The sequence below is a fragment of the Imperialibacter sp. genome, assembly GCF_040222815.1.
Classification (GTDB): domain Bacteria; phylum Bacteroidota; class Bacteroidia; order Cytophagales; family Cyclobacteriaceae; genus Imperialibacter.
Window position 1 is genome coordinate 57,672 of sequence record NZ_JAVKCH010000015.1, and the last position, 57,671, is coordinate 115,342.

Genomic DNA, 57,671 nt, shown 5'->3' on the forward strand with positions numbered 1-57,671 from the left:
CAGCTCACTGCGGGTATCACATAATACCACTCCCCATCAGGGAAAATTTTGGGCGAAAATTCCCCAAGCAGGTAAAAATTAGGGGCATTCTTAAATGGGGCTGTCCGTATGCCCAAAGGTATCGTGACGAACCCAAGACCGCCCTCGCCACCTTCCCATGGGCTGTAGCCTAGTCCGAGACCCAGGGATAATGCTACCTGGTCATTGTGCATGATATTGGCATTTCCTATCAGCTGCGGGATTCCCTTATACTCGGCTACCCGTGCATCCTCAAAAAGTGTGTAGTAGGGCTTGGTGCTTAACCGAAATTCCCCCCAAATCTTTCGCTCGAAATTAGTGCTTACCGCTATCTCTCTTCCGCTCGAAAAAAAGGCTAGTCCGCCCTGAGCGAAAGTTGAAATAGCAAATGAAACAAGGAACAATGTAGCTAGTATAGTTTTCATAATAATTGCATTGAATTAGATCGTCAATTCAATGCAATTATTATGCCTATTGAGCGGTATTTATTGATTAGGTGGTGAAATAACCCTGGAATCACCGTTGAAATCAAATATTTCAACTTGTGTTACCCCCTCAGGCACTCTGATAGTTCGTGAAGACTGCGACAGAAACCCTGACCCATAAGTCAATTCAATCCTTTCAGTTTGCCCACCGCTATGCTTCAGCAAAGCATAAAAGTCAGTTGGGCCCGTTTTTACAACAGTACCTTTGAATGCGTCGTTCGGCAGGCCAAATACCTTCAGGTCGCCCCGGTTTTGGCTGGCAATGAAAATATCGTTGCCGGCAACGGAGCTCAGCCGTGCCAGTGCTTTCGCATCACCTTCCACTAGGAAGCCGCTCTTTGCAGAGAGAACGGGAGAGAAACCACCTTTGCCATCTCCATAAAGCAGCAAGCCTGTTAGGGCATCGTAGCGGCCTGGAAACACCTCATTGCCGTAGTCGTTACCAACCATCAGCACATCCAGATGACCGTCGCTATTCACATCAGTTGCCACCAAACCATTGATGGGCGCTATCTGAGCCCTTATGGGCAAAGCGGTCATTTTGAATGTGCCGTTCCCAAGGTTTTCAATATAACTTGACTTCATGTAGTTAGCTTCCAATATCACAGCCCCTTCCAACTGCTGAGGTGTTAACAACTCAGCCATCGCAATTTTGCCGAATTGCTTATACCGTGAAAACATTTTGCGGAACATGGGGCTCTGCGAGTTCATTTCGTCCCAAAAATGGAGAGGAAACTCTTTCATATCCCCGTTGTCGGTTTTGAAGTAGCAGCTCATGATCAAATCGACGCTGGCATTGCCATCGAAGTCTTTGGCGTAGGCCCGCAATGGCTGATCCACTGTTGCCCGGTAGTAGTTATTCTCCCCCAGGTTACCAGCCACATAGTCGGTGTCCCCGTCTTTATCAAAGTCGCCGGACACAATACTGTTCCACCAGCCCTTTTTCCCGAGAAGCCCGGTACCCTGATCAATTTTGTAAGCGCCTCCTTCGTTTTTCACAAACGTGATGGGCATAAACTCACCTACCAACACCATATCCACCAGGCCGTCTGTATTATAGTCCGTCCAGAGCATGTCTGTTATCATACCAGCGTCTGCCAGAAAAGGTGCTTTCGATGCTGTAATGTCCACAAGCCGCCCCTCCTGATTCTCCAAAAGCACGCTTTGAGAGGGATAGGGATATGATGCTGGCACTACCCGGCCTCCGACAAAAACATCCAAATCTCCATCTTTATCGAAGTCGGCTGCCCGTGCAACCGACCCGCTGAACTGAAGCTCTGGCGAGACTCCGTCTGCCTGTAGTTTAAAGTTGCCTCGTCCATCATTCAGATAAAGGTGATCGGTATACTTGTCGGATGGAAAAACGTACTCACCACCACCAGAAACAGCATACAAGTCGAGATCACCATCTGCATCAACGTCAAATAGCAGGAGCCCCATGTACTCATTTCGCCTCACATCTTTCTTTTCAATACCCACTTTGTCCTGGAAGGTTCCGTCGTTCTGCTGAAGAAAGAATTGTATGCCCTCGTCGGCAGTTCCGCCAGCAATAAAGTCCTCAAGGCCATCCCCATTAATGTCGCCTACAGCTATGGCTGGCCCGTATTGAGTAAACTTGTGAGGCAGGGTTCTTTGAAGGTTAAAATCTATTTTATCTTCTTCCTTGTGCGTAAAGGCAACCTGCAACGATTTAGTCACGTCGGCAAGTACCGTCGGTTTACCGCCTAATGCCGGCATCTCCCTGGCAAGATTGTCTCCCGAAGAGGCTGATGAGTAATCTATCGTCAGCAACTGGTCTACCGCCACGTTAGTGAGCACGCTGGACTTACCATCGTACCAATCGACAACGACCGAGTCGATCGATTCCGTTTTCCCCATCCCAAAATGAGCGATGTCCTCCACAGAAGACAGAAAGCCTCTATAGACGGAATGGTCGTGGTATTGCATTTGTCCATTGCCATACTTTAAAGTAATCTTCGTGCCAAGTCCAGCTTGATTCTCTTTATTGCCCTTAAGTTTGACTCGCAGAAAGTGAGTTGAATCCTGCTTACTATTGCCCTTGCTGTTCAGCGTATTCTCATATACCAGGGCCACATCATCAATGGTGTTTACAACGTAATCAAGGTCTCCATCATTGTCCAGATCGGTAAACGCTGCACCATTTGAGAAAGAAGGCTTATACAGTCCCCATTTTCTGGTAGCATCAGAGAAAGTCAAATCCCCATTGTTCTCAAAAGCGAAGTTTGAAATTTTTACAACCGGAATAGAGTCGACCAGCATGTCCGGCCCTGCGATGTTACCTACATCAGCCCGGTAGCTTGCAAAATCCTTGTCAGTAATGTCCTTAGGAAAGCCGTTGGTAATCAAAAGGTCTCTGTCGCCATCATTGTCCACATCAGCCAGCAGTGGCGACCAGCTCCAGTCCGTTTCAAATATTTCAGACATGAATCCGATCTCACTGAATGGAATGCCAGCACCATTATTGAGCTGCAACATATTGCGCACATGCTGGTACTCATAGTCGAACTTTTCATTGTTCACATATACCTGATACACATTCTTTCCTATCGTTGTCTTCTTGCGGAAGTTGGTCTCTGGCAGCATATCGAGCGTCACTATGTCGACCCAACCATCGTTGTTAATGTCGGCGATGTCATTTCCCATGGAGAACTGACTCGAATGCCTGACATATTCACCGAGCTTATTAGTAAACGTGCCGTCACCATTGTTGATGTAGAGCAAGTCGTTGCTCAAAAAATCGTTTGACACATAAATGTCAGGCCACGAGTCGTTGTTGACATCGGCGATGGCTATTCCGAGGCCGAAACCTTCGTAAAGGATTCCCGCTTCCCGGTTGGCTATGGAAAACGTGCCATCTCCGTTGTTTTTGTAGAATCTGTCGGTATTGGGCGCTGTTCCGTCGACGATTTTCGGCCTGTAGTTCGTAGGAATTCGTCCGCTTTGTACATTGGTAAGCACATACAGGTCAAGGTCTCCATCTTTGTCGTAATCTAAAAAAGCGGCGTTTGTGCTCCAGCCATTGTCGTTGATTCCGTACTGCCTGGCCATCTCTTTAAAAGTTGGAACACCACCAGGCGTGCCTCCCTGGTTCACAAACAACATATTTTCTCTTCTCAGAGAATCGCTGTACATGGTGGCGCACACGTAGATGTCCAGCCAACCGTCGGCATTTATATCCACCAAAGCGATCCCCTGACTCCATTTGTCTGGTGCTTCAATTCCGGCTTCGGTAGAAACATCATCGAATTCAAGCCCTCCCTTGTTGATGAATAGTTTGTTACTGGTTTGATTACCGGTGAAGAAAAGATCTGTCAGGCCGTCGTTATTAAAATCACCAACTCCCACACCACCTCCGTTGTAGATGTATTCATTGGTGAGGATATTGAAGGTATCAGATTCTATGATCGTGTTTGAAAAATCGATACCAGTATCGGATGAAGGTAGCTCCCGGAAGAGTGTATTGGATGGGGTATCGCATGAGGCCAAAAGGAAGGATATCAGGCCAAAGACTGCAAACGCTCTAAACATATCAGTTAACTTTTTACTTAGCGGCAAATTTACTGCTTAATGTTGTTTTGAGTAACTTTTGAAAGATTAGTTAAATGTTTAGCCAGAAGAAACCGTGGTGGCTCGTAAGCGACTAACAAATCAACACAAATGTAGGGGCAAGCCCTGAGCTAAACAGCTTGGATCCTATCAAAAAATAACGCCATTCACCATTTCACAGGAGAGTACCAGATACGAAAAATCGATGCCTACATTTTCAAAGAAGAAAAAAAACGCTCAAACAATGTTCTTTCCTTTGTAATAATCTCTGCCGTAGCAACCAGCCCTGGCCTATACTGTATTGATTGTCCGTAATTAGTGCTAAGCCCATTAATAAAAACGACTTTAGCAAGATAGCCACCGCTTGCAGGCACATCTGAAATAAAGTCAACTCTTCCCTCCACTGCTCCAAATTCCTGGAATGGATAGGAATGAAACTTTAGCAGCACAGCCTGTCCTATTCTCACCTTACCAAAATTGGACTGTGGGATAACTACTTCTGCAAAGTAGTCTGCATTATTTTGATTAATGTAACAGATTGGCTGGGCTATCTCAAGCTGCTGATTCTCCTCGACAAAAGTGACAAAATTTAGACTGCCTGAAATAGGAGCTGTAATTAGAAATTTGTGTTTCCACTCTTCCACCTGGCTGTTGAAAGTATTTACTGCCTGTTGAAATATCTGTCGCTGCTGCTCAATGGTACTTATCAAATCGATGAGTTCCTTCTTCTTTTCGCTTTGTAATGACTTGTTGGTCAGTATTGCCGAATTTATCCTCGGCAAGCCTAATTTTTTACTCAATAGCTTGCTCTCTTCGTTTCGGAAGTCAAAATCAGATATTACCTTATCTTTTTTGAGAGCTTTGTTAACCTCGAAGGTAGTTTCCGTGAGGGCTACATCTCTGACCTGGAGGTCTCGCTCCTCGATAAGGGAAAAATTAAGCATTTCCAACCTTTTGTAGTCTTCCTCCAGCAACGACAGCTTTTGGTGAAAAATGCCGTTTGGCAAGTATTGCTTAAAGGAAAGATAAGCCTCAATAAAGCCCTGATTTGCGCTCTGGAGCTCGCCAAACTGAGTGCCGTTCATGGGCATCAAATAATCAATACTTTTTTCCTGTGAACTAAGCAGGCGAATTCGAATAGAATCCAACCTTGTTGACAGCCCGATAACTTCATCATGGCTGGCTAATGCTTCCATATATCCTAGTATCTGGCCTTTATGAACCTCCTCGCCCTCCTTCACGTTCAGTTTTACCAGTTTCCCACCCACATTGTTCACTACCATCTTGGGAGCGTTGAGCGAGGTCAATTTTGCCTCCGCCTCAACCTTATCCGGATACTTGATTACCCACAATGCGACACCTATAAAGCCCAGGACAACGGCCAAGAACAGATTTCCCCAATTCAGTAGAAATCCGGGATTTTCCGATACTATTTCCTCCATCATCTCCGAACGGCCGACCAAGCGTCCATTCGTTGAATGAATATGATGATCAGTTCCGTTGTCTATTAATTTGCTCAAAGTCCTTTCCTTAATTTCCCAGTTCCAATTGGTTTTTCACCAATTCATAATACTTTCCCTTCTTAAGGCTAAGTTCCAAATGACTGCCTTCTTCCACTATCTCACCTTTTTCAATAACGATTATTTTGTCCGCATTCTTTACCGTGCTTAACCTGTGCGCAACTACTATCACAGTCCTGCCTTTGAAAAAAGTTTGCAGGTTTTCCATGATCGACTTCTCATTATTAGCATCCAGGGCATTGGTAGCCTCGTCAAAAAAAAGGAAACTTGGGTTTTTATACACCGCCCGAGCTATTAATAGCCTTTGCTTTTGCCCAGTACTTATGCCTGTGCCTTCGTTCCCAATTTTGGTATTAAATCCCAAGGGCAGTGACTCCACAAAGCTGAGTATATTTGCCACTCTACAGGCATCGACCAACTTTGAATAATCTGGATTCTCATCCCCGACGGCCACGTTTTGAGCGATGCTGTCGCTGAAAATAAATCCGTCTTGCATAACACTGCCACACAACCTTCGCCAATAGCTAGGGCGTAAGTATTTCAAGTTATTATCTCCGATTTTTATCTCGCCTGAATAGCCGTTGTAAAGCATCTGTACAAGCTTCAGAAGCGTGGTTTTACCGCTACCGCTTGTGCCTACTATCGCCGTTACTTTTCCAGCAGGAAATTCGACGTTGATATCAGAAAGCACCCTGGGATTGCCAGCACCCGGGTAGGTGAAACTCACATTTTCAAATATCACGCTGTGCTCTGCAGTTATCTTATCAGCGAATAGCACTCCTTCAGGCTCCTCGTCCTCCAGCTCATGCACCTGGTTAAGTCTTTCCAGCGAAATCTTAGCGTCCTGGGCTTGCTGGCTGAAAGAAATGAGTTGCTCAACAGGGCCGTTAAGCTGGCCAATAATGAACTGAATGGCAAGCATAGCTCCCAAAGTCAAATCACCATCCAGCACCGCCAGAGCGACTATATAGGTGATGAAGATGTTTTTACCCTGATTAAGAAAGAAGCCTCCCGCCTGTTGATATTGGCTTAAAGAAAGAGATTTGAAGTTGAGCTTAAAAAGTCTTGCCTGAATCCCCTCCCATTGCCAACGTTTCAAATGCTCGGCATTGTTTAGCTTGATTTCATTGATGCCAGCAACCATCTGCATGGTAACGGAGTTTTCCTTTGAAGCTACGTCAAATCTCTTAAAGTCCAGCGTCCGCCTTTGTTTCAAAAAGAAGAGTATCCAAATCAGGTAAAGTGTGCTTCCCAAAAAAAAGATTAGAAATACAGTGGTGCTGTAGGTCAGCAGCACAACAGAAAAGACTAAAAGATTAAGTAATGAAAAAAGTGTTTGAAGGGCTGTTCCAGTGATAAAGTTTTCGATACGCCTATGGTCATTTACTCTTTGAAGAATATCTCCTGTGCTTCTGCTTTCGTAAAAACTCAATGGAAGTCTCAACAACTTCATCCAGAAATCAGAAAGAATAGAGAGATTAACGTGCGTGCTTATGAAAAGTAAAATTCGACTTCTAATGAATTCAATAAAAGTCTGAGCAAAAAATAAAGTGAATTGCGCTACCAGCACAATGTGTATAAACTGTAAATTGTTTGTACCTATTCCCGTGTCTACAATGCTTTGGGTCAGATAGGGGAAAATAAGCTGTAACAGACTCCCAATCAACAAACCAAGAACCAACTGAAAAATCTGTGGCTTGTACCTCAAAGAATAGTTGGCGAGGAGTGACCAATCCAGTCCTTTGCTGCGCTCGGCATCTGTCTGATAGAACCCACTCGCCGGCACCAGAAGTAGTGCAATCCCTTTGTCCTTACCCCCTTCTTTTGTCGAAATCCAGTAATTCAAAAACTCCTCCTTAGAATAAACAACCAAACCTTTTGCGGGGTCTGCTACAACAAGCTTCTTCTTAGAGGACGAAGGGGTGAGCACTACAAAGTGGTAATTATCCCAGTATAAAATGCACGGCAATGGTGCGTCGTCAAGAAGCTGGTCAAAGGTCATCTTTGCACTAGTGGTTCTGAAGCCTAGCCCTTCCGCTGCCTCTGAAAGTCCAAGCAGGGATACACCCACCCTGCCTTGCTCTGAGTCTTTCTTCAGGCTCTCACGCCCAACTTCTTTGCCGTAGTGCTTAGATATCATTTTCAGACAAGTAGGACCGCAATCCATTCCGTCCAATTGTCTGTAGACTTTAAACCCCCTAATTGACATCAGCAGCTCTACTTTGCCTGTGATAAATCCTGGTAGGACTGATAAGAAATTCTGAGGGTATCTCCCGTACTGGCATTCTTGGGGTGTACACCTTTTTGAACAAGATCATATGGTACAAAAGAACTTCATAGGTGTTTTTGTAGTACAGTTTACCGTCCGCCCATCGCAATCGGCCGGGTAGCCCCTCTATCACCATGAAATCAAAAAAAGTCCTGATATAGCCTTTCATCTCCGCCTTTTTCACCACGTGCATCATGCTTTCTATTTCCGAATTGATTTCGGACAAAGGTGTATTTTCTGAAAAAGCATGGAACTGAAAATTAGTCTCATCAAAACAGAAATGACGATCAGAAGAAAAAACTTTCTTATAGTCTTTACTCAAGGTAAAGAGCCGATTCATCTTATCATTGTTGCGAAAAAGCAAAAAATACCCCGTCAAGAAATCATGTCTAACGCAGATCAAATCTTTATTGGATAGAAGATCTTCGGTAATAAAACTTCTGATGTCCCCATAAATAACGTCAATATCTCCGTGAGCCCAAAAATCATACCCTTTTACGATATCGTTAAAGAGCATTCCATACGCAGGCTTGAAATCGCACAATTTATACGGATGGCTAATATCGCAACGAATCCCTGTTTTGTTCAAAATAAGTTCTTGAAGTTCTTCGGAATTTTTTCGAAGAACTTGAACATTTTCTGGAAGATTCGTCGAGTCAATTAATACATCACCGACGACGACAAAATCGACGCTTGGGTTGTATCTACACGAGTGAATGAAGTAGCCGAAATACCACGGAACTTCCCCCAAATAACATATGATTACAACTATTTTATGTCTATGAGTCTTCATCCTAAGGAAAATACTACCCCAACCTGCATGTCTCTGCGCTTGCTGGCTGGGGTAATTACAATCTCTACCGGTTAAGGACAGGGGTAATACATAGGGTTATACTCACACCTACAACTACCACCGTACTCAGCCATAGTAAAACAGCCAGCCCCAGGGGGTGCCGATGGATTGTGACAAAAACCACACCATTGACCACTAGATCCAGCCATAATTGTTCGCATCTCCGCTCGGCTTAGAGCGTTCTTAATGTTGACGAAGCTAATTTTTTTGCTTTTCATTCCCATTAATTTTAACAATTTAAAAAAAGTCTGTTTTACCGATAGGTAGGTACAAACCACCAAACCCTTGTCCGGCCTGACAAATATCATTTGCTAAGTGACTACCTCCTTTGATCCTGGAAATTGTTGTGTATAAAGTGACTCGACCAAGCTTGGAATTAAACCGGTCAAGTCTTTTATCTTATAATTTTGAGGTAGTTCGTAACCATTTACAAAAAAAGTCGGCGTCCGTCTTATTTCCGATGCCAAAATCCAGTCAGCATGACTCTTTTCTACATCATAAGTAGCTTGACCAATTTCTTGGCTAAGAGGGTACTGATCAGAAAACTTATTGATATCCATTAGATCATACCAATCCTTTAGCATGAGTTCCGTAAGGTCTGATTCCCTGGGGCTATTAAAAATATTAGTGAGCCAGTATTGAATTAGATACTCATTGGCCGAGACAATGCCGTCTAGAGTCTTTGAAGACTTGACAAATCTAAACGCAACTGACACCTTGTCTGAATATGTAGATACCACTTCTTGAACAAACTTGTGCTGTTCCTTACATGGGTTGCAAAAAAGATTGCTCGCCATGGTGACCCTTATTTCAGCATCAGGGTTGCCAATTAAAATTTCGTATTCGCCAGAGTTGATAGCGAGATGCTTTTGTTGAAAAAGCAAATGCATAAAAACACCGGCAGAATTCTTCACTCTCCCCGCACTAAGTGCTTTTTCAAAATCCTCGTTGGCATCAATTAATCGTTCACTTAACAAGACAACTCCAAATGCAAATGCGACAAATAGTGTCCCAAGACAAAGCATGGATCCGAATTTCAGTTCAGCGATAATAACTTCGCTGGCAAAGAAAGAACCAGTGAAAAGAATGGATTGAAGGATGAGAACAAGGCCGGTCAAAAGACACAAGCGACACCACGTCTTCATTCGGAAATATTGGTAATAAAGTGAATAGACAGTCGCCGGGATTGCGACCATAGAAGCTATGAAAAGCAGGCTCAGAATCTCGCCACGAACTTCGTCAAATGCACTAAAAAGCGTAAAAAGTAGTGCTTGAAACAGAAAGAAGGAAAATGTCAAGTCCGATAATCTAAGCGTGCCGAGGAATTTAGCTCCTCCTGATTCTAAAACTTTGTCGCAATTGGTGTTTACACCTGCATTACAAAAAGCCTCAATGGCCTGGTACTTGATTCCAAGCTCCTTTGCGAACAATAAATAACCGAGTGCAGCCCCTGCAAAGCACGTAGCCAACCAAGCTGCGCCGAAAAATGAAAAAGAGTTAATTAATAAGACAGTAATGAGGGCGCCGACGCTACTCAAAACCACTATCGATGCCACTTTTGCCAACCGTTCTCTCCCTAACTCCGACTTATTTTGAGGATCCGAAACAACCCCAGCCGGTTCAATTTCAATCACTACCCCATTCCATGACACTAGCTCATCTGCCTTCTCCTCCAAATCCCTCTCATTTTCAATTGCAATTATGTCACCCCCACTTCTCTCCAGTGGAAGAAGATAGGGAAACGAAATGGTGTTCAAACTCTCTCTAGCCACACGTTGAATATGATAGTTCAAGCCAAGACGTTGAAAAGTGTCGGCTATGCTTAAGAGAGAAGGATAAGCTTCATGCGACTGTAGCAGTGTCTTAAGATATCGTTGTGAAACGGGTATGTTTAGCCGTTTCATGAATTGGTACAAAAAATCATCCATAACCTACATAAATTCGGATAAATATCTTCCTAAATAAATATAGATAATAACTATGAATATACCAACTTTAAATATTGCTACTCCATATATCCTAAAAGGCATGGTTGCAGGAGGTCATCTAAACTTTTCGGACAATCGTTGATCTAAAAAAGGAGGTTTTCTTTCTAAAAAGACGGCTCCCATACTGGGAACGAATGCTAAAAATAACGTTTGGGTTTGCCTGACAATTGGCAGTCAATATATGTATGAGGAACAACACTATCGCCAGGGGAACACAAAAATTTGGCCATCCCCCTCCGAGTAGCGTAGCACTTAAGGGCAGGCGGTTCAGCTATGCAAAAAAAGTGTTACACCATTGGGATTCGACAAAAAAAAAGAGGTGACGATAACCGCCACCTCTTTTCATCTATTCAAATTATTTAATGCCTATTAATAACCAGCGTTCTGTATCAAAACATCACCCATCAGGTCAATTTGCCCTTGAGGAATTGGAAGAAGAAGGTCTTTAGGGTCAAATGATGCTCCGCCCATAGCGTTTATCAAAAGCTTGCTTTCGTAAGCGATGTAAGCATTAAGGTCTTCAGCTGCAATTCCCCAGCGAACCAGGTCATAGAACCTTTGTCCTTCGCCGGCCAACTCAAGCTTACGCTCCATTCTCACCGCTTTTAGAGCCACAGTCTTATCAGCCCATGGTGTGTCATAGGTGCCAATTACATAGTTGGCAGCAAAACCTGAACCATCATACTCAGTTACCCAAGAAGCCTCATTAGCAGCTCTTTCTCTCACCATGTTTACATACTCTCTGGCTTTCTCCATGCTACCTACTTCAATTTCGCACTCAGCAGCCATCAGCAGCACGTCAGCAAAACGAATGATGTTCACATTCATAGCAGCATAACCTGGTGTCCATGAGCTGTTGTCCTGGTAGGTACCTACGTCAGTTCTATAGTAAACATACTTTTTAGGTGAATAGGGGCCAGCGTTAGCCTGGTTACGGATCCAGTCAAAACCTGGGTGCTCCTGCCAGTCAAGGTAAGGAATACCACGACGACCGATGGTAAAGTCAATTCTAGGATCAAGGTTACCGGCATCTTCTGTAAACGGCTCAGACGACTGAAGATCCTGATCAGTCACTACTTCGTTGGCAGGAAGATTAAAGGCCCTGTCGAACAAAGGAAGACCACTGGCGTCAGTTCTGTAGTGATTGGCTAGCTCGAAAGTAGGAGCAAAGAATCCACAGCAGTTACCTGGGCCATCAGCACCAGTATTGTAAGGCCAGTTAAGGTCAAACTCAGGGTTAGCGTTGTTGACACTTCCTGTTCCTGCAGCTGACTGATAGGCCCATATTGACTCCTCATGGTTGTCATTTTCAGCCTTGAAGATATCAGGGAATGACGCCACTAAGCCAACTGATTTACCATTGCTGGTTACACCGTTATCGATCACATCGTTGAACTGAGTCAAAGCAGCGGCATACTTACCCTGGTAGATTAACACCTTACCAAGAAGGGCCGCAGCAGCTGTTCTATTCACACGACCAACCTGACCTTGAGTCTCAGGAAGGTTTGCCAATGCGAACTGCAAATCAGCCTCAATAAAGGGATACAAGTCCTTATCATTAGCTACTTCGGCCACAGTCACTTCTGTGCTATAGTCGATTGTCTCATCGATGTAAGGCGTATCGTCAAAATTCTTCTTCAGTTCAAAGTAATAGTGACCTCTAAGGAATTTTGCCTGGGCCTCAATGCCAGTCTTAAGCTCATCGCTTACATCGTCGTCAGCATCAGCGAGAAGTGCCAACACATTGTTACATCTGGCAACACCCTCGTACCAACCAGAGTAGGCACCGTTTATCACCCCCTGTGTAGGCAGGTACTCATAGCGCTGAATAGGATTGATATCAGAAAAGTCGCCCGGGTCAGTGCCCTTATTGTGCTCTCCGCCACGAATACTTCCCCAAACCCAGTTAGAGGGAGAAGACATCCTGCCACCTCTACCGTTTACCTGGGAATAGGCAGCAATTAATGCCGCATCCAAACCCTTTGCAGACGTAAGCTGAGCCCTGGAAAGTGTTCCTGTGGGAGCAATTTCAAGAAACTCGTCCTTACAACCGATCACCAGAACCGTTAGGGCTACAACAAGTCCAGCGGCTCCTTTTATTATGTTTTTTTTCATGGTCATCATTCTTTTATATTTTTCAAAAACATCAATAATTAAATTGATCGTTTAATCAAATTGTTTTTAGAAACCGATCTGTAAACCACCTGTAAATGATCTTGTGATCGGGTAGTTTCCAACATCAACACCAAAATTGATGTCAGCATTACCACCTACCGATGGGTCAAGTCCCTCATAACCTGTAATGGTCAACAAGTTGTTAGCAGAAACGAATACTCTCAAGTTGGTCATTTTCAGCCTTGATAAAAGATCAGCAGGCATTTTGTAACCCAACGTAACATTCTGCATTCTTAGGTAAGACCCGTTCTCTACGTAATAAGAGTTGGCCTGCGTGTTGGTGCTAAAGTTAGACGACTTATCAAATACAGGGTGGTCAGTATTTGTGTTGGATGGTGTCCAGCTATTCTTTACACGTTCGGCGATAGAAGCACCTGCAAAAGAAGGATAGAAGTCGGTGAACCACCTTGACTGATTCCAGATTTCATTTCCAATAGATGTATAGAAATATGTAGCCAAGTCAAAGTTCTTATAGCCAAGTGAGAAAGTTAGACCACCTGTGAACGGAGCTACCGGGCTTCCAAGGAATACCCTGTCATCTTCGGTGATTTCTCCATCACCGTCAACATCTCTGTAACGGAAGTGACCAGGAGCAGCACCTGCTTGGTTAGGAGCAGAAGCAACTTCAGCGTCGTTCTGGAACAAGCCCTGCACATCGTATCCGAAGAAAGAAGACAGTGAATAACCACGCTGGTTACGGATAGGAGCAATACCTCTATACGTTTGAGTTCCAGAAGTAAAGAACTCCAGATCGCCTGCAAGGGTCACGATTTCGTTTTTCAGAAACGAACCCGTCACATTCACCTCATAGGTAAGGTCAGACGTCAAATTGCCTCTATTGATGATTTGAAGGTCAATACCCTTGTTACTCATTTCACCAATATTTACAGCAGGCGCTGAAGCGTTGGGGCCAAGTGGAATAGGTACAGGCACAGAGAACAGAAGATCCTTTGTATCTTTTTGCCAGAAGTCAAGGATTACGTCCAATTTACCATCGAAATAAGTACCGTCGATACCAATGTTTTGAGTAACAGATGTTTCCCATTTAGCACCGGAGTTTCCAATTCTTGTCCGGTAAAAACCGTTAGCCGCACTTCCATTAGAGCCCGAGATGTCATACGAAGAAGCGCCAATGCTACCGCCATATAAACTATACTGGTTGTTGGGGTTTATTCCGTTTGCATTACCCATTTGACCCCAACCACCTCTAATTTTCAAGTCATCAATCCAGGTAAGAGACGACATAAAGCTTTCAGATGAAAGTCTCCATGCAGCGGAGAAGGCAGGGAATACACCGTACTTATTGTCAGCACCAAAGCTAGAAGAACCATCACGACGAAGCACAGCACTCACAATATACTTATCGTTCAGAATGTAGTTGGCTCTACCAAAATAAGAAGCGAAGTTAACCCCCTTGTAGTAGAAACTATTAGGTGGGTTTCTTGACCCTAAAGTAGAAATCGTTACAAAATCAGGATCCTGAGAGAAGGGATCCAAACCATTAGCACTCATGCCACGGCCAGTTCCTGTATTCAAGGCTTCCTGACCAACCAAAAGGTCTATGTTGTGGATACCAAACGTCTTTTTGTAGTTAGCAGTATTGGTAAAGTTCCACTGGAAATTCCAACCAGAGTTTTCACTGTAGCTGAAGGCCGAGTTGTTTTCAGAGTTCTCATACTGACGACGACCATATCCCCAACTATAGTTGTTACCATATGCACCACCTACATTGGTTCTCAAAGTCAACCCAGGAATCGGGTCATACTCCAAATAAATATTACCAAAGCCGCTACCTTCAAAACCTCTGTTATTCTGAAGGCCATCACGTGTAGCCACAGGGTTACGTGGGTTGTTAAAGCCTCTTGAAGCAGTACCAGCATAACCACCAAACTCGTCATACACAGGGATGATCGTTGGCATACGGAAGGCAGAAAGAATATCGTTCTCATCATCCGCTACACCCTGCCCACCTTCGTTGCCTTGCTGACCAAGTACTGAACGATAAGTGAACTGCATGTTCTCACCAAAACGAAGGTTGGGAAGCAGGTCAAACTCAGAGTTCGCTCTGAAAGAGTATCTCTTGAAAGTATTATACAATACAATACCGGCCTGATCCTGGATACTGGTGGAGAAGTAGAAACGACTTCTATCTGTACCACCATGAAGGCCAAGGGTCTGCCTTTGAAGTGTCCCAACATTTGTAATTGCATCATACCAATCGGTTCCAGCTCCCGTAGCTGCTCTCGTGATCTGATAAACAGTACCCGCCGAAGGATCTACATTGTACAACGCAGCTTCCGCAGCTGTGTACGTTCCAACACGACCCGACTCACCGCCTACACTAAGGAAATCGGGCATCCGAGGTGTGGTACCGGTTCCAAATTGCGGATGGCTGAATACAGGCTCACGGTTTTCGATGCGTGCCTGGTTGCGCTCAGCATTCCATGTCCACTCAGCAAAGTCTGCAGGATTCATCATTTCAATTCCCTTTCCAGGTGTTGTAAATCCAAACATACTGTTATAATCGATGCTGATCTTCTTCGCTGTCTTAGAACCTTTCTTAGTAGTGTAAACAATTACACCGTTAGCCGCTCTTGCACCATATATAGAGGCAGCAGCCGCATCTTTCAGTACAGTTGTAGACTCAATGTCGTCCGGGCTAAGGAAGTTAGTGTCCTGAACAGGTACACCATCAACCACATACAAAGGAGCATTTCCACCAAACGCACCAAAACCCCTTACCCTGATCTGGCTGGTTGAACCAGGCTGACCATTGGTAATTACGTTTACACCGGCAATACGACCAGCCAATGACTGCTCTACGTTACCCGTTGGGATAACTGCGATGTCTTTCGGCTTTACAGTTGAGATAGAACCGGAAGTTTCACGGCGGTTATCAACTGTGTAACCAGTGATTACCAGTTCCTGAAGCTGCTTTACGTCGAGCGCAAGAGGAACATCAATCACACTTCTTGACCCTACTTCAACTTCCTGGGTAACGTACCCAATGAAGGAGAAAGAAAGTCTCGCACCAGAGCCAACCGAAAGGGAATAGTTTCCGTTAAGGTCAGTCACTGTACCATTGGAAGTTCCTACTTCCAATACGCTCACACCAGGGAAACCTTCCCCAGTTTCGGAATCTGTTATCTTTCCTGTTACTTGTCTGTTCTGTGCAGAGGCATCAGGAGCCACTGCTAGCAGAGCCAGGCAGATCAAAGGAAAAATGTACTTCAGTAATCCTTTTTTCATAAAAATGTAGTTTAAGTGAAGTTGTATATAATTGTTTGAAAAAGGCATCGTTGAATTCGGGCAAGCCATTTCAGCCCAGATACATTCTACTGCATCTGAACAAACCAATAGTCAGTTACGAACAAAGAGGTACTGAAAGTGAAATGGAAAAGCTTGCGCCTGGAACTGTCGCAGAAGGTGCACTCGGAAATGGCGCACAGCGTTTGGGGCACTTGTAACTAAGAACCATAAAACAAATAATTTAAGTAGGTATTGTTCTGAGCAATTGTCGAATTTAAAGAAATTATTTGTTAACGTGTCAAGTTTTCCCAAGAAAATTTGACTGCAATCGATTGCGGGAAATCCGTTTAAATCGTTTGCGTAACCGTTTTCGAGTAATTATTCCTTAAATCCGCTCCCAGATTTATTTCGGGGATCAATATAAAACAGATTTTATACTTTTCCGATATTCCCAAAAAAATCTCACATAACTATTTGATAACCAAAATGTGAATTATTCAAGGCTTGAGTTTCATTGTTAAAAAGAACGAGCAACTCCCTCGCTATTATTGAAAAAAGCATGTAAAACGATCTCTAAAGCCTATTTTTGAATTTATTTTTACGCTAGCAAATATTTTACAACCTTATCATGGATTTCATAGAGGCTGATCTTTTCCGCTATATTGAGGGGCATACTGAACCCGAGCCTGAGCTGTTAGGCCGATTAAACAGGCACACAAATCTCAATGTGCTCAGGCCACGAATGCTTTCCGGACACTTCCAGGGCCGGGTGCTCTCGATGTTCTCGCACATGATCAAACCAACATCAATTCTTGAAATTGGCACCTACACCGGCTATTCGGCCATTTGCCTGGCCGAAGGGCTACAGCAAAATGGAAAGCTGACCACCATCGATATTAATGGAGAGCTTGAAAGCACCGTAAGGAGATTCATAGGCGATTCTCCCTACGGAGAGCAAATTGAGTATATTATTGGTGACGCCATGGCAGAGGTTCCAAAGCTAGCGGCAACTTTTGACCTTGTATTCATCGATGCCGACAAAGCAAACTATACCAACTACTTTGACCTGGTGATTGACAAAGTGAGGCCAGGCGGATACATCATGGCCGACAACGTGCTCTGGAGTGGTAAGGTGCTGGAGAAGAACAGAAAAAAGGACGACCCTGATACGCTCACTATTCTGGCATTTAACAAAAAAGTAGCTGACGATCCCCGGGTGCAAAACGTATTGCTTCCAATCAGAGATGGCCTTATGATGCTCAGGAAGAAATAAATGCTTTAACTATTACTTTGCTGCAGGCAATGTAATAAGTTGGAGTCCAGCAAGATATACTTCATAGTTTGGTGATAACTGCCTGAATACTAGCAGCTTACTTTGGAATTGGCTATTCATTTGTAACTTTGTTTCGAATATTTCCCAACTGGTGTATGCTGGCAAAGTGCCATTTTCGATTCCTTCTCTTAATTATTATCTTCTTCCCGGCCACTGATGGGCTGGCCGATAGCGCCGCACCAAGAGTTCCATCTCAAATGGACTTTGCGGGCATGAAGCTCAAGATCACCGATGCGGCACGATCCGATATCCAGCAGCAGGTAGATGCACTGAGAGCCTCCGACAGGTACTTCCGCTTGAGGCTCGACCTGGTATTGCTGTACTTCCCCATTATAGAAAGAGTAATGAAGGAAGAAAACCTGCCCGACGACATCAAATACCTGGTAATACAGGAGAGCGGCCTGGTTTCCGATGCTGTTTCTTCATCGAATGCGGTTGGGTTCTGGATGTTCAAAGAGCCAGCCGGCCGGGAAGTGGGCCTCCGCATTGACAAATATGTGGACGAACGGCTCAATATAGTTTCCTCTACCAGAGGAGCATGCAAATACATTAAGCGCCACAACTTCTTTTTTAATAACTGGGTTTACTCAGTGATAGCCCATAACACAGGGAAGACCGGCGCTGAAAAGCACGTGAACAAATCCAACTTCGGCGCCGACAAGATGACCATTGATAAGGACACACACTGGTATTTTAAGACTTTTCTGGCTCACATGATCGCCTTTCAGGACGAATTGGGTGGGCGACCCTCGTCAGGCCTTGAGCTGAGAGAGTATACAAAGGGAGCAGACAAGCCGCTTGACAAAATATCGAAAGAGCTGAAGGCAGACGAGGCTCTGGTATTTCAATACAACAAATGGTTAAAGAGAGGCCCGGTACCCAGTGAAAAGGAATACTCGGTGATCATTCCTGTGCAAAAAGGTGAAAAAGTGGACCTCATTGCCAAAAATGAGCAAAAGCAAACCCCGGCGTCCTCTCCTTCCGGTGATAGCGAAGAGATAGTGGCACCCGAAGAAAGTGGCATATTGATTCAGGAAAAGTACCCTGATTTGAAAAAAACCATCGACAGCCGCATTGCTTCATTCATAGTGGAAATAAATGGTATTCCAGCCATTATCGCTACAAAAAGTGATGACCTGAAAACGCTGGCGGCCAAGTCAGGGGTGGAAGTGGCAAAGCTTGAGAAGTTCAATGACTTGCGTCCAAACCAGGCGCTTGAAGAAGGGCAGGTCTATTACCTTAAAAACAAACATTGGAGGTCGAACATTTATTATCATACCGTCAGGCAAGGAGAAACGCTTTGGGAGGTGTCGCAGGAGTACGGCATTAAGCTCAATCAGCTAGCGAGAAAAAACAGAATGTTTACTATCGACAAACCTGAGGTGGGCCGGGTGCTTTGGCTCAGGCAAAGACGACCCTCTTCAGTGGATGTAGAGATAAAAGATAACAGTGAAGACTATTTGCCGGCCATTGTCAAAAGTGAGCCTGCACCGCCCCCACGCAGGGAACCAGCAGTAGTGGTGCGGGAGGAAGAAATACAAGTGACAGAGGCCGTAGAGCCTTTTGATGAGGAGCCCGCTTTGGCGACGGAAGAGCTGATTTTCGAAGAGCAGGAAGAGCCCGAACCTGTTCTCAATGCTTCAAGTGTTGAACAAGAAAAGCAAGAGGAGCGGGTTTTGAGTCCTGCCAACGAAGCCGCCCGGGATATTCATGTCGTCAACAAGGGGGAAACCCTGTACGGTATTGCCCGGCACTATGGAGTCACCAAAGCTGAGCTACAGCAGTGGAATGCCCTTTCTGACAATAGCATTCTGTCAATAGGGCAAGAGCTGTTGTTGATTAAGCGAGACACAAGCAACGTGAAAGAAGTTTTGAATCCATCGGTGCTACCAGCCAACAGGGTGACGGTGCATGTGGTGCAACCTGGCGACACCATGTATTCAATTGCCAGAAAATATGATATTGCAATAGAAAAACTGATGAAACTGAATGATAAACGAAACTTTGTCCTTTCGATTGGCGAAAACCTAAAAGTTACCGATTGATTTTTTTTCTCCCCTTAAGGGCGTAAATTTAAAGCTAAAATCTCAGTCAGTCAGCTTTTTCATTTCGTCACTCGTTTCTTTTTATCACGCAACCTGACAGTGTAGCCTAGAGCTTTTATTAAGTGGAAGAATTTGAACAAAATAGTACCCCAAAAGTGAGCCTTGTCATGCTTGTGGATGACAATGACACCGACAACTTTCTCAGTAAGAAGATAATGGAGCATGTCAATTTTTCCGAAAGTATCCTGATAAAGAATACCGGGAAGAGTGCCCTTGAGTACTTACATCAAAACCAAAACGACCCCCACAAAATCCCGGATATTATTTTCCTTGACATTAATATGCCCATTGTGGATGGTTTCGTGTTCCTCTACGAATACGAAAACTTTCCTCCTCAGCTACACGAAAAAATTAAAGTGGTCGTGTTGTCAAGTTCTAACAACAAACGAGACATCAACCAGTTTCTGAACAACAGGTTTGTTCACCAGTTTATTTCCAAGCCTCTGAGCGAAAAAGCCCTGATGGAACTGTCAGCAGCAGAAGCCTAAAAATCGGTATCTAAATAAAGCTTTTCTTTTAGCTTGAGCAGCAAGGGCTGCTTCTCGGCCAGGTAGTTGAACTTCTCCTTGTCAGTGTAGAGTCTTTGTTTTAGTTCTGCCTCTTTGATGGTTATCCGCAGTGTGACCGTTGGGTTCGAAAGCTCCCTTCTCAAAAACTGAACTAGCTCAGTTTCCTCTACCTTCAAAAATTTACGCTCAATGTCGGTAGACAGCTCTATCTCAACGACCGACTCCTCTCTTTTTAGCAATAGCTTTTTGAAAATCATCTTGAGTGAGTCGGAAATTTTGCCCGCTGATTTCTGCTGCGCAAATTTCTGCCAGGCTTCGGTGAGCTGGTCTTGTGTGTAATCGGACGAAGGAAGCTGACTAACGGCCTCTGCCTCATCGGTGTCATCCGGCTTCGCTTCCTGTACTGCTTCCTTCTTTTCCGCCTTGACGGGAAAAATGCTCGGGGTTTCCTTTTTCTCTGTGCCGCTCTTATAAGTGGTTACAACCGGTCGGGGCGCACTTGTGCCATTTGCTGCACTGGTGTCCTCGGGTTTTTCAGCTATTAGCTCACTTTTTTTTTTGCCCCATTTTCAGGGGCGGGCAAGCTGGCTAGAGAAAAGGCTGCGTTCAAATGAGTCAGCTTCATAAGCGCCAGCTCCACGTGAAGGCGTTGATTTTTGCTGGCCTTGTACTGTATGTCGCACTGGCTCAAAATGTTCAACCCGGAGAGAAGGAAAGAAAGAGAGGTTTTTGACGATTGGTCGCTATACTTTGTTTTGATGCTTTGGGCGACCTGCAAGAGGGAAATCGTTTCCTTGTCTTTACAAACCATCAAATTGCGAAGGTGCTCGCTAAGCCCATTGATGAAGTTGTGGCCGTCGAAGCCGCTTCTGATGATTTCATCAAAAATGAGTAGCACGCCTGACAGGTTTTCTTCCAAAAAGAAATCTACAACCTTAAAATAATAGTCGTAGTCAAGAATGTGGAGGTTCTTGATGGTATCCTGATAAGTGATTTTGTTGCCGGACGAAAAGGTAACGATCAGGTCGAAAATAGAAAGTGCATCTCGCAACGCCCCATCGGCTTTCTGCGAGATCAGGTGAAGTGCTTCTTCCTCTGCTTCTATACCCTCGTTAGCAGCTATCTTCTGTAGCTGTGTAGTGATGTCCGAAATCTCGATCCTGTTGAAGTCATAAATCTGACAACGGGAAAGGATAGTGGGGATCACTTTGTGCTTCTCCGTCGTAGCCAAAATGAAAATGGCATAAGACGGCGGCTCCTCCAGCGTCTTCAAAAAGGCATTGAAGGCCTGGGTGGAGAGCATGTGCACCTCATCGATGATGTATACTTTGTAGTTGCCCTGCTGGGGTGGGTACCGCACCTGATCGATCAGGTTCCTGATGTCGTCCACCGAGTTGTTGGAAGCGGCATCAAGTTCGTAAATGTTCAGGTTGTTGCCGGTTGCCAACGGGTTGGCATTGTCGAACCCGTTGATCATTCGGGCGACAATACGGGCGCAGGTAGTTTTGCCTACGCCTCTGGGGCCGCAAAACAGCAAAGCCTGGGCCAGGTGGTTCTGGTCAATGGCGTTTTTGAGGGTGGTGGTGATATGCTCCTGACCTACAACCTCATCAAAACCAAGGGGGCGGTATTTTCTTGCTGATACTACAAAGCTTTCCATGGGGACGCTCTCTATCGAGCAGGCAATTTATCCTGAATCGGAAATTAAATGAAATGAAAGGGGAGTTAATATGAGGGAGGAGAGGGAAAAGTTATCCACATCGTTTGGCAGGCGCAAGGCAAAATGACCCTGTCCTTATGTACTGCTTATCGCATTACCAAATATTATCCCATCTGCCTGGTCTCCTTCACTATTTCAAATAAATATCCAGCTGGCAGCTTCGGAATAACATAAAAGAAGTTTAGCCCCCCACCTACCTTGGTGTGACTCCAGTCTCTAACTATATGCTGGAAAATGCATTTTTTGGTCGTCTCATCGCAGGAAAAATCCACCTGAATATCCCATCCAGACGGCTGAACACCCTGTCTTAAAAACACTACATCATTAATGGCAAAATCCATCGGCGAGTAAAGTTCTTTCTCTAGCGAGGCCAGTTCTACATCCAGCTCTTCACGAGTAGTAATGAGTTTATCTACTACCTCACGGTTAATTTCGGCGGAAGACGTAACGCAAATGGGATGAAGGTCTTTATCAAACCCAGGGCTTAGGTGGGGACTACGGCACAAATCAATAGCTGTGAAATTGGTCACACATGGCGTACTGTTGTCTATTTTCTTTGCAATCAAATCCCCCTCGAACAAAACTCTTGTGTTCTTTTTTAGGCTGTCTGGCAAATCGTCACAAACTGTTGCTGACAAGAAAACAGGAGGTTCGTTGTCCTCCCTTTTGTGTATGTAGTCCAGATACCCTATTCCATCCTGATAGGTGAGGTACCCCTCTACCCTGACCAATGAATGGATGATTTGGACTTCGTCCTCAATTATTCCAATGGTCTCTTTATCACATGAAGTCACCATCATTAAAATCATCAATACCATGATTTGATCAAATGGGTTTCTTCTCATCGCTGGAAACTTATTTCTGAGAGATTAAATATAGGAAATATATCAACGTGGCCCTTTCAAATATAATAAAAGGAAAGCCATGTGAATGAAGGGCTTACAGGTAATTCCATTTTGGTTAAATAGCGCCGGAGAGCACTGAACGTCAAGAATGGTTCTAGTGAAGCGTTTCATCAAGGGGCCAGCATGTGGCGTGAGCCCCTCCGGCTCCACAAAAAAACCCGCTTTAGGCGGGTTTTTTTGTGGAGCCGGAGGGAGTCGAACCCTCGTCCAGATAAGGGAAAAATGTACCGTCTACATGCATAGTTACCGATTGAATTTTCGACTGCTTGCCGGTAGGCAACATACCAACGCACAGCTTAGCCACTTAATTTCGCAGGTGCTTAGTAGCCTCGCACCCACTAGTTCAACCATGTCGACACCCAAAATCAGCACCGGAAGAACGAGGCACTGGTGGATGTGGCTGGGGAATCTCGCTAGAAACTCGACCCTTTAAGCCTTCACCTCAACGTTAAGTTAAGATTAAGCAGCCATGGCGTAATTAGATTCGCCAATTGTTGTTTGAGTGAATTGCTCACGGATGTACACTCATCACCCGGCACGCAAGCACAAAATCCGTCCTTACTGTCAAAACCAGTCGGCCCCGGAGTCTACGATTTGCAAATAAGGGTACAAATATAGAGCAATAATAGTTCGCAAAGCTGAACCCAATCAGAATTGTTTCGACCTGCAACTCAGTGCTTGCCAACTGGCTACTAACTGTACACCATCCTGTTTTTTAGCAACAAAAAAGCTCTCCGGCTACTCCTTTTTTCAAAAACCACGCTATTAGACTTCAATTTAGGTGTATATTGTTCTTTAATTGTTAAAATTTATACCTACTTAAAAACACCCCAATTGAGACATTTTAGTCATCCACTTTTTATTTTGCTGCTTCTGTTTGGCTTTTTTGTTTCAAAAGGCCAGGTAATTAATGGTCTTGTTACAGACAATGCCACAGGAGAACCCCTCCCCTTTGCGAATGTTTTTGTCGACAACACTACTATAGGCACAGTAACCGACGCCGACGGTAAGTACGTCTTGAAAGGAGTCAGCCCAGGCAAAATGACTTTGGCTGCTTCCTTCGTTGGCTATATTACAAAGTCGGTATCGATTGACCTCAAAGAAGGACAGCCACTGCAAAAAGACTTTTTCCTGGCTCTCCAGGAAAAACAGCTTGACGAGGTGGAGCTTACATCGAGAAGGGACAGAAAATGGGAAAAACAGCTCGAAAGATTTGAAGAAGTTTTTATCGGCAGCAAATACGACCCCTTGGTAAGTAAAACCAAAATCCTGAACCCCTGGGCCATTGATTTCGAGGAAGGGAAGGCCAGCGATGGAATGCGCTATTTTTCTGCCACCTTCAACCAGCCTTTGGAAATTGAAAACCTGGCGCTGGGCTACAAACTGATTTATCATTTGAACGTGTTCAACCAAACCCGAAATGGCACCTTGTATCAAGGCCCGGTGCAGTTTATTGAAATGGACACGCTTTTTGAAGATCTGTCAAAAAAATGCATGGAGAACAGGCAAAAAGCCTATCAGTCTTCATTGCGGCATCTCTTCAAGTCGATGATCAGAGGGGACTTGGCTGCTCAGCACTTCGATGTGTTTCAGGCAAAAAGTTTTGCGCTTACATATATCCGAACTAATAGCTTCGACTACGAACGTGGCAATTCCATTGAGCCTTTCTCTTTGGACAGGGCCGTCAGGCCAGGTCAGCAAATTGGCGAGTTCAAGATCGTTTCCTCCAAACGTTTGGAGGTGCACTACTCTGGTATGTCGTGGCCAAACACCTATTATCACGACATTTACCACCCCATTAGCTGGATTACCCTTAAAGGGGGCTCCACCGAAGTGACGAGCAAAGGTGTGCCTCTCGATCCCTCAGATATTGTCATCTCGGGGCACATGGCCAGGGCCAGGGTGGCGCATCTGCTCCCTCACAATTACACCCCGGGCGACACGGTGTCGGCTTTCAGTTCGACGGAGGAAATCATGATCGCCCAGCAACAATATAAACAGAACAGCCTTCGGGAGAAACCGCATTTGATTACAGACAAGCCGTACTATTACCCGGGGGAAACGATTTGGTTCAGCGGCCAAATGCTGTACCAAAATCCCCTGATGGCCGACACCCTGAGCCGGGTGCTTTATGTTGATCTGATCGACCCATTCCGCCAGATAGTAAAAACAGAGGCATTTCGGATTGAGAACGGCAAAGTCACCGGACAACTTGCTCTTCCGTCATATATACAAGCCGGCGATTACAACCTCAGGGCCTACACACGATGGATGCAGAACTTCCCTTCGAGCGACATTACTTACCAGCCATTGCCAATCATTAATCTTTACGAGACGGTAGTAAATACAACGGTACACGGCGACAAGACAACCGATCCTGATTTATTGATCTCGATCAGCACTGACAACGACCGTTACCGACCCCGCGACAAAGTGCAAGTATCCCTGAGCGTAATGGATACTGACGAAGGGGCCATTTCTTCCAACCTGACTGTGTCGGTTACTGACACACTTCGGGTAGCCTCGGTTCCAACAAGCCCAACATTACAGCAAGCCTATAACTGGGTGCTCAACGGAAAGCCCACCCCCTACTTCACCCAACCGGAATATCAAATCGAATATGGCATTAGTGTGAGTGGGCAGTTTCTTAACAAAAAAGGAGCACCCGAAGCCGCCAATATTACGATAGTGCAAGGCGAATATGAAGACTATGGGGTGGTAGCCGCCGACTCAACGGGTAATTTTTGGGCAAGTGGTTTGCAATTCAACGATAGTTCTGCCATTGCCATGGCTGCTATCAATGAAAAAGGGAAACCGTACGGATCGGTGCAACTGGCAAAGCAAGCCGTACCTGAAGTAAAAGCAAAGCTTACCAAACTCAACCTGACTGTTAAAGAACAGGAGTTGCCGCAGCCCATTTTTTCTCTTCCCAACGATGTCGACTATACACTGCTCAATGAAGTGGTGGTGGAAAGCTCCAAGATTGAACCCTTGTCAGAAAGGAACTATGGCTTTGGCCCTGGCGATAAAACTTTTACCCAGGAGGATATTCAGAGATCTTCCGGGCAGGGAGTGATGTCTATTATTGAAAGAGGCATGCCTGGTTTTAATAGAAATGGCATGTATCGGAAAAACTATGGAGCAGCCAGAGGAAACTATTATCCTACGCCGTTGGTCATTATTGATGGTCAGCGATTTCAGGAACAGGCGCCTCCGGAGCCAGGCAATACAGGAGTTGATTATTTAGACCGGCTCAATCCCGCTGATATTAAAAGCATCACAGTTTACACCTACAACGCCGGAGTTTTCGGCATGGCTGGATTTGACGGTGTTATTATGGTAGAAACGAACCTTGGCGGAGAAAGACAGGCAGACGAAAAACCCACCATTTTCAATAAAGACGGCTTTAGCCTTTACACGGTCAAAGGATACACCCCAGCCCAGGAATTCAGAGCACCCGATTATTCCCAGCGAAAGGAAAGCCATAGCGAGCCCGACACCCGGTCGACCATTTACTGGAATCCTTCACTCATCACAGATAGTGAAACAGGTAAAGCTGAATTTTCTTTCTATGCGGCCGATTCGCCTACTGTGTATAGAATTGTAGTAGAAGGCATGACGGAAGACAATACACCGGTGAGGGAGGTGAGGTATATTGAAGTGAGAAAATAGCCAGAAACAGAAAGCCCTTCAGACTAATGTGGATGAAGGGCTTTCGATCAGGTTTAAGTCCCTTTACAGGTTTTCTACTTCTTCCTGCAAGTTGTTCCGCACAAGTAGTCCGGTTGCCAGGCTCGATAATAATAGCCTGTCTTCCTCACTTAACGACGTGTCCAGCCACACCCTCCCTTTGTTCAGAGTTTCGACGGCCCCTACCACTTTGTCGCCCTGGAGGAATTCATAGCCAAACACCTGTGTTTGCGGGATTTTTGACCCTTGCAGTTTGGTTATTCCTTTTATGGTAAAGTACTCATCGCCTTTTTCATCCAAAACTACTCCCTGGCATTTGGCCGTCAGTTGCTGGTTGTTTGGGTTGAGCAAAAGAAAGTCGAAGCGCTGAAGCTCTGGCTGCGAAAAATAGACGGCACCCGCAAAGACATCCTTTTGTTTGAGCGGAATCTGAAAATAGCCTTTTGCCAGGGAAAGGTGGTTATCCTTCAGGCGGCTGTCTCCCAGAAAGTTTACCCCAGCGCCAGCCTCTTTGTTTACTATGTTAAAAGCAAGGCTTTCCTTTCCGCCGGAAAAGTCAACAAGGAAGGGAACATGATAACTAAAGGTCATGCTGCGGTCAATCTTGCTCGTTTCGTAAGGGCCAAATTTAATGACCTGGTTGACCTGCCAGCCATTTTTGCCCTGAACCTCATACGACTCTGCACTAGTGGCGAAGTCTTGCTGAAGTGAAACCTGAGCAGTTTTGCATGAAACTGCTGCTAAAAAAATAAACGCTAGTCTTTTCATATTGAGTTTTAAAAATGAAAAAGACATAGCAACTCCAATGCCAGATTTATCGTTTCCGACCAGCCAAAAACAAAAAAAGGCCGCACTGGGCAACCTTTTGTATTACAAATCAATTTTAGCGATTTACCTCGTCACCACTCCCCCCTTTTCGCTATCCACTTTCACCGTGTATTTACCAGAGCCGCTCACTATCCAGCGAACGGTTACCGCTTCCATACCCGGTATGTTTTCGACAGGAATTTTGGCAGGAGCTACCTTCTGCTCGGTGGTCTTGTTCATATCCACGTCGGTCACGACCATGCCAGCCACCACATTGGCTCCCTCAAGAGAAATGTAGTCGGGGCGGATGATCTTGTTCTTGGTGTCGTGACTGGAGTGGGTTGGGATCAGCCTTTTGTTGGCAATGGTAGCTGTTACCTGCTTCAATCCGCCGCCAAGGTCTTTTTCTTCTACTTTTTCTATCACCAACTTGGGCGTGTGGTAAGCATGGAAAATCAGGAACGCCATGTTTCTGTGCGCATCATTTTCCAGCAGGAAGCCAGGATTGTCTCTGCCAAAATTCTTTCTAAAGCCACCTATCTCGATCTTGCCAAGCTCGGGATGGTCAAATTCCTTCCAATCCACAAAGGCATCAGTCATCAGCAAGTTCTTCTCAAACTTATACATGTCCTTCTGCACTTCGTCTCCTCTTCTCCCCCCTTTGTAGTCTTTGCCAAACATAAAGTAAGGATGGTACAGCTCGTTGGTGAAAGTGAAAATACCACGGCAGCCATGGAACCAGTCGAGCTCACCACCAAAGGCTGTGTACAAGTCCTTCCAAACCACCATGTAGGTGTAGCCCGGCATAATGCTTTCTCCCAGCTCCCCAATGGCATCATACACCTTGTCGTCGGTGGAGTTATAAGTTCCTCTGTCCTCTTCAGCCCCAGGCCCTCTCAGGATCATGCCACCAGAGTTGTGAAAACTTTGTGCGCCGCCAATATTGGGGTGTTTCATTACAAACTCCATCACGTTCCTGTTTTCAGGCACAGAAAACGGGTACTTATGTGCCCCTCTCTGGATGTACTCAGGCTGCCAGTTCCAACCCCAGTCACGGTTGGGGTCGTAGTAGCCACCCACCCGGTCTTCGTTCACTTCACCGTCTCCATCGTTGTCTTTGCCTTCGTAGCCGAGCATTTCGTATTCACCTGGCTCTCCTGCTTCTACTTCAATCATTTGCCGAGGGTCGGTGGGATCAATGATGTATCGACCATTAGGGTTCTTGCGGCGCATCATGGTCACTTCGCCATCTCCATTCAGGTCGTCATAGCCATCTTCGTCTACCAGACCATCTCTGTCATCATCAATCGGCATCATACCCGAGCGTGGCGTATTCGCTGTGTTAACGCCTTTCATATAGTCGTTCCTGGCATCAGGGTTAATAGTAGGCACGATATAGAAAACCTTGTCGGCCAGCAAATCCTTGATGAAATCGTTGTAGTACCAGCTTTCAGCCAGGTACCAGGCGGTGTACATAGCAAACTCACCACCCTGAATCTCATTGGAGTGAATATTGCCGTCGACGTACATGCCTGGCTTGCGATCCACGTTGCCTTTGGAAAAATCTGTGATGGTCAGGGCAATCATGTCACGCCCTTCATAGGTTTTGCCGATAGTCTCCACCTTTACAAGGTTAGGATGCGCCTCAGACAACTTTTTGGCGATAGCCCACAGTCCTTCGGAGGTGTAGTACCTGTTCCAGCTTACTTGAACCTTGGGGTTCGGTGGGCTACCCGCTGCTTTAAATATCTGATCGGGCGTTTGGGCCGACACACTCAACCCCGCCAAAAGAATGATGAAAGTATATAGTATTCTCTTCATGACTGTTCTTATTTGAGATTGATTGTTTTCGTATCTATTCCAGTCTGCGCCGAGCCTGCAGAAAGCTTCACACTGCCTGAACCCTTCACCAGCCACGACATCGTCACTTTGTCGCCCCCTTCAATGGACGAAATGAGCTTCACCTTGTCGCCGGAAATGATCTGCTGACTACCCGATAATACCATTTCAACTTTGGTCATTCGCACCCATCTTGTCTTTTGAGCCAGTTCAGTCATGGTAGCCAGCGTGCCTGCATTGAAAATGTCGGCAGTAATACGTGTCATTCCCTTGCCAACTGCTTCAGTTGTCAGGTTCTCAATTTTTACCTGTGGCTTCATGGTGGCCAGCTTGGTTATGAACTTGTTCTGCTTGGCCGAGATGTCGGCTACCAAACTGAAAGGCGGATTATAGGGAGCAAAAGGCTTCCAGCTTCCTACTTCCACTTTTTTGCCCGGAAAATCAGGGTGGTTCACTGCCTTCCATTGAACAAACAAATCGTGGTTATTGGCTTCAGCCCAACGCAGGTAGTCCACTTCTTTGTTTTTATCCTTATTGGCTTTGTATTTGGCCTTGGCCGTACTGTCCTCAGGCATTTTAAACTCAGGCCAGCTCCAGGCTGGTGTGCCAAACGAATAGCGGGCGTAATGGAAGTAACCCCACTCCATAAAACCGCCGCCTTGCACAACCGACTGGGCTCCTTCTTTTTTGCCAACGATGTCTGCATAGCTTTTCGACACCAATGCATTGGCGTCAGCATCAGTTTTCAGCATGCCTTTAAGTACTCTTTTGGACGCCTCACCAGCGTTGTATTTTATCGGTGCATTCAAGTTGTCAGAAGAACCAAAAGTAACCAGAGCAAACACATTCCAGCGCTCAAAAAGAAAATCGAGCAGTGCACGGTTTTCCTTGTCGGCGACAGGGAAGTCTCCCGCTCCGGGCTGAAAATAAGGGAAATCCCATGTGAGGGAACTATTGAAATTGATGCCACCAGCGCCGTCTTCATTGAAGGCACCGTCTTTATCGTTATCTGTGCCCTCTGCGAAATAGAGGTAGCCACCTGTTTCGCCGTCCGCTGCCTTTACCATGATGCGGTCGTCGGCTTCGCTTTTTTTCCATTCCCCGGTAGAATCTTCCACACGAATCATGGTCACAAGGCCGTCTCCGTCAAGATCCTCGTAACCATCCTCACCATTTTGGCCGTCACGGTCATCGTCGGTTGCACGGGCGTTGCCAGTTCTGGCGTACTTAAGCGAGGCAAAAAACTGATCCGACGCTTCGGGGTTTACATTGGGCAGCACATAGAAAGTAGTTGTCGCCAGCAGATTCTTCACGGAGTCCGTCTGCGACGAAGCCATCAGCTGCTCGGCAAACTTGAGTGCCAGCTCCGTGCTTACAATATATCGCCCGTCAACCCCACCGGCTACTACAATGGCCGGGTGATTGTCGATATCGCCCGATCCAAGTGTCAGCACCCAAATGTCTTTGCCGTCGTCGGTTTTTCCGATGGACTGTAGTTTGGCCACTGAGGCGTACTGCCTTGAGAGTGATTGTAGCTGAGTAGTTATCTGCTGGCTCGACCGGTAGTCGTCCTGGGCCTGCGAAAATCCATAGGCCAGCGTTACCAAAAGTGTTGTTATTAGGAGCCTCGCCCCTGCTTTTTTAGACATAATCGATTGATTTGATCAGGAGTAAAGTAAAGCAGAGTGCATGAGTCGGCACATAACATTTTTATAAGGTGCACTCAGGTCATTTGGGAGGCCATTGGGTTATGTATGGTTATTCCTGTGATGGTTCCATGTTGGTTCCTTTTGCCATTTCAAAAACAACTTTGGTACCCTTGCCCACTTCACTTTCAATGGTGAGTTGGCCATTACACTGACTTGCAAACTGCCTGACAATAAGCAAACCAAGACCTGACCCCTTTTCTCCTGAGGTTCCTGCGGTGGTGCGTCTGTCGTTCCAGTTAAAAAGAGCTCTAATGGCCTCCTGCGACATTCCCTGACCAGTGTCCTCCACAACAATCCTATCCAGGCCTTCACTCTCCTCCAGGGTTACTGAAATAGCGCCTTCGGAAGTAAACTTATTCGCATTTGTAACCAGATTTCTTATCACAAACCTGATGATGTCCCGATCAGCGGTTATAACGGAACCTTTCTTTACTTTATTCAATAAGCTATTCCCCTTCGCAACAGCACTCCCTTTTATTCTGTGAAGTTGTTCCTCGGCGATATCGTGCAGATCAAACTTATCCGAATGTAAAGATGCATCGTTGAGCTGGCTCGTAGCCCAGCTAAGCAGGTTTCCGAGCAAATCGGAGGTGCTTTCCAGGCGCTCATTCAAATCAGCTCCCAGGTTGTCTATCTCTTCTTTAGAAAGTCTGCCATCTACGAAAAGATTGAAAAGCTGCTTCAAGTTCTCAACTGGCCCCTTTAAGTCGTGGCCAATAATCGACAACAGCCTGGTGAGTGTCTTATTGTGGGAGGAAAGCTCTTCTTTTTGTTTGTCAACGGTTTTGAGTGCTTCAGTCAGGTGACGGTTATTCTTCCGAAGCTCGAAATAGGTGACCACCTGCTTAGCCAATATCTTTAGCGCCCGTTGCTGAACCTCGGTAAGGGTGGTCGGCTCGGTTCCAATAACGCACAAAGTTCCGAGGCTATATCCCTTTGCCGACTTGAGAGGAACACCGGCGTAGAACCTTATGTGAGGGGCCCCTTCCACAAGCGGGTTGTCGTGAAACCGCTCGTCTTGTTTGGCATCCGGCACCATCATTAGATCATCGCCATGGATGGCATGAGCGCAGAAAGCGAAATCCCGCTCTCCTTCTCTGCCGTCAATTCCCTTTCTGGCTTTGTGCCATTGCCTTTTCTCGTCAATCAAGGTAATTGTTGAGATGGGCTTATTGCAGATTTCGGAAGCTAACTGCACAATTTCATCGAGCTCCTCTTCTTCAGGTGTGTCTAAAATGTTGTAGGAAAGTAAATCGGCCAAACGAGCCTTCTCATCCTTCGAAATCGGGGGTGTTACCATTTTTTATTTATTACTCGATAAATACTTAACAGGTTAACGGCGGTAACATGTCACTACAACATACGAAAGCCTGGTATAGTTTGGATTTAAAATACACAATAGGAAGCAAACAGCAAGATGCGACGCCTGCTCTCTTTAATGGCCACAAAACAAAAAAGGGGCTGGTTGGCCCCTTTTTATTCAATTTTGAGAAAGCTTATTCTTGTTTCAGTGCGTTAACAGGGTTGCCAGTAGCTGTTTTCAGCGACTGATAAATAACCGTGAGCCAGGCTAACAGCGTAACGGATAAAACAGGTATAAGAAACACTAAAACGCCCAATTCCATTCGGTAGGCAAACTCTTGCAGCCATTGCTCCATCACATAGAACGCAAAAGGCACGGCTATCGCAGAGCCTAAGAGAATCAGCTTCGTGAAGTCAGACAACACCAGCGTGGTAATGGAAAATACGCTGGCCCCCAGCACCTTCCTGATAGCAATCTCCTTGAACCTTTTCTCAAGCGTGTAAGCCGCCATGGCAAACAGTCCCAAACAAGCGATAAGAATAGCCAGGGCCGAGAAAACAGTAAATATCTTTCCAAACTTGGCCTCCGACTCGTAGAGCTTCGCAAAGGCCTGATCCACGAAGTCGTAGTCGAACGGCTCCTCGGGGGCAGTGGTGCCCCAAAGCTCATTCACGTAGTTGACAGTCTCCTGGTAGTTGCCATTAACCCTCGCCAGGTAAAAGGCAGAGCCCCAGTTGGTCTTGTGAATTTCAGGGTCGTACCTGATCGCCAGGCCTCCTATTTTTCTTTTAAGAGAGGAGAAATTAAAGTCCTTCACCACACCAATTACCGTCCATACCCCCTCCGATCTTTCCAGCCGCTGACCGATCGGGTCGTCCCAGCCCAGTTCTCTTACCGCAGCCTCATTCAGCACAATAGAGGCAGTGTCGCTCGCCAGCTCTTTTGAAAAGAACCTGCCCTGAGCCAGCTCCACTCCCATGGTTTCCAAATAGTAGCTATCAGCAAACATCGTGTAAAGACTATAGTTGTCCTTCACATCGCCCACGGTGCTATAACCCCAGTCGCCAATAAACTGTGATGGGTAGGTAGTGCTTGTAGCCACGCTCTCGATGTTTGGACTTTCAAGGAGCTTCGATCTGAAAAACGGGCCGCTGTCTTTTAATGCTGACCCGGCCTTGATCACCATTGTGTTGCTCGAATTGAAGCCCAATTTCTGATTGGTCATATGGTTGATCTGCTGGTACACAATTGCGGTGGCAATCACCAGAAAAATGGATATCGCAAACTGGAAACTCACTAAGGCCTTTCTCAAAAACGACCCGGATTTACCCGCCTTGAGCTCCCCTTTCAATGCAGCCACTGGCTTAAATGAAGAAAGGTACAATGCAGGATAGCTGCCCGCAATGATGCCAACGGCAGTAAGTAGTAGCGTCAACCATAGCATATTTTCAACGGTGATAAGATCTGTTGACAGGAACAGCTTTCCCGAAAGGTCGTTGAAATACGGCAGCACCACGAGCGATAGCAAAATAGCCAAACCGAGCGAAAAAATGCTGATGAGAAACGACTCTACCATGAACTGCCGGATCAACTCACCCCTCACCGATCCAAGTACCTTTCGTATGCCCACTTCCTTCGACCTGCTGCCCGATCGGGCCGTACTCAGGTTGATAAAATTGATGCAGGCGATAAGTAAAATAAAGAAGGCTACCGCCGAAAAAATATAAACGTTGTCCATGGAGCCAGCGCTTTCGGCCAGCGTTAACCTGGGATAGTTCAGGTGGATTCTTTGGATGGGCACCAATGTAAATCTATAGGAATCATCTGATGCGAGATAGTCATCAAAGTTCTCAAAGTGGTAGGTTTCCATCAGGTCTTTAGCCATATGCTTGCGCATAAAATCAAGCATCTTAGCCTCAAAGGCCTCTTCCGAAGCACCTTCCACCAACTTTACATATGTAAAAAAATTGTTGCCAGTCCACCAGCCGGTAGTGGCCCAATACTCATGGGGCATTGCCACCAGGTATTTAAACGGCATGTGGCTATTGATCGGCGGATCTTCCACCACGGCCGTAACTTTCACTGCGTCACCTGACGACTTAATGATCTTACCAACAGCACTTTCGTTTGGAAAATACTTCTCAGCTACACTTTTCGTCAACACGACTGTGTTGGGTTCGGAGAGTGCTCCCTGCGGCGTTCCCTCAATGAACTTGACATCAAACACATCAAACACTGTGGAGTCGGCCAGACTGCCTCCCGGCTCCGAGAAGACATTATCCCCAATCGCAAACGAAAAATCATAAAGACCATTGAGCCTCGTGTATGACTCTACCTCTGGATAGTCGCTTTTCAGCAATGCACCCAGCCGTGTGGGTGTGTAAGGCCCACGATCATTGATCGCAATTCTGTAAATACGGTCACCGTCCTTCCAAAACCTATCATAGCTCAGGTCGTGCTTGATGTAAATGATGATAAGCAAGCAACATGCTATGCCAACCGAAAGGCCCATTATATTGATGGAGGAGTAAAACTTTTGTCTCCAAAGGCTCCGCAGTGAGATTTTAAAGTAGTTTTTCCACATGTCGAATTGATTTAGTCGTTTTGAGTTTTCCAGTCCTTTTATGTATTTCCACCTGAAGAACCTTAGCACATCCCAGGCAAACCCTCTTCTTGCAACTTTCTCGCCTGCGCTTTGGCAACGCAAGTCAAAAAGCTCGTAGAGGTCACCTTCGATAGCTTCCAGGTAGCTTGGCTTACAGTACCAATGCAGTAATTTCAAGGCCCAGCCGGGTGGCTCCGGTAAGTGCTGTTTGGTCATACAAAATTTAAATCCAACGTCACCTTCGGAATCTGATCATAGAGCGTGTTGCGCATTTCCTTCACGTCCGAAAGCGCTTTTGCGCCACTTGCCGTTACAGAAAAAAGCCTTTTTCTCCGCCCCCCTCTTTCATTCGTCGCACCCCCCAGGTATGATTTCAGGTACCCCTTTTGCTCAAGCCTGTCGAGTGCCGAATGCACTGCACTAATATTGATCTGCCTTCCGGTTTGAGCTTCTATTTCCTGTAATACACTGATCCCATAAGCGTTGTCATGCAGCACCGCCGTTATCAGCAATACAAGCTCTTCAAATTCGCCGAGGTTGATTCTTTGCATACTTATTGATATTCAGAGTTGTCTGCAAATTATTTGATTTACTAACATGAAAGTAATAGCTATGTTTCACAATTGTAAACTAAATAGACTGATATAAAATAAAAGGGTTGCACTAAGCCATAAGCAATGCTACAAGATGACTGATGGTTAAGTTTTACGTAGGGAAATTAAAAAGAAGGTCGTCAAATCAATTTAAGTAGTCGGCGGTAAGGTTTATTATTAGCGGCTAAAATTTGAAGTCTACGGTCAAAAAGGTTACTTTCAAAGTTAAAGTTGTATTCAATTGTGAATTGTTTACAGAAAAAGTGCCAGCAATGATGTTGTTTCAATTTTTGGTACATACCTAATTTATACCTCGAGTGTCTTATATCTGTAGAGCTTTTTTTATTTTTTTCTTGCTTGCGTTTTCAACAGAAGTCTTTTCCCAGACTGAAGGGTTTGGCTATGGCAAGCGAATTACTATCGATGCATCTGAAGTAATGGGTGCAAGCCCATTAACTGACTTCCCCGTCATGATCAGGTTCATGGGAGCCACCGCCGATTTGGATTTAAGATCGGTAGGCAACGGAGGACACGTTGAAGATGCTACTGGCTACGACATTATTTTTGGTGCTGACCAGGCAGGTGCAACCCTGCTGGATCACCAAATTGAGTCGTATAATCCTGCGACAGGCGAATATGTGGCCTGGGTAAGAATCCCCACGCTGAGCAATACAGTTAATACAGATATCTACATGTTCTATGGAAATTGTTCAGTGTCAGCAGACCCCTCTGTTACCAGTGTATGGAACTCAGATTTTGACGCTGTCTATTTTCTCAACGACGACTTCAGTGATGCTACTGGCGGAACTGCGGGAACAAATACAGGAAGCACCGACACATCGCCAGCTTTAATTGCTGACGGGCAGAACTTTGGGAAAAATGACTATGTGCAAATCCCTTCAGCTTCTATTTCTACAACCAGCGGTACGGTGTCAATTTGGGCCCGCACTCCTGACTTTCTCGGAAACGAAAAATACCTGTTTGGCCACACCTCAAACCCAAACGGTTTTGCAGACCGGATTCAACTATACTCCGACGACAACGCTGGAGGCCTGGATCTGGGTTTGGGAAACAATCACAGTCTTGAGCAGGGGATTGTCACTTTAGCGGTCGATGTATGGAATTATGTAGCCCTTACCTGGAATGGCACCACATGTTCTGTGTATGTTAATGGTCAATTGGAGCACACCGAGGCATATGGTGGATTAGGTACACTGGAAAGCTACCTTGACATTGGCAACGATGGTAGAGCAAATGCAGCCCGGAACGAGGGTTGGAATGGCGACCTGGATCACGCCCGGCTGTCGAATGAGGTATTCAGCGCTAGCTGGATCGAAACTGAGTACAACAATCAACGTGAAAACGCAACATTTTACAGCACTAGTGGGGAGTTCAATGCGTCACGCACATTCTATTCTTTTGCTTCCGGAGCATGGGAATCCAATTCCAGCTGGTCGTTTACTCCCGATGGATCAAGCGGTGCTGTGGGAGCGGGCGTGTTTCCGAAAAGAACCGACAACGCTGTTATCCAAAATGGCCACACTATTACTATTGACAATGTTGACGACAATGGTGGGTGTTCTCAATCCCCTGCCAACCTGGCCAGAGCCAATGTAGGTGCATTTACCGGCTCTACCGATCAAATGTTTTACCACACGGGAGATATTGTCGTTGCCAACGGAGGAACGCTCACCTCAAGTGAAGAGGTAATGGTTGAAGGCTATACACTGGTTGAAAACGGGGGCACTTTAACAGTAACAGAAGATATCGTTAACCTGGGTTACTTCGAACTAGCTGCAACTGCTAATTTCACCAATACAGACGACTTGATCCTCTCCGGAAATAGTGTTACCATCATCGATAATACTTCCTTTGGTGCAGATGATATTTATATCGACTGGACAGATGCTACACTTTGTGGCAGCGGTATCGTAAACCTTGGCAACGGGGGTGCTGACCCCACCATTCAATTCTTTAATGGTGGGAGTCTCGATCAGGTATGTGCCGATTTTAGTTTCACATGCTCCAGTAATTGCGGTGCCTTCCCTGTTACACCAACGGGAAGTTTTATCACGGGAAATGCCGGGCCTGGTGGAGTTGGCAATCAAAACAATAACCAATTGTGGCTCAGAGCAAATGATTTGAGCCTGTCTGATGGTGTGGCGGTCACAAGTTGGCCGGATGTGTCGGGAAACGGCCTGACCGCAGTGTCAAGCGGTGTGGGAACAGAGGAACCGACATTTAATGCCAATGCAGTAAACACCTCGCTCCCATCGGTAAGTTTCGATGGAGGAGACTTTTTGAACCTTGGCACCCCAGCCGGCCTCAACTTAATTCCCGGTACGGATAGCTGGTCTTTTTTTATTGTGTATAATGTTGCCGGAGCAACTCCCCAGGGAACGTTTTTCTCAAAAGCAACCTCCACAGGAGGGACAAGACAGTACCAGTATACTATTGATGACGACACCGGTACGTCACGCTTCTCTTCGTTCATCGGTGGCAACCTGGCGGTCGGGTCAGTAGTGGCCACAAATGACTGGTTTGTAAGCTCGCACACCAACAACACTGCAACACGAGACTCCTGGACAAATGAGGGTGCGGATTTTGTTGGAGTTGGTATTGGAACAGGGCAGGTGCCAACGGCAGAAGTGCTAATAGGTGCGAGAAGAGATGCCGGGCCAACAACAGGCAGCGGATTCCACCTGACCGGAGACATTGCCGAAATAGCTATGTACGACGGCGAGGTAAATACTGCACAAAGAATAATTATCGACAATTACTTATCTGCAAAATATGATATTGATATTTCTGCTTCCGGAAATGATGTATACACCATGGATGATCCGGGAAATGGAGACTACGACTTTGAGGTAGCCGGCATTGGAAGGGCAGCCGACGGTTCAGTACACACAGATGCCCGTGGATCAGGCATACTTCGTGTGTGGAACCCCAGTGACCTGGATGACGGAGAATTCATGTTTTGGGGCCACGATAATGCCTCCATTAGCTCAACAACCAAAGCAGTTGGCACTGACGTTGACGGAACCGTTATCGAAGAAAAGCTGTCAAGAAACTGGATAGTGGCTAAAACAGGTGACGTAGGTACCGTTTCCATCTCCTTCGACTTCAGCGGAGTAGGCGGAAGTCCGCTCGGCTCTAATTTAAGATTACTTGTTGACAGAGACGGGGATTTTTCTACAAATGACGTAACACCGCTGGCGGGAACCGTCTCTAATAAAATCGCCGTTTTTTCCGGAGTGTCGCTTCAAGATGGGGACAGGTTCAGCTTAGGCAACACCGATGTTTCGGTGCCGCTGCCCGTTGAGTTGCTAAGCTTTTCCGCAACAGCTGCAAATAGCCAGGTTACTTTAGAGTGGGCCACCGGATCGGAGCTAAATAATGACTTCTTTTCGGTCGAAAGCTCAATTGATGCCCAAATTTGGCAGGAAATCCTTCAGGTAAAAGGAGTTGGCACTACTTCCGAAAAGCAAACCTACCGGGCTGTTGATCATCAACCCTACCCGGGAAAATCGTTTTATAGATTAAAGCAAACTGACTTTGACGGCACAATTTCATACTCCGACGTTGAAAAGGTTGACTTTACGCTATCCAGCGACCTGACAATCTACCCCAATCCCTCAGGCAACCGGTTCAAGTTAAGGGGTTCAAATAGCTTCAATCCGTCGCATGTGAAAATTTACAACACCGCCGGACAGGAGATAAATCCAAAGATAACTGTTGCTTCGGGTGAGCTCATGATTGACCTGGTTTCGTATCCTTCAGGGGTATACATCCTGCACTTCCCTATAAATGGCTCTCTACAGTCCTTCAGGCTGGTTAAGTTATGAACACCCGTCGGGCACTACCGAAAACTTTATTAATTGTCGTATTTCGCCAGATGTGGCTGTGTCTCTGATAAATAGGTTGTGGCTGCCTCTGTAATTTCTCCCAACTCGGCGGAGCTCACCACAACAGGTTCAACTGCAACGCCGGACTCAAAACGAGAATAATTGATCACATCAACCGGCGGCATCAGGCAACTATAAAGCCTGAACATCAAACTCTGGCGGCCCCGGCAAGCAATTTTTATAAGATTTCGAAGAATAGTTATATAACCAACTTTTCAAACGATTGCTTTGATAAAATTTCAGAAAAAGAGTTGTGAAAATGAAAAAATCTCAGTTACATTGGAGCAAATAAAAAGCACCTTGGGCCAAAAGCCGAAGGTGCTCAGAACACATACCTACTTAAACTACACTCTTTATTAATGAGAGGATTCTACTATCAGGGGCAAAGTTAGCCCCTTTTTTTTATGTGCAGAATCAAGAGCTCATTAGCATATTGTTAATTTCTTGATTTCTCCTGTTTCAATACAGACGTAAATTTATTGAAAAAAGTTTAACGGAATGCCTGATTTGTTGAAAAAAATTACCGCAAACCTTTGCGATACTTAAAAACCCATATCAAATAAGCCAATGCTGGTAATATTAGCACAACACCAACAGCCAACATCGTGCCTAAAATTGATATCACCAGCTCCGGAGCTGCCGCTGCCTCAAGAGTTATCACTGTCCCATCAATAAAAACAATCAGGTTAGGGTACTGAAGTGCCAGCCAGCCCAGCACAATTAAGCTTCCCTGTAGTCCCGCCAGCAGTCTCGAAAGCTGATCCCACTTCTTCCTCAACGTAACAGCCAGTACCAAGAGGCCTACCGTGGCAAGAATGACACTGACAAGACCAAAAGGGTGGGAAAAGAATAATCGGGGAAAGTCAATTTTTTCAACCAGCCCTGCCACAAACACTAGTCCCCCCGTTACTACTACCAAAATATTGGTTAGCAAAGCATTCTTACGAAAAAGCTCTTTGGTGCTCCGGTCCTCGATTTCAGGTATTAGAAATGTAGCGGCCAAAAAAGCAAAGAGTGATGAAGTAAAAATCCCAACTGCGACTGTGAACCAGTTGAGCCATGGTGCCACGAACGCCTGATGGAAGTTGTCAACCTCAACGGGCATTCTGCCCAGCACTATGGCGCCAGCAATAATCCCCAGAAAAAACGGCGTGATCAGGCTTGACCAGGCAAACATCCTGGAATAAACCTTTTGAGAGCTGCCCTGAACTGCATCATAATGCCGGAACACAAAGGCCGTTCCTCTGACAATGATGCCAACCAGCATCAACAAAAGCGGGATATGCAGGTAGATGGAAATGACTTTGAAGGCGGAAGGAAAGCCATTGAATAAAATAACGATGACAATAATGAGCCACACATGATTAGCCTCCCACACCGGCCCAATGGCCTGGTAAGTGGTGGCTTTCAGTTCATCAAACTTTTCTTTCGGCGAGAACAGTTCCAGAATGCCTGCACCAAAATCAGCACCGCCCAGCAGAACATAAAGTAAAAGCGAAATAACCAGTACCAGCACAACCCACTCAAACATGAGCTACCTCCTTTTCCGCGTTGAACACGGTGATTTGCCGCCCCATTAACCAAAAGACTAAAATGGCCAGTACCAAATAAATACATGTGGTCACATAAAATGAGTATGCTATCCCTGGCATAGGTGTTACGGCATCTGCTGTTTTCATAATGCCATAAATAATCCACGGCTGCCTTCCTACCTCAGTCACCACCCAACCAGCCTCCACAGCCAAAAAGCCTAATGGAGTGGCGAAAGCCAACAGCTTGAGAAACCAGGAGCTTTGAACCAGCAGCGGTTTCTTCCATTGGCCGAAAAGAAAAATCACCCCAATTAACATGAGCAACACCCCTATCGCTATCATAGTCTGAAACGCAAAATGCACTATGGCTATAGGCGGCCATTCGTCTCTTGGAAATGCATCAAGCCCTTTTACTTCAGCCATCGGATCAGTGAATGCCAGTATGCTCAGCAGGTAAGGAATCTTGATCGCATAGTTCACTTCTCCTTTTTCTTCATCGGGAATCCCTCCAATCACAAATGAAGCACCTATCTCCGTTTCAAAATGGCTCTCCATTGCTGCCAGCTTCAGCGGCTGCCTGTGTGCCACATCATCCGCTGAAAGATGGCCGCTAAACGGCTGCAAAAAAGCGGCCACCGCTCCGAATGCGAGTGCTATTTTGAGTGCCCGGAGGTGGAGCAATTTGCTTCTGTCTTTTAAATATTGCCAGGCATGCACCCCAGCCACGCCAAATCCCGTGGCCACAAAAGCCGCCAACGTCATATGCAAAGCCTGAGTGAACCAGGCCTCGTTTAGCATAGCAGCTATAGGGTCCACGTTCAACGCCTGCCCGTTTACCCAGTCGAAACCTGACGGGCTATTCATCCAGCCATTGGCCGCTACCACCAGAATGCCAGATGCCACCCCGGAAATGCCAACGAATACCCCCGAGGTAAAGTGCACCCAGGGCTTTAGCACCTTTTCACCATATAGAAACAGGCCAAGTGCTACCGCCTCCAGAAAGAACGCTGCTCCTTCCAGCGAAAAAGGCATGCCAATGATCGGCCCGGCGTGTTCCATAAATCCCGGCCAAAGCAGCCCCAGCTCGAAACTGAGCACAGTACCCGACACTGCCCCTACCGCAAAAAAGATAGCCACACCTCGAGCCCAGGCCTTCATTAATCGGTGGTAGTCCTCCTGACCTGTCTTGAGCCACTTGTAGTTGGCAAATGCCATGAGAAAAGGCATGACCATTCCAATACAGGAGAATATGATGTGAAAACCCAGTGACACTGCCATTTGTGAGCGGGCAGCCAAAAGATCGGTCATAAAATAGGAGATTTAGCTAATTCGAAGAACGTAATTGTCGAGCAAGGGATTCCCTTAATTTCCTATTTTTCAGAATTTTTACAACCCCTTGAACTAACCAGCCGCACCGATCACGTGTACTCAGTCGAGCGCAACTGCAATGACTCTATTTAAATAAGCTGATCATCGTCAAGTACTTTCCGGCATCTTCCGCACGTTGTCTTCATCACGCTGTAAGTGGCATTTCACTTCTCATGTTTCTATTGTGGCTGTGGACTGACATTTTTCTCCTCGTCCGCAAAAGGCAGCGTTAAACGACAACCAGCTTCCTGTGTATATCTGAAAAGTGTAATTAATAGTTTAATTTACATTCAAATTCTCCATCTATGAAAAGGCTGCTGTTTATCACCCTGGTATTTTTTACATCTGTTGCTCCCGCATTTGCTCAAAATAGTCCTTTGCTAACCTTTGAAGAGCTTTTGGAAACCTTTAAGAGAGGATATGACGTGAAAGGCACTTTCTACTATGCCAAATGCGACTTTTATGTGGATGAAAAGAAAGTCGAAAATGCACCCGACATAGTGGGAGGAATGAACATAGACTTTTTTGAGTACTTCGGCAGGAATGCTGCGAGGAATAGCAAAGCGTTCATCACTTTTTCTGAGAACAAAATGATTGACAATCCAGTTGGCAGCGGCTATTTATACAACTACTTGAAGGTTAGAATTTATGAAGATGGAAATGTTTCCATCGATGTCAGGCATGTAGATCCACGAACGCTCGAAAACAAAAAACAGGAACGATTTGAAACAAAGCTCTATGACGGAAACTTAAAAACAGCCGGCGCCTATTTTTTCGTCTCTCACTAAAACGGCACATCGAGTAGCTGATCACGCAGCCATCCGGTCAGGCTTTTTCTTTCTTTTGCTGTGGGCAATACTTCGTGTTCCAGTAAATCACTTCTGAAACAAACCATTCTGCCTGCCACTGGCAGCACGTCTATTGCCTGCTCATCGGCTCCGACAGGTTTGTACATCCGCAATTGTCCGCCGTCCGCCTCACTCCAATCGAAGTTTAGATAACAAATGACGCTCAGCTTCCGGTGGTCGTCCTGCTTGAACTGATCCAAATGCCGTTTGTAAAAAGTGCCAACGGGGTAAAGCGTGTAATGAAACTCAAAATCTTTCAGACTTAGAAAACACGTTCTGTTGATAAACCGCATCAGCTCCCGCATCCTATCCAAATACACCTGGGTGGGGTCCTTCGCTTTCTCAGGCTCTATCCACCTGATCAAGTCTCCCCGCTGCGATCTGTCAACCTGATGATTTTCAGCCTGCCCTATGCCAGCTCTCTTTAAATCACCAGCTTCCTGATAGTCATCCAAAACGCTCAAGATGTCCTTTACCTCCTCATCGCTGAGAAAGGACTCGATGATGCCGTATCCATTTTCAGAAAGATCATCGGCAAGTTGATTGAAGCGGGTCTCGATGTTTTGTGTCGTCATGTTAAAATCAGGTGCGCAAAAGTAACTCAATAAGCAATAATTCCGCAATCCGGCCCTCTACGGCTTGCGTATTATTTGAAAGTTTCTGGTTCAGGTAATAAAAGGTGGAAATAAATGAGCAAAAACAAATCATATCCCTCGTTTGAAGCAGCTGAAGCAGTTTTATGCGCTCCATGGGGTCACAAATGATGTAATGTTTTCAGTGTAAAGTTGTCGTTTTCGCAAAATCCTGAATACTGGTTTTCAATGCCACATGCATTTTTGTGCTTCGAAATGAGCGGATTTTAAAAATGGAAATCCGCCTGGTACATTTGATCATGGTTAACGAAAAAAACTATCTGGTCATCAACGAATCGCAGCCCAAAAATGGCTCCCTGGTGATGACATTGTTTAAGAGCTTTCTACACCATTGCATTTTCACGACTACAATAAATAACATTATAACACAACCGCTATGAAAAAAGTACTGATAATCATTTGCCTTGTTGCCTTCAATGGCATTCTTATGGCCCAAAGCACTGTAAGTGACCACTCGAAGGTTGATGCTCTTTTCGAAAAAAGAACTGCCCTTTTGGAAAACGGCGAAAGCACAAGAGTGATAGACCATGAGCTAGCCAAACTTGGTGTACGTTTCCCTGCCAAATTGAATGTGAGCTACTCTGGCGACAAAGTCAATATAGCCTTCCCCTTGCTTGAAAACTCCAATGCTGCCTACATGGAGCAAAAGATTGTGCGGATAAAAGCAAAAATGCCAGAACTGGAAGTACTGGGGATAGAGGCTTCCTACTGTTTTGCCACATTCAAGAAAGATGCTTCAGAAAAACAATTAACAGAGCTTTTGTCGGAATTTCTTTACGACGGATACTATGTGAGCGCCCACTCAAGAGTTCAGGTTGGCGTTTTGATGGACTAATTGACAATTATAACTACCAGCTATGGAAACCGGGGTTTACGCTCCGGTTTTTCTTGTTTATACCCCACACTTTCTTCCTCCTTTCTCCGGCAAAATTGCCACGAGTCAGAATATTGATCGCAGCGTTTTTAATACATTTCCGCATGTGCTACTTTTGCAGTTCAAGCAATTAACCTGTAATAAGATATAAGATGGGAAAAGTACTCATTATTGGTGCCGGCGGAGTCGGTCGAGTGGTGGCTTACAAATGCGCCAAAAATTCAAGTGTGTTTACTGAAATCATGCTCGCCAGCAGAACCAAGTCCAAGTGTGATGACATTGCCGCTGACATAAAAAAAGACGTGGGTATAAGCATACAAACTGCTAAAGTAGATGCCGACGTGGTGCCTGAGCTGGTGAAGCTAATCAATAGTTTCGGCCCTGATATTGTCATCAATGTGGCGCTTCCTTATCAGGATCTTACTATCATGGATGCTTGTTTGGAAACCAAAGTAAACTACCTCGACACAGCAAACTACGAGCCTAAGGAAGAAGCCAAGTTTGAGTATAGCTGGCAATGGGCGTATCAGGAAAAATTCAAAGCTGCCGGGCTAACAGCTGTACTAGGTTGTGGGTTCGATCCTGGCGCTACAGGTGTTTTCACTTCCTACGCCGCCAAGCATTATTTTGATGAAATTCACTACCTCGATATTGTTGATTGTAACGCCGGAGACCACGGAAAGGCTTTTGCAACCAACTTCAATCCTGAAATAAACATTCGGGAAGTAACGCAGGAAGGAAAGTTCTTTGAAGATGGCAAGTGGAAAATAACAAAACCGCATGAAATAGGGAAGGATATCAACTATCCGAACATCGGGCCGATGAAGTCTTACCTGATTTACCATGAGGAGCTCGAGTCGCTGGTGAAAAACTTTCCCACGATGAAAAGAGCCCGCTTCTGGATGACCTTCAGCGACAACTACCTGACTCACCTCAGAGTGATTCTGAACATAGGCATGGGCAGCATTGAGCCAATCAACTACAACGGAATGGAAATCGTGCCCCTTCAGTTTTTAAAAGCCGTATTGCCTGATCCTGGGGATCTTGGAGAAAACTACAAAGGCGAGACATCTATTGGTTGCAGGGTGCGTGGCATAAAAAATGGTGCTGAGAAGACCTATTACGTGTACAATAACTGCAAACACCCCGATGCCTACCGTGAAACCAAGGCACAGGGCGTTTCCTTCACCACCGGCGTACCGGCTATGATTGGAGCCAAGCTTGTGCTTGAAGGCAAGTGGGGCGGCGCTGGTGTGTTCAACGTGGAGCAGTTCAACCCTGATCCCTTCATGGAAGAAATGAACAAGCAGGGCTTACCATGGCATGAGCTGCATGATGTGGATCTTGAAATGGACTAAGCTTTAGCTTTATTAAAAGATAAAAGGGGCAAGGCACAAGGCTTGCCCTTTACTGTTTTACACGACCAAGTGACCATGATTGACTACTCAAAAATACCTTCACCCTGCTATCTGCTGGAAGAGTCGCTGCTCCGCAGAAACCTTGAGCTAATGAACGACGTGCAGGAGCGGGCCGGTATCAGCATCATTCTGGCCTTCAAAGGCTTTGCCATGTGGAGCGCTTTTCCTTTGGTAAGGCAATACTTGAAAGGAGCCACTGCAAGTTCGCTCTCTGAGGCCAGGCTTTGCTTTGAGGAGATGAAGACAAAGTCGCACACATATGCTGTAGCCTACCGTGATCAGGAATTTGACGAAATCATGAAGATGAGTAGTCACATTACTTTCAATTCGCTGAGCCAGTATGAACGATTCAAAGACAAAGTTGTAGCCTATCCTGAAAAGATTTCATGCGGGATTCGGGTCAACCCAGAGTACTCAGAGGTAACAACCGATTTGTACAATCCGTCGTCGCCTACTTCCCGCCTGGGCATGACCGCTGCGCACTTTGGCGACAAGCTGCCAGAAGGCATTGAGGGGCTACATTTCCATGTCTTGTGCGAATCCACCTCGTTCACGCTTGAAAATACACTTACGGCATTCGAAGAGAAGTTTGGTCACCTGATTCCCCAGGTAAAATGGGTGAATATGGGGGGCGGGCACCTGATGACCAAAAAAGGATATGATACTGCCCACCTCGTTTCTATTCTGAAAGCCTTCAGAGAAAAATGGGGAGTAGAAGTCATCCTGGAGCCTGGCAGTGCCGTGGCCTGGGAAACCGGCGACCTGGTATCTACTGTTCTCGATGTAGTAGAAAACTCCGGTGTAAAAACAGCCATCCTGGACGCTTCTTTTACCTGCCACATGCCCGATTGCCTGGAAATGCCCTACAAGCCAAGAATCAGAGGAGCCAAAATGGATCCGGAAAAAGGCAAACCCACCTACCGCATGGGAGGCATGAGCTGCCTGGCCGGCGATTATATGAGCGAATACTCTTTCGAAAAAGAACTAGCGCCTGGCGATCTGATCGTTTTCGAGGACATGATCCACTACACGATGGTGAAAACTACCACCTTTAATGGTGTGCCCCACCCGTCTATTGGTATTTGGAAAGAAGATAATTCGTTCCAACTCGTAAGAGAGTTTGGTTATGAGGACTACAAGAATCGTCTATCTTGATTCAATCCTCATTTCGTCATTAATACCCACTTCAGCCAACACAATCAGCAGCGCTCTTTTGATTCCCAGCACGCCGTCCTTGTTGATGAAATATTCATCAAGGGAGTGAGCGTTTCTACCCATGCCTCCGCCGCCAATCGTGATGGCGGGTATTCCTTTTGAAATCGGAATATTGGAATCGGTGCTGCCTCTCCTTAAGGTCGGCCTGCCGCCTACAAACTGTGTGGCAGCTATACCCCTTTGGACGATGGCCATGCTTTCGGGGTGCTCTCCAGAAGGGCGGTCGCCGATCATCTCGATTTTGACTGTCAAATCGGGCCCATGCCTTTTGAGTTTATTCTGATCTGCCAATGCCTTGCGAACCGCCTGCTGCAGAATGGTATCTACCTTAACAAGGCTTTCAGGGCTCTCGGAACGCATGTCCACCTCCATGATGGATTCAAATGGAATAGAATTGACCGACGTGCCACCCGAGATAACGCCTACGTTGTAGTTTGTCTTTGGCCCACCACGGGTAAACTTGTCAGCTTCATCCGTAAAATAGGTAATGGCTCTACCCAGTGCATGGTGAGGATTGCCCAAACCAAAGGCACCCCACGAATGTCCTCCGGGGCCCTCAAATGTAATCCGGTACCGGTGCGACCCAAGGGCCTGGTTAGTAACCGATTCATGGCCACTGCCGTCCACAGAGATAAAGGCGTCAATCTTAGGCCCGTTAGGCCCAAAAAGATACTTGGCTCCACGCAAATCGCCCTGCCCCTCTTCTCCTACATTGCCAATAAACAAAATATCATTTTCTGGCTGAATGCCTGCTTTTCGAATGGCCTTCATAATGGTGATAAGGATGGCTAGCCCCCTGGTGTCATCCGAAATACCCGGAGCCTTTAGTGTATCGCCCGATTGCTGCACCCGGGTATCGGTGCCTTCCGGGAAAACCGTGTCGAGGTGAGCACAAAACGCCAGCACCTTCCCTCTTTTTGTTCCTTTTACCAAGCCGAATGCATTCCACACTTCATCCTGCCAAACTGAATCGGCACCCGCTTCTTTCAGCAGCGACAAATATTTATCGCTTCGGTTCTTTTCTTTGTAAGGAGGCGCTTCAATCTCGGTAAGAGTGATAAGTGTTTTGATGGTTTGCTCGTCATAGTCTTCAATGAACTGGAAGGCCTCTTTTACCTGCGGGTGGGCCGACAGTGCATCGATTTCGGCTTTGAATGTATCTTCAAGTTTCGGAGCTGTCATGGCTACTGGTGCTCTGCCAGCGGCTGTGCTGTCTTGCTTATTTTCGCTGGTATCCGTTGTTTTGTCGCCGCAACCGGCCAGCAAGGCAAGTGAAAAAGCAGAAAATATAAGTCTGGAGGGAAATTTTATAGTCATATTCACGGTTGAGTGTATGGGCTAATGACGGAGAATTTAAAAATAGAGCCAATACAATTGTGATTGAAGGCGATTTTATTTGATCAATGATGGAGAACAACACCGATACTAATAACCATAACGAAAAGAAGTTTTTAGAGGGGCCCGGTACCCGATGGCGGGAATTTAAGTATATCGTAAAAGTGGCACTTGAGTTTATTCGTGGATTCAGGGCGTTGCACTTTACAGGGCCATGCATCACAGTTTTTGGCTCTGCCAGGTTTGAGGAGGATCACCCCGCCTACAAGGCCGCACAGGAGCTCGGCCAGCAATTGGCCCTGGCAGGATTTACGGTGATGACGGGAGGTGGCCCGGGCATTATGGAGGCCGCACCCAGGGGCGCTAAAGAAGTTGGTGGTAAAACGATTGGCTGCAATATTGTGCTCCCACACGAGCAGCACGCCAATCCGTACCTGGACATTGTAGTCAACTTCAACTACTTCTTTGTGCGAAAGGTGCTTTTGCTAAAGTACTCCTACGGGTTTGTGGTGATGCCGGGCGGTGCAGGCACCATGGATGAGCTTTTTGAAACGTTGACGCTGATACAAACTGGAAAAATTAAGGGATTTCCGCTGGTGTTGTTTGGCAAAGACTATTGGAGCCACCTGGTTAGCCAGTTGGATCACATGGTGAAGGAAAAGACCGTATCACCCGAAGACCTGGATTTGTTCCTGGTGACTGATTCAGTGGAGGAAGCCGTTGAATATATCGAAAAAGTGTCGATAAAGAAGTTTGGACTCAAGCGGGTCATGCTCAAGCCCAGTTGGGTATTTGGAGAAAAGGTAAGTTCATAGCAAGGTTACTCAACCACGTATTTTTCAATGTAGTCGGAGTTGAGCACGCCCAGCACGCCCATGTACTTCATCTGAAAAGTCACTATGTCTCCCACCTGATAATTCCGGTCGGAATTCCCCAAATCAAGCACCAGCATGTCTGAGCTTGCTCCTATCACGGTAACGCCTTTTTCTTCTGGTATCATAAAATCGGGCGCAATCTCCAGCAGGCCAATATCAACTATCGCCCTGTAAGACGTCTTACCTATGTCTTCCTTCCTAATTTCAAAAACTTCGCCCGATGGGTTCTCTGCCAGCTCGCCCTCAGGGGTTTTTGGCTTTTGTGTGAGTTCTATAATCTGTGTGTAGAGCTTGAAAACGTCCGTTTGCATGCCTTCCACTGTGCCGCCTGTGAACAAATCGGCTCCGAAATACAGCGTCTCACCAATTCTAAAGTGGTTAACTCCTTTTGGTAGCAGATTTCGTTGCAGCAAAGGAAAAGTAACAGAAGTTCCCCCTGACACCCACGGAATCTTCTTGTTGAACTTGGTTTCCACCAGCTCTTTGTACAAGCTTAGCTGAACCAGCTTATCAGGAGACGGCATCACACCGTTCAGGCAATTGAGGTTGGTGCCCAGTCCGACAATTTCAAGGTTAGGCAGCTCAAATACCTGCTCATAAAACTCCAGCAGGTGATCGCCCACAACGCCCTCTCTCAGGTCGCCCATCTCAATCATAATAATCACCTTGTGCACTTTACCCTGCCTCATTGCCTCTTTTGACAATAGCTGCATGGTGGCGTACTCAGTATTGAAGCTAACGTCAGCATATTTGACAATCTTCAATATGTTTTTTTTTGCTGGGGGTTTTATATAAACAGTTTGGACATCGGGATTAATGGATTTCACCACCTTCAGGTTACCTATTCTGGAGTCGTGAATCTCCCTCGTACCCAGCTTAATCAGTTCTTCTATGAAAGTTTTGTTGCCGCAGAGCAACTTGGATACAACTCCCCACTCAATATCGTTCTGTTCAAACTTCGCATTGAGGAAGTCGTAATTGTGTTTGAGCTTGGTTCTGTTGAGTGTAATATAAGCCATCTTAAAATGATAAATCCACTGAGTATAACTCAGCAGACGGGTTGGTGTTGTTCAAATTTAACTAAAATAGGAGGTTCAGCTTTTCACCAACCTCATTTCCAGGTATTTATTGGTAAAGCCTAGCTTCCTGTACAAGTGTACGGCAGGATTTTCCGGTTCTACATGTAAGGCAATGTTTCCGTCAGCGGAATCAATGGCCTTCTGCATGAGCTGCTTACCAATGCCTTGCCCACGGTAATCTTTGTGCATGGCAATGTATACAAGGATGTTCTCGGGTATGTAACCTTCCATGCCGGTTCGGTTTACCACCACAGTCCCAACTATCCTATCTTTCTCATTGTCGTGAGCTACCAGCGCAAATCCGCCTGGCTTCAGGTTATCGTCAAGCGCATAGTCAATGCATTTCAGAATATCCTCTTTTTCATCTCCAAATTCATCCAGGTGCTTGTGCAGAAATGCCGCAATTAGCATGCGTTGGTTCATGCCAACAGTGAGGCCAGGTGTGAGAAGTTCATAGCTTATCATGAGCGTAGGTTTTTTTAGTAGTAACTGAATTTAATATGACAAAAATGGCTGCTGAAGCCGAAATGCCGAACACATTCGGATCTAGCTGAAGAGGAAGATCAATAGGCGCAATGCTTAAACCGACCGTAGTAGCGCCACCAACCAGCATCGACCAAAAGGCTGCCGTGCTGGAAACTTTGGCACCAAATAGCGCTGCCACCAGCGGAACCAACAGTCCTGAAACTAAAAACGCATAAGAGTAAAGCATAAGTTCAAGCACGTTCTCCATAGTGCTGGCAAGGATGAGCGCCGCAACACCCACGCCCAGCGTAATCAACTGCGACATCCGCAGTGTTGACTTCGAAGTAGCCTCTGAGGTCGATTTAACTCCCAGGATATCGGTAACAATATTACCCGAGGCAGCCATCAAACAACTGTCGGCCGTTGACAAAATAGCCGAGAAATAGGCTGACATCATCAAGCCAAGTAAACCCACCGGCAGAATGTCTCTTAGGAGTAAAGGCAACCCAATTTCTTCGTCCATGGTTCCTGCGCCTGCATAACCTAAGGCATCAAACATCCCTTGCTCCGCCGCCACTCTGGCGAAAAGGCCCAAAACAACGCCCATGATTGCCATAATCGGCCACTCGAAAAGACCTGCAATAAACCAGGCCTTTTGGGCCTCCTTAGGCCCTTTGCAAGCATATATCCTTTGGTACAAAGTCATCCCGACAAACCAAATGGGGATGATGGTCACAGCCCAGTTCACCAGCATTTGCCAGGTAAGGTTGTCCCAGCGCAGGAACTCGGGTGGAAGGGTTTGAACAATGGCGTCATATCCTCCAATGGCGTGATAACCCATCGGAATACCGATGAAGATCAAACCGGCCATGAGAATAATCCACTGAACAGTATCAGTGTAGATCACTGCCTTCAAGCCGCCCATGACAGTGTATACCACTGCTATTACCCCCATAACGAACAGTGCAGTCATGAGATCAAGGTCAACAAACGTGGCCGAGGCGAGTTTAGCACCAGCCAACATTTGAGAACTCGTAAAACCGAGATACCCTATGGCAGAAATGATGCCTGCCAGCAAAGCAACCTTTTTGTTGTAGAAAAGTCCGAAAATCTGTGGAAAGGTATAAAGTCCCTCAAGCTTCGACATTTTGCTTACCTTGGGAATAAGTACCACAGCTGAAAGCCAGGCACCAATCAGGCCCGTGAACAGCATCCACGATCCTGAAATTCCCATTGTGAAGCCAAGACCACCCAGCCCAATAGAAAAGCCACCGCCAACATCGGTAGCCACCACGCTAAGGCCCACGTGCATGCTGCCCATGGACCGCCCTCCTACGTAATAGTCGTCGTCACTTTTGTTTTGCCTGAGGAAGAAGAAACCTATCCCCAGCATGATTACCATGTAAATAAAGAAAATGAGTATGTCCAGCCAATGCATTAAGTAGAATCCCTCGCTTTGTTTAATTCATCGAAACATTAACAGCCAAAACGGCTGGTGACGGCGCTTTCACAACATCTTCGGTGATGCTCCCAAATAAAAAGCGTTCAAGGCCAGTCTTATCGTAGGTCTTCATCATGATGAGATCGGCATCTACCTGCTCGCTAAATTCAACAATGGCTTCGACTTCCTTATCATGGTGTGTGGCATTGACAAAGAACTTCTCAAACCCAAGTTCAAGCGCTACTTTTTGCATTTTTGACTTTATTTCCTCCTCATCTATTAAATCTGTGTGCACTACGTTGAGCAAGTGAACAGTGGAGTTAAATGAGTCAACCCAGTGACTGATGAAGTCGGCCTCAGTAGGAAGAAATCGGCTGACATCTGTGGGTAGCACAATATTTTTGAACGATTCGGGAAGCACAGAACCCTCCAGCGCCAGCACTGGCACATTGGTATGCCTGATAATTCGCTGAACGACTGAGCCCGTCAAAGGATTACTTCCTTTGAAAGCCTCTTTATGTATCACCAACAACGACGGATCATAATCGTGCATGAATTCTTTGATTCCTGCCTCGGGCGACTCTTCAATCTGATGAAAATGAATATCTCTGTGCAAGGCATTCATCTCTTCCAATACCCTCAAAAATTCATCCATTCCTTCAAATTTCAGCTCCGTTTTCACCACCTGAGGAAATGCCGCTCCATACCCTGCCATCAAGCCCACGTTCGGCAGAAAAGCAGCGCTTTCAATCGGTTTGAATTGTATGACTTCTATTCGCATCCCCAAAGTTTTACCGATCCTGAGGGCAGCTTTCAATGCCATTTTTGATTCAGCCTGAAAATCAAACGGCACCATTATATAATTTTCTTTCCTTTGCATGGATTGTTTTTTACGTTACAGATTACTCTTTACTGACGGTGAAAACAGCTGATCAATTGCCTCCAGATCCCCATAGTCCCCGATGTATTTGACACGTTCAGAAGTCACCACAATCGGCGTCTTGAGTAATTCCGGATTCTTGTTGATTAACTTTAAAGTACCTTCCGTGTCAGAAATTTTGTACCCCTCAATAATCCTGGGGTCGATAAGGTCGCAAACATCCACCGTCATATCAGAGGCAAGGCTTGCAAAATGGGTCGACGTGAGTTTTTCCGCATCAATGTCTATTTTTTTTAGCTTGACATTAAGCGCCTCTGCCCTTGCCAGTAGCTTCCTGTCTCGCACCTTTGCACGGCTGTAAATGAAAATAGCTACCCTTGAGTGAGTTTGTAAGCTACTCATTTAACCTCCCATTTTTCGTTCAACCATGCACTAAGCATCCAGTGGTGCTTTTCCAACCCCTGAATATAGCTAGTGAGCATATCCTCCGTTCCGGTGTCATCACTTTCCTGAGCGGTGTGCACCACACTGTGCATGTCGGAAAGCAGGATTCTTATGTCGAGCAAAACTTCCACTACCATTTCCCTGGCCGGAAGCTCCTTCCTGATTTCTTTGATTTCGGCATTTTCGATATACTCACCCATCGTACTCATGGGCATTTGACCAAAAACCCGAATCCGCTCGGCTATGTCGTCAATGTGCCCTCTTGCCTCATCGTACAACTCTTCAAACTTCTCATGCAGCCGAAAGAAATCGTTTCCTTTCACATTCCAATGGAAGTTCCTTAGCTTCTGGTAATGCACTGAGTAATTGGCCAATAGCTGGTTAAGACCTTGGGTGATCTCTATAGTGTCGAGGGCAGAAAACCCTAGCTTCTTAAAGTCCTTCTTTTTCGAATTAGTATTCCTGGTTTTCTCTGTAGTAGTCATGGCGTCTTCTTTTAAGTCAGAAATAATTTTAATCATCCTACCGGTTGCTTTATATCGCATGCCCGACACGGCGCTCGTGGCCGACTATATCGCTAAGGAAAAAATTGACTAGAAGAAGTGTTAATAGGATTGATATATCGATTAATTTGATGTTTTGTAAAATTCATAACACTAATATTAACGACTGTTAATAGAAAATGTTTAATTTTTTTACATAAATTTACCCAAAAGTACACAATTGTTGTGAAAAACAACGAGGCCATTGATCTAAATGTGAATATTTTTTACAAAAATGAAGTTTTTCGCTGACAACCTGAAATTTTTACGAAAGAAAGCTGGGCTGAGCCAGGAGCAGCTCGGTGAAAGGATTGCCCTCAACAGGGGTAATATTGCCAGTTACGAAAAAGGAACCGCAGAGCCCCGACTTGAGAATGTCCTCAAAATTGTAAAATTATTTAACATTGAGCTCTCGGACCTCCTTGAAAAAGACTTGTCGAACTCAGCGGCGATCCAGGAGGAATTAGAAAAAATGGGCTTACCCAACGAAGCTGCACCCATTCCGGCGGAGGAAGCAACAGCTCACCTGAAAGCAGAACTCATCGACAACAGGGCGAGGCTGGAGCGTTTTATGAGCCAGTCCGATGACATGCAGAAAATACTTGAGGGGTTCAGGCAGTTTCACAAATTCAAAATGTCGAAATCAAGTGACATCTCCCGTGACGTTAAAAACATTGCCGACGATTATGAAAACTTGCTGGAGGTAATGGATGCACTGCTACTATCACATAAAGAGCTGATCAAATTTCTCGACGAGTCAAAATAATGTACGGGCTGTTTCATTTTGAAACAGGCCTGCGTGTCTCAATAATACACAATCAATTGACTTTCAGTCATTTATAAAAATGGCATTCCCTTGGCCTTACAACTTGACAAAGAAATGCTATGATCAAAAACTACCTTTTGATTGCTTACCGCAACCTTGTCAGGAACAAAACTTTCTCACTGCTAAACATTATTGGATTGGCTGTTGGCATCACAGCCGCCATCACCATTGGGGCATTTATTATTGGTGAGCTCAAAGTTGATGCGTTTCAGCAGGAGGCCAGCAATACCTATTTGTTGTATTGGAATGAGGATTTGAAGGGTGAAGGCAGCAGAAACGTGGGCCTGACCACCAGACAAGACGCTGAATTACTCAAAGGCCAACTTGCTTCCGTCAGCGATGTCATCAATGTCCGCAACATCCGGTCTTCAGTCCAAATCGGCGACCAAAAGTACTCCAGCGATGTGCTTATGGCAGAAAAGCACTTCTTTCAGTTTTTTGATTTTGAGCTCCTCAAAGGCGACCCCAACACAGCGCTCAGCGATCCATCGTCTGTCATTATAACAGAAACGCTTGCAAGCAAATATTTCGGCAGCACTGACCCCATTGGCCAAACGCTTCGCTTAACCGGTGACTTTGAAGTGCCATTGAAAGTCACTGGCATCATCAAGGACTACCCCGACAGTCACATGAAAATCAGTGCAATAGTGCCCTGGGAAATCAAAACCACCGACGGGCAACTTATTTCACAATGGTACAAGCTGTCAGTTTACACCTATATCAAGAGTACTCTATCAGCCGACACGAGAACGCTCGAAAAGCAAATTGAAGGTGTGTACGCCAAAGCCGACTACCAGCTAGTGAAGGATCACCCAAGGCTAATCTCTGTTGCCGACATTTACCTCCAGGCAGGCAATTTCGATTTCATGGATGGCTTCCAGTTTGGCAGCCCATCCACTATAAAAACACTTGGTGTAATTGGGCTGCTAACTCTTTTGATGGCCTGCATCAATTTTGTCAACGCCTCCACGGCACAGTCGATGAAAAGAGCCAAGGAGGTAGGTGTTAGAAAAAGCATGGGTGCGTCATCGGCCCAGCTAAGGTGGCAGTTCTTGTTTGAGGCAGTCATAATCGTCTCGCTTGCGTGGGGAATGGGTGCCACCCTTTCCGACATCGGCAAGCCTCTTTTTGCAGAACTAACCGGTAGAAGCATCTACATCAGCATTTGGCAGGAACAAAGTGGCATTATCCTGCTAGTCTCAGTGTTTGTCTTTACAGCCCTGTTCTCGGGCTTGTACCCGTCGCTGGTGATGTCGTCGTGGAGTCCGGTGGAGTCGCTAAAAGGCAGGCTATTAAAAGGCAAAGGAAGTCGAACCTTCAGAGAGCTGCTTATTTCTTTCCAGTTTGTAGTAACGGTGTGCCTTATTGCCGGCTCACTCCTCATTTACAGACAAAATCAGTTTATGCTGAGCAAAGACCTTGGCTTTGACAAGGAGCAGGTGGTGGTGATGCGGGTCAGTCAAAACTCAGCGATCTTCAAACAGCAACAAGCATTTCTTCAGGAGCTGGCCACGGTGCCCAATGTAGTAACATCCTCAGCCGGCATGGACGCCCTTGGCGACGGTTACACCAACAACTCCTACTATGCGGTGCCTGAAGGTGGCACTGTCAACGAAAGCGGTGTAATGTCCACCTACTTTACGGTTGACGATAAATTCAGCGACGTGTACAATATCGGCGTTACATCGGGAAGGTTTCTTGACACAAAATTCGCCTCCGACAGCACTGGTGTGGTGATCAACGAAACCCTCGCAGAAGGCCTCGGCTACGACGACCCCGTGGGCCGTACTGTTAAGATATGGGGCGACGACAGCCAGCCGCTCCACATTGTTGGTGTGTTAAAAGACTTTCATTTTCAGTCGCTTCACAAACAAGTGCAACCTGCACTATGTATTCTCAACCGCATGAACGGCTGGAACATTGCCGTACGACTCAGCGGAAACGACTACTCCACGACGCTTGACGCTATCAGGGGAAAGTGGGAAAACATGGAATCAGAAGCGGCATTTAATTATACCTTTCTTGACGATGAATTTGCCCGCTTTTACAACGAAGAGAAGCGCCTCCTTGGTGCCATCAATTTCTTTTCCATACTGAGCATTCTGGTGGCCTGCATTGGCTTGTATGGACTCACCAGCTTCATGGTTCAGCAACGCACCAAGGAAATTGGCATCCGTAAGGTGCTTGGTGCCTCCATTTCCGGCATCCTCGTTTTGCTCAACAGAAGGCTGCTGGTGATACTTGGGTTGTCGGTTCTTGTTGCCACACCTATCACTTTTGCTGCCATCGATGCCTGGCTGTCAGCATTCGCTTACAAGGCCGGTATCAGTTGGTGGTCGTTTGGGGCAGCCGGGCTTCTGGTCGCAAGTGTCATTGTGCTGACCGTTTCTGTCATTAGCTTAAACGCAGCGAGGCGAAATCCCGTTAGAGTGCTCAGGTACGAGTAGCACATCCTGGCACCGTTGTGTACTATCTTGACGTCAGGCATATCCAAAAGCCAAAGAAACTTTTGAAAAAGTGCCTGAAAAGTGCCTGATTATTTGGATTGGGTAAAATTTATGACGCAATCTTTGGATTTATAAAATCCCAACTTTAGCATTGTATAAAATTTCAAAGTTAGTGATTTCGACTGCTACCCAATTTTTGATTAATGAGAAAGAGTTCGCCTCAAACAGGTGTGCTTGCTGGTTCTGGTGTTGTCCGGAAGCGGAAAGGCATTTAATTAG

39 protein-coding genes and 1 other RNA gene (1 of these 40 only partly in view) are annotated in these 57,671 nt (G+C 45.9%); 12 read left to right on the forward strand and 28 right to left on the reverse strand.

Annotation, left to right across the window (positions count from 1 at the left end):
* The 8 genes from RIF36_RS04800 to RIF36_RS04835 all read right to left on the reverse strand — a co-directional run.
* Positions 1 to 443, reverse strand: the 5' portion of a protein-coding gene (locus tag RIF36_RS04800) for a hypothetical protein (protein ID WP_350121483.1). 31 nt of this gene lie to the left of the window's left edge; 443 of the gene's 474 nt are visible here — the first part of the coding sequence; its start codon is at positions 441 to 443; the stop codon falls past the left edge of the window.
* Positions 444 to 503: 60 nt separating this feature from the next.
* Positions 504 to 4,052: a VCBS repeat-containing protein gene (locus tag RIF36_RS04805; protein WP_350121486.1), complete on the reverse strand. Its 3,549-nt coding sequence runs from the start codon at positions 4,050 to 4,052 to the stop codon at positions 504 to 506.
* A gap of 227 nt (positions 4,053 to 4,279) precedes the next feature.
* Positions 4,280 to 5,590, reverse strand: a complete 1,311-nt coding sequence (locus RIF36_RS04810) for an HlyD family secretion protein (RefSeq protein ID WP_350121489.1) — start codon at positions 5,588 to 5,590, stop codon at positions 4,280 to 4,282.
* A gap of 10 nt (positions 5,591 to 5,600) precedes the next feature.
* Entirely contained in the window at positions 5,601 to 7,799 is a 2,199-nt protein-coding gene (locus tag RIF36_RS04815; protein ID WP_350121492.1) for a peptidase domain-containing ABC transporter, read from the reverse strand.
* Positions 7,789 to 8,652: a DUF6625 family protein gene (locus tag RIF36_RS04820; RefSeq protein ID WP_350121495.1), complete on the reverse strand. Its 864-nt coding sequence runs from the start codon at positions 8,650 to 8,652 to the stop codon at positions 7,789 to 7,791. Before RIF36_RS04820 ends, RIF36_RS04815 begins: the two co-directional genes overlap by 11 nt.
* 371 nt (positions 8,653 to 9,023) lie before the next feature.
* Complete coding sequence (locus RIF36_RS04825) at positions 9,024 to 10,640, reverse strand: vitamin K epoxide reductase family protein (protein WP_350121498.1); 1,617 nt, start codon at positions 10,638 to 10,640, stop codon at positions 9,024 to 9,026.
* A 429-nt stretch (positions 10,641 to 11,069) separates the two neighbouring features.
* Positions 11,070 to 12,815, reverse strand: a complete 1,746-nt coding sequence (locus tag RIF36_RS04830; protein ID WP_350121501.1) for a RagB/SusD family nutrient uptake outer membrane protein — start codon at positions 12,813 to 12,815, stop codon at positions 11,070 to 11,072.
* A 66-nt stretch (positions 12,816 to 12,881) separates the two neighbouring features.
* Positions 12,882 to 16,124: a SusC/RagA family TonB-linked outer membrane protein gene (locus tag RIF36_RS04835; RefSeq protein ID WP_350121504.1), complete on the reverse strand. Its 3,243-nt coding sequence runs from the start codon at positions 16,122 to 16,124 to the stop codon at positions 12,882 to 12,884.
* 628 nt (positions 16,125 to 16,752) lie between these two features.
* On the opposite strand from RIF36_RS04835, the gene RIF36_RS04840 reads away from it, so the two are divergent.
* The 3 genes from RIF36_RS04840 (at position 16,753) to RIF36_RS04850 (ending at position 20,050) form a co-directional block, all read left to right on the forward strand.
* The gene (locus RIF36_RS04840) at positions 16,753 to 17,397 is read left to right on the forward strand and encodes an O-methyltransferase (protein WP_350121507.1); all 645 of its coding nucleotides are present in this window, start codon (positions 16,753 to 16,755) and stop codon (positions 17,395 to 17,397) included.
* 155 nt (positions 17,398 to 17,552) lie between these two features.
* Positions 17,553 to 19,502: a LysM peptidoglycan-binding domain-containing protein gene (locus tag RIF36_RS04845; protein ID WP_350121510.1), complete on the forward strand. Its 1,950-nt coding sequence runs from the start codon at positions 17,553 to 17,555 to the stop codon at positions 19,500 to 19,502.
* Between the two features lie 155 nt (positions 19,503 to 19,657).
* Entirely contained in the window at positions 19,658 to 20,050 is a 393-nt protein-coding gene (locus tag RIF36_RS04850) for a response regulator (RefSeq protein ID WP_350119776.1), read from the forward strand.
* On the opposite strand, the gene RIF36_RS28425 is transcribed toward RIF36_RS04850, so the two are convergent.
* The 4 genes from RIF36_RS28425 to ssrA form a co-directional block, all read right to left on the reverse strand.
* Positions 20,047 to 20,613 carry a DUF8439 domain-containing protein gene (locus RIF36_RS28425; RefSeq protein ID WP_502880617.1) on the reverse strand — a complete coding sequence of 189 codons (567 nt, stop codon included), beginning with the start codon at positions 20,611 to 20,613 and terminating at the stop codon, positions 20,047 to 20,049. The genes RIF36_RS04850 and RIF36_RS28425 overlap by 4 nt on opposite strands.
* Positions 20,613 to 21,731, reverse strand: coding sequence for a DNA polymerase III subunit gamma/tau (gene dnaX / locus RIF36_RS04860; protein WP_350121516.1), 1,119 nt, complete (start codon positions 21,729 to 21,731; stop codon positions 20,613 to 20,615). The genes RIF36_RS28425 and dnaX overlap by 1 nt, the downstream gene beginning before the upstream one ends.
* 164 nt (positions 21,732 to 21,895) lie before the next feature.
* Positions 21,896 to 22,636, reverse strand: a complete 741-nt coding sequence (locus RIF36_RS04865) for a hypothetical protein (protein ID WP_350121519.1) — start codon at positions 22,634 to 22,636, stop codon at positions 21,896 to 21,898.
* A gap of 237 nt (positions 22,637 to 22,873) precedes the next feature.
* Positions 22,874 to 23,278, reverse strand: a transfer-messenger RNA (tmRNA) gene (ssrA, locus tag RIF36_RS04870).
* A 252-nt stretch (positions 23,279 to 23,530) separates the two neighbouring features.
* On the opposite strand from ssrA, the gene RIF36_RS04875 reads away from it, so the two are divergent.
* Entirely contained in the window at positions 23,531 to 26,368 is a 2,838-nt protein-coding gene (locus RIF36_RS04875) for a carboxypeptidase-like regulatory domain-containing protein (protein ID WP_350121522.1), read from the forward strand.
* A 63-nt stretch (positions 26,369 to 26,431) separates the two neighbouring features.
* On the opposite strand, the gene RIF36_RS04880 is transcribed toward RIF36_RS04875, so the two are convergent.
* From RIF36_RS04880 to RIF36_RS04905, 6 genes are all read right to left on the reverse strand, one after another.
* Positions 26,432 to 27,154, reverse strand: a complete 723-nt coding sequence (locus tag RIF36_RS04880; protein ID WP_350121525.1) for a hypothetical protein — start codon at positions 27,152 to 27,154, stop codon at positions 26,432 to 26,434.
* Between the two features lie 123 nt (positions 27,155 to 27,277).
* Positions 27,278 to 29,014 (reverse strand): M14 family metallopeptidase, encoded by a 1,737-nt coding sequence (locus RIF36_RS04885; RefSeq protein WP_350121528.1) that lies wholly within the window; start codon positions 29,012 to 29,014, stop codon positions 27,278 to 27,280.
* An 8-nt stretch (positions 29,015 to 29,022) separates the two neighbouring features.
* Entirely contained in the window at positions 29,023 to 30,681 is a 1,659-nt protein-coding gene (locus tag RIF36_RS04890) for a M14 family metallopeptidase (protein WP_350121531.1), read from the reverse strand.
* A gap of 109 nt (positions 30,682 to 30,790) precedes the next feature.
* Entirely contained in the window at positions 30,791 to 32,041 is a 1,251-nt protein-coding gene (locus tag RIF36_RS04895; RefSeq protein ID WP_350121534.1) for a GAF domain-containing sensor histidine kinase, read from the reverse strand.
* A 196-nt stretch (positions 32,042 to 32,237) separates the two neighbouring features.
* A complete protein-coding gene (locus RIF36_RS04900) occupies positions 32,238 to 34,865 on the reverse strand; it encodes an ABC transporter permease (RefSeq protein WP_350121537.1) in 2,628 nt (875 codons plus the stop codon).
* Positions 34,862 to 35,200 (reverse strand): PadR family transcriptional regulator, encoded by a 339-nt coding sequence (locus tag RIF36_RS04905; RefSeq protein WP_151998228.1) that lies wholly within the window; start codon positions 35,198 to 35,200, stop codon positions 34,862 to 34,864. Before RIF36_RS04905 ends, RIF36_RS04900 begins: the two co-directional genes overlap by 4 nt.
* A 359-nt stretch (positions 35,201 to 35,559) precedes the next feature.
* Between RIF36_RS04905 and RIF36_RS04910 the strand changes: the two genes are divergently transcribed.
* Positions 35,560 to 39,090 carry a DUF2341 domain-containing protein gene (locus RIF36_RS04910; RefSeq protein WP_350121539.1) on the forward strand — a complete coding sequence of 1,177 codons (3,531 nt, stop codon included), beginning with the start codon at positions 35,560 to 35,562 and terminating at the stop codon, positions 39,088 to 39,090.
* Between the two features lie 580 nt (positions 39,091 to 39,670).
* On the opposite strand, the gene RIF36_RS04915 is transcribed toward RIF36_RS04910, so the two are convergent.
* Positions 39,671 to 40,681 carry a cytochrome d ubiquinol oxidase subunit II gene (locus RIF36_RS04915; RefSeq protein WP_350121542.1) on the reverse strand — a complete coding sequence of 337 codons (1,011 nt, stop codon included), beginning with the start codon at positions 40,679 to 40,681 and terminating at the stop codon, positions 39,671 to 39,673.
* Positions 40,674 to 41,990: a cytochrome ubiquinol oxidase subunit I gene (locus RIF36_RS04920; protein ID WP_350121545.1), complete on the reverse strand. Its 1,317-nt coding sequence runs from the start codon at positions 41,988 to 41,990 to the stop codon at positions 40,674 to 40,676. Before RIF36_RS04920 ends, RIF36_RS04915 begins: the two co-directional genes overlap by 8 nt.
* A 365-nt stretch (positions 41,991 to 42,355) precedes the next feature.
* On the opposite strand from RIF36_RS04920, the gene RIF36_RS04925 reads away from it, so the two are divergent.
* Entirely contained in the window at positions 42,356 to 42,838 is a 483-nt protein-coding gene (locus RIF36_RS04925) for a VirK family protein (RefSeq protein ID WP_151998224.1), read from the forward strand.
* On the opposite strand, the gene RIF36_RS04930 is transcribed toward RIF36_RS04925, so the two are convergent.
* Entirely contained in the window at positions 42,835 to 43,473 is a 639-nt protein-coding gene (locus tag RIF36_RS04930) for a 2OG-Fe(II) oxygenase (protein ID WP_350121548.1), read from the reverse strand. The genes RIF36_RS04925 and RIF36_RS04930 overlap by 4 nt on opposite strands.
* A gap of 454 nt (positions 43,474 to 43,927) precedes the next feature.
* Here RIF36_RS04930 and RIF36_RS04935 point away from each other — a divergent pair, with 454 nt between their 5' ends.
* From RIF36_RS04935 to nspC, 3 genes are all read left to right on the forward strand, one after another.
* Positions 43,928 to 44,386 (forward strand): hypothetical protein, encoded by a 459-nt coding sequence (locus RIF36_RS04935; RefSeq protein WP_350076230.1) that lies wholly within the window; start codon positions 43,928 to 43,930, stop codon positions 44,384 to 44,386.
* A 191-nt stretch (positions 44,387 to 44,577) separates the two neighbouring features.
* Entirely contained in the window at positions 44,578 to 45,783 is a 1,206-nt protein-coding gene (locus tag RIF36_RS04940) for a saccharopine dehydrogenase family protein (protein WP_151998220.1), read from the forward strand.
* A 75-nt stretch (positions 45,784 to 45,858) separates the two neighbouring features.
* Entirely contained in the window at positions 45,859 to 46,998 is a 1,140-nt protein-coding gene (nspC, locus tag RIF36_RS04945) for a carboxynorspermidine decarboxylase (protein ID WP_350121552.1), read from the forward strand.
* Here nspC and RIF36_RS04950 read toward each other — a convergent pair.
* Positions 46,990 to 48,375 (reverse strand): M20/M25/M40 family metallo-hydrolase, encoded by a 1,386-nt coding sequence (locus RIF36_RS04950; protein ID WP_350121555.1) that lies wholly within the window; start codon positions 48,373 to 48,375, stop codon positions 46,990 to 46,992. The two genes, nspC and RIF36_RS04950, sit on opposite strands and share 9 nt — an antisense overlap.
* An 86-nt stretch (positions 48,376 to 48,461) precedes the next feature.
* Here RIF36_RS04950 and RIF36_RS04955 point away from each other — a divergent pair, with 86 nt between their 5' ends.
* Positions 48,462 to 49,208: an LOG family protein gene (locus RIF36_RS04955; protein ID WP_350121557.1), complete on the forward strand. Its 747-nt coding sequence runs from the start codon at positions 48,462 to 48,464 to the stop codon at positions 49,206 to 49,208.
* 5 nt (positions 49,209 to 49,213) lie between these two features.
* Here RIF36_RS04955 and RIF36_RS04960 read toward each other — a convergent pair whose 3' ends face one another.
* The 6 genes from RIF36_RS04960 to RIF36_RS04985 form a co-directional block, all read right to left on the reverse strand.
* Entirely contained in the window at positions 49,214 to 50,287 is a 1,074-nt protein-coding gene (locus RIF36_RS04960) for an alanine racemase (RefSeq protein WP_350076221.1), read from the reverse strand.
* Positions 50,288 to 50,362: 75 nt separating this feature from the next.
* Positions 50,363 to 50,812 carry a GNAT family N-acetyltransferase gene (locus tag RIF36_RS04965; protein WP_350121559.1) on the reverse strand — a complete coding sequence of 150 codons (450 nt, stop codon included), beginning with the start codon at positions 50,810 to 50,812 and terminating at the stop codon, positions 50,363 to 50,365.
* Positions 50,799 to 52,250 carry a sodium:solute symporter family protein gene (locus tag RIF36_RS04970; protein ID WP_350121561.1) on the reverse strand — a complete coding sequence of 484 codons (1,452 nt, stop codon included), beginning with the start codon at positions 52,248 to 52,250 and terminating at the stop codon, positions 50,799 to 50,801. Before RIF36_RS04970 ends, RIF36_RS04965 begins: the two co-directional genes overlap by 14 nt.
* 22 nt (positions 52,251 to 52,272) lie before the next feature.
* Positions 52,273 to 53,133: a universal stress protein gene (locus tag RIF36_RS04975; protein ID WP_350121563.1), complete on the reverse strand. Its 861-nt coding sequence runs from the start codon at positions 53,131 to 53,133 to the stop codon at positions 52,273 to 52,275.
* 15 nt (positions 53,134 to 53,148) lie between these two features.
* Positions 53,149 to 53,535, reverse strand: coding sequence for an arsenate reductase family protein (locus RIF36_RS04980; RefSeq protein ID WP_151998213.1), 387 nt, complete (start codon positions 53,533 to 53,535; stop codon positions 53,149 to 53,151).
* Positions 53,532 to 54,098 (reverse strand): Dps family protein, encoded by a 567-nt coding sequence (locus tag RIF36_RS04985; protein ID WP_350121565.1) that lies wholly within the window; start codon positions 54,096 to 54,098, stop codon positions 53,532 to 53,534. Before RIF36_RS04985 ends, RIF36_RS04980 begins: the two co-directional genes overlap by 4 nt.
* A gap of 256 nt (positions 54,099 to 54,354) precedes the next feature.
* On the opposite strand from RIF36_RS04985, the gene RIF36_RS04990 reads away from it, so the two are divergent.
* Complete coding sequence (locus RIF36_RS04990; RefSeq protein WP_151998212.1) at positions 54,355 to 54,885, forward strand: helix-turn-helix transcriptional regulator; 531 nt, start codon at positions 54,355 to 54,357, stop codon at positions 54,883 to 54,885.
* A 119-nt stretch (positions 54,886 to 55,004) separates the two neighbouring features.
* Positions 55,005 to 57,392: an ABC transporter permease gene (locus RIF36_RS04995; RefSeq protein ID WP_350121567.1), complete on the forward strand. Its 2,388-nt coding sequence runs from the start codon at positions 55,005 to 55,007 to the stop codon at positions 57,390 to 57,392.
* Positions 57,393 to 57,671: the final 279 nt, after the last annotated feature.

Bases quoted from the DNA above. Each gene is read 5' to 3' on its own strand.
- RIF36_RS04805 (WP_350121486.1), bottom strand. From the start codon at position 4,052: ATGTTTAGAGCGTTTGCAGTCTTTGGCCTGATATCCTTCCTTTTGGCC.
- RIF36_RS04815 (WP_350121492.1), bottom strand. From the start codon at position 7,799: ATGTCAATTAGGGGGTTTAAAGTCTACAGACAATTGGACGGAATGGAT.
- RIF36_RS04820 (WP_350121495.1), bottom strand. From the start codon at position 8,652: ATGAAGACTCATAGACATAAAATAGTTGTAATCATATGTTATTTGGGG.
- RIF36_RS04825 (WP_350121498.1), bottom strand. From the start codon at position 10,640: ATGGATGATTTTTTGTACCAATTCATGAAACGGCTAAACATACCCGTT.
- RIF36_RS04830 (WP_350121501.1), bottom strand. From the start codon at position 12,815: ATGAAAAAAAACATAATAAAAGGAGCCGCTGGACTTGTTGTAGCCCTA.
- RIF36_RS04835 (WP_350121504.1), bottom strand. From the start codon at position 16,124: ATGAAAAAAGGATTACTGAAGTACATTTTTCCTTTGATCTGCCTGGCT.
- RIF36_RS04840 (WP_350121507.1), top strand. From the start codon at position 16,753: ATGGATTTCATAGAGGCTGATCTTTTCCGCTATATTGAGGGGCATACT.
- RIF36_RS04845 (WP_350121510.1), top strand. From the start codon at position 17,553: ATGCTGGCAAAGTGCCATTTTCGATTCCTTCTCTTAATTATTATCTTC.
- dnaX (WP_350121516.1), bottom strand. From the start codon at position 21,731: ATGGAAAGCTTTGTAGTATCAGCAAGAAAATACCGCCCCCTTGGTTTT.
- RIF36_RS04865 (WP_350121519.1), bottom strand. From the start codon at position 22,636: ATGAGAAGAAACCCATTTGATCAAATCATGGTATTGATGATTTTAATG.
- RIF36_RS04880 (WP_350121525.1), bottom strand. From the start codon at position 27,154: ATGAAAAGACTAGCGTTTATTTTTTTAGCAGCAGTTTCATGCAAAACT.
- RIF36_RS04885 (WP_350121528.1), bottom strand. From the start codon at position 29,014: ATGAAGAGAATACTATATACTTTCATCATTCTTTTGGCGGGGTTGAGT.
- RIF36_RS04890 (WP_350121531.1), bottom strand. From the start codon at position 30,681: ATGTCTAAAAAAGCAGGGGCGAGGCTCCTAATAACAACACTTTTGGTA.
- RIF36_RS04895 (WP_350121534.1), bottom strand. From the start codon at position 32,041: ATGGTAACACCCCCGATTTCGAAGGATGAGAAGGCTCGTTTGGCCGAT.
- RIF36_RS04900 (WP_350121537.1), bottom strand. From the start codon at position 34,865: ATGACCAAACAGCACTTACCGGAGCCACCCGGCTGGGCCTTGAAATTA.
- RIF36_RS04905 (WP_151998228.1), bottom strand. From the start codon at position 35,200: ATGCAAAGAATCAACCTCGGCGAATTTGAAGAGCTTGTATTGCTGATA.
- RIF36_RS04915 (WP_350121542.1), bottom strand. From the start codon at position 40,681: ATGTTTGAGTGGGTTGTGCTGGTACTGGTTATTTCGCTTTTACTTTAT.
- RIF36_RS04920 (WP_350121545.1), bottom strand. From the start codon at position 41,990: ATGACCGATCTTTTGGCTGCCCGCTCACAAATGGCAGTGTCACTGGGT.
- RIF36_RS04925 (WP_151998224.1), top strand. From the start codon at position 42,356: ATGAAAAGGCTGCTGTTTATCACCCTGGTATTTTTTACATCTGTTGCT.
- RIF36_RS04930 (WP_350121548.1), bottom strand. From the start codon at position 43,473: ATGACGACACAAAACATCGAGACCCGCTTCAATCAACTTGCCGATGAT.
- RIF36_RS04935 (WP_350076230.1), top strand. From the start codon at position 43,928: ATGAAAAAAGTACTGATAATCATTTGCCTTGTTGCCTTCAATGGCATT.
- RIF36_RS04940 (WP_151998220.1), top strand. From the start codon at position 44,578: ATGGGAAAAGTACTCATTATTGGTGCCGGCGGAGTCGGTCGAGTGGTG.
- nspC (WP_350121552.1), top strand. From the start codon at position 45,859: ATGATTGACTACTCAAAAATACCTTCACCCTGCTATCTGCTGGAAGAG.
- RIF36_RS04950 (WP_350121555.1), bottom strand. From the start codon at position 48,375: ATGACTATAAAATTTCCCTCCAGACTTATATTTTCTGCTTTTTCACTT.
- RIF36_RS04955 (WP_350121557.1), top strand. From the start codon at position 48,462: ATGATGGAGAACAACACCGATACTAATAACCATAACGAAAAGAAGTTT.
- RIF36_RS04960 (WP_350076221.1), bottom strand. From the start codon at position 50,287: ATGGCTTATATTACACTCAACAGAACCAAGCTCAAACACAATTACGAC.
- RIF36_RS04965 (WP_350121559.1), bottom strand. From the start codon at position 50,812: ATGATAAGCTATGAACTTCTCACACCTGGCCTCACTGTTGGCATGAAC.
- RIF36_RS04970 (WP_350121561.1), bottom strand. From the start codon at position 52,250: ATGCATTGGCTGGACATACTCATTTTCTTTATTTACATGGTAATCATG.
- RIF36_RS04975 (WP_350121563.1), bottom strand. From the start codon at position 53,133: ATGCAAAGGAAAGAAAATTATATAATGGTGCCGTTTGATTTTCAGGCT.
- RIF36_RS04980 (WP_151998213.1), bottom strand. From the start codon at position 53,535: ATGAGTAGCTTACAAACTCACTCAAGGGTAGCTATTTTCATTTACAGC.
- RIF36_RS04985 (WP_350121565.1), bottom strand. From the start codon at position 54,098: ATGATTAAAATTATTTCTGACTTAAAAGAAGACGCCATGACTACTACA.
- RIF36_RS04990 (WP_151998212.1), top strand. From the start codon at position 54,355: ATGAAGTTTTTCGCTGACAACCTGAAATTTTTACGAAAGAAAGCTGGG.
- RIF36_RS04995 (WP_350121567.1), top strand. From the start codon at position 55,005: ATGATCAAAAACTACCTTTTGATTGCTTACCGCAACCTTGTCAGGAAC.